At 45.3% G+C, this 57671-nt stretch carries 44 protein-coding genes and 1 pseudogene (2 of these 45 cut by a window edge); 2 read left to right on the top strand and 43 right to left on the bottom strand.

The window, feature by feature from the left end; genetic code table 11:
* The 5 genes from ACBP55_RS14360 to ACBP55_RS14340 all read right to left on the bottom strand — a co-directional run.
* On the bottom strand, positions 1–791 hold the 5' portion of the coding sequence (locus ACBP55_RS14360; RefSeq protein ID WP_464652491.1) for a substrate-binding periplasmic protein. The gene continues 19 nt to the left of window position 1, outside the view; the window shows 791 of its 810 coding nt (coding positions 1–791); the start codon lies at positions 789–791; the stop codon falls past the left edge of the window.
* Between the two features lie 185 nt (positions 792–976).
* Complete coding sequence (locus tag ACBP55_RS14355; protein WP_464652489.1) at positions 977–1810, bottom strand: AraC family transcriptional regulator; 834 nt, start codon at positions 1808–1810, stop codon at positions 977–979.
* 73 nt (positions 1811–1883) lie between these two features.
* On the bottom strand, positions 1884–2615 hold the full coding sequence (locus ACBP55_RS14350) for a phytanoyl-CoA dioxygenase family protein (protein ID WP_464652487.1): 732 nt from the start codon (positions 2613–2615) through the stop codon (positions 1884–1886).
* Between the two features lie 199 nt (positions 2616–2814).
* Complete coding sequence (locus tag ACBP55_RS14345) at positions 2815–3753, bottom strand: NHL repeat-containing protein (protein WP_464652485.1); 939 nt, start codon at positions 3751–3753, stop codon at positions 2815–2817.
* Between the two features lie 514 nt (positions 3754–4267).
* On the bottom strand, positions 4268–6088 hold the full coding sequence (locus tag ACBP55_RS14340; protein ID WP_464652483.1) for a heparinase II/III family protein: 1821 nt from the start codon (positions 6086–6088) through the stop codon (positions 4268–4270).
* 233 nt (positions 6089–6321) lie between these two features.
* Between ACBP55_RS14340 and ACBP55_RS14335 the strand changes: the two genes are divergently transcribed.
* Positions 6322–6867 carry a hypothetical protein gene (locus tag ACBP55_RS14335; protein WP_464652481.1) on the top strand — a complete coding sequence of 182 codons (546 nt, stop codon included), beginning with the start codon at positions 6322–6324 and terminating at the stop codon, positions 6865–6867.
* Between the two features lie 320 nt (positions 6868–7187).
* On the opposite strand, the gene ACBP55_RS14330 is transcribed toward ACBP55_RS14335, so the two are convergent.
* The 11 genes from ACBP55_RS14330 to ACBP55_RS14280 form a co-directional block, all read right to left on the bottom strand.
* On the bottom strand, positions 7188–8099 hold the full coding sequence (locus tag ACBP55_RS14330; protein WP_464652479.1) for an SGNH/GDSL hydrolase family protein: 912 nt from the start codon (positions 8097–8099) through the stop codon (positions 7188–7190).
* Between the two features lie 60 nt (positions 8100–8159).
* The gene (locus ACBP55_RS14325; RefSeq protein WP_464652477.1) at positions 8160–8840 is read right to left on the bottom strand and encodes a GntR family transcriptional regulator; all 681 of its coding nucleotides are present in this window, start codon (positions 8838–8840) and stop codon (positions 8160–8162) included.
* 123 nt (positions 8841–8963) lie between these two features.
* Entirely contained in the window at positions 8964–12374 is a 3411-nt protein-coding gene (locus ACBP55_RS14320; RefSeq protein WP_464652475.1) for a X2-like carbohydrate binding domain-containing protein, read from the bottom strand.
* Positions 12283–13413, bottom strand: a complete 1131-nt coding sequence (locus tag ACBP55_RS14315; protein ID WP_464653320.1) for a glycoside hydrolase family 27 protein — start codon at positions 13411–13413, stop codon at positions 12283–12285. The genes ACBP55_RS14320 and ACBP55_RS14315 overlap by 92 nt, the downstream gene beginning before the upstream one ends.
* 97 nt (positions 13414–13510) lie before the next feature.
* Complete coding sequence (locus tag ACBP55_RS14310; RefSeq protein ID WP_464653319.1) at positions 13511–15148, bottom strand: extracellular solute-binding protein; 1638 nt, start codon at positions 15146–15148, stop codon at positions 13511–13513.
* Between the two features lie 161 nt (positions 15149–15309).
* The gene (locus ACBP55_RS14305) at positions 15310–16206 is read right to left on the bottom strand and encodes a carbohydrate ABC transporter permease (RefSeq protein ID WP_029195783.1); all 897 of its coding nucleotides are present in this window, start codon (positions 16204–16206) and stop codon (positions 15310–15312) included.
* A gap of 19 nt (positions 16207–16225) precedes the next feature.
* Entirely contained in the window at positions 16226–17179 is a 954-nt protein-coding gene (locus ACBP55_RS14300) for an ABC transporter permease (protein WP_464653318.1), read from the bottom strand.
* Between the two features lie 226 nt (positions 17180–17405).
* Complete coding sequence (locus ACBP55_RS14295) at positions 17406–19712, bottom strand: helix-turn-helix domain-containing protein (protein WP_464652472.1); 2307 nt, start codon at positions 19710–19712, stop codon at positions 17406–17408.
* 119 nt (positions 19713–19831) lie between these two features.
* The gene (locus ACBP55_RS14290) at positions 19832–22204 is read right to left on the bottom strand and encodes a glycosyl hydrolase family 95 catalytic domain-containing protein (protein WP_464652471.1); all 2373 of its coding nucleotides are present in this window, start codon (positions 22202–22204) and stop codon (positions 19832–19834) included.
* A gap of 149 nt (positions 22205–22353) precedes the next feature.
* Positions 22354–24654, bottom strand: a complete 2301-nt coding sequence (locus tag ACBP55_RS14285; protein WP_464652469.1) for a glycoside hydrolase family 95 protein — start codon at positions 24652–24654, stop codon at positions 22354–22356.
* A 328-nt stretch (positions 24655–24982) separates the two neighbouring features.
* Positions 24983–25312, bottom strand: coding sequence for a hypothetical protein (locus ACBP55_RS14280; protein ID WP_464652467.1), 330 nt, complete (start codon positions 25310–25312; stop codon positions 24983–24985).
* 114 nt (positions 25313–25426) lie between these two features.
* On the opposite strand from ACBP55_RS14280, the gene ACBP55_RS14275 reads away from it, so the two are divergent.
* Complete coding sequence (locus tag ACBP55_RS14275) at positions 25427–25642, top strand: hypothetical protein (RefSeq protein WP_029195778.1); 216 nt, start codon at positions 25427–25429, stop codon at positions 25640–25642.
* A 117-nt stretch (positions 25643–25759) separates the two neighbouring features.
* Here ACBP55_RS14275 and ACBP55_RS14270 read toward each other — a convergent pair whose 3' ends face one another.
* From ACBP55_RS14270 to rbsK, 27 genes and pseudogenes are all read right to left on the bottom strand, one after another.
* Positions 25760–26662 carry a polysaccharide deacetylase family protein gene (locus ACBP55_RS14270; RefSeq protein ID WP_464652465.1) on the bottom strand — a complete coding sequence of 301 codons (903 nt, stop codon included), beginning with the start codon at positions 26660–26662 and terminating at the stop codon, positions 25760–25762.
* Positions 26663–26816: 154 nt separating this feature from the next.
* A complete protein-coding gene (locus ACBP55_RS14265) occupies positions 26817–28145 on the bottom strand; it encodes a DRTGG domain-containing protein (protein WP_464652463.1) in 1329 nt (442 codons plus the stop codon).
* Positions 28146–28268: 123 nt separating this feature from the next.
* Positions 28269–29078 (bottom strand): RnfABCDGE type electron transport complex subunit D, encoded by an 810-nt coding sequence (locus tag ACBP55_RS14260; protein ID WP_464652462.1) that lies wholly within the window; start codon positions 29076–29078, stop codon positions 28269–28271.
* A gap of 1 nt (position 29079) precedes the next feature.
* A complete protein-coding gene (locus tag ACBP55_RS14255; RefSeq protein WP_464652460.1) occupies positions 29080–29961 on the bottom strand; it encodes an FAD:protein FMN transferase in 882 nt (293 codons plus the stop codon).
* Between the two features lie 11 nt (positions 29962–29972).
* Complete coding sequence (locus ACBP55_RS14250; RefSeq protein ID WP_464652458.1) at positions 29973–30401, bottom strand: FMN-binding protein; 429 nt, start codon at positions 30399–30401, stop codon at positions 29973–29975.
* 92 nt (positions 30402–30493) lie between these two features.
* Positions 30494–31753, bottom strand: a complete 1260-nt coding sequence (locus tag ACBP55_RS14245; protein ID WP_464652456.1) for a sensor histidine kinase — start codon at positions 31751–31753, stop codon at positions 30494–30496.
* On the bottom strand, positions 31746–32429 hold the full coding sequence (locus ACBP55_RS14240) for a response regulator transcription factor (RefSeq protein ID WP_464652454.1): 684 nt from the start codon (positions 32427–32429) through the stop codon (positions 31746–31748). Before ACBP55_RS14240 ends, ACBP55_RS14245 begins: the two co-directional genes overlap by 8 nt.
* 193 nt (positions 32430–32622) lie before the next feature.
* Entirely contained in the window at positions 32623–34203 is a 1581-nt protein-coding gene (gene aceB, locus ACBP55_RS14235) for a malate synthase A (protein ID WP_464653317.1), read from the bottom strand.
* 49 nt (positions 34204–34252) lie between these two features.
* Positions 34253–35530 carry an isocitrate lyase gene (aceA, locus tag ACBP55_RS14230; RefSeq protein ID WP_464652452.1) on the bottom strand — a complete coding sequence of 426 codons (1278 nt, stop codon included), beginning with the start codon at positions 35528–35530 and terminating at the stop codon, positions 34253–34255.
* Between the two features lie 33 nt (positions 35531–35563).
* Positions 35564–35731, bottom strand: coding sequence for a hypothetical protein (locus ACBP55_RS14225; protein ID WP_464652451.1), 168 nt, complete (start codon positions 35729–35731; stop codon positions 35564–35566).
* A gap of 187 nt (positions 35732–35918) precedes the next feature.
* Positions 35919–36116, bottom strand: a complete 198-nt coding sequence (locus ACBP55_RS14220) for a hypothetical protein (RefSeq protein WP_464652449.1) — start codon at positions 36114–36116, stop codon at positions 35919–35921.
* Between the two features lie 261 nt (positions 36117–36377).
* Entirely contained in the window at positions 36378–36614 is a 237-nt protein-coding gene (locus tag ACBP55_RS14215; protein WP_464653316.1) for an HAD family hydrolase, read from the bottom strand.
* Between the two features lie 210 nt (positions 36615–36824).
* Positions 36825–37469, bottom strand: a complete 645-nt coding sequence (locus ACBP55_RS14210; RefSeq protein ID WP_464652447.1) for an HAD family hydrolase — start codon at positions 37467–37469, stop codon at positions 36825–36827.
* A 211-nt stretch (positions 37470–37680) separates the two neighbouring features.
* A complete protein-coding gene (locus tag ACBP55_RS14205; protein WP_464652446.1) occupies positions 37681–41592 on the bottom strand; it encodes a polysaccharide lyase family 8 super-sandwich domain-containing protein in 3912 nt (1303 codons plus the stop codon).
* A gap of 164 nt (positions 41593–41756) precedes the next feature.
* Entirely contained in the window at positions 41757–43292 is a 1536-nt protein-coding gene (locus tag ACBP55_RS14200; protein ID WP_464652445.1) for an extracellular solute-binding protein, read from the bottom strand.
* Between the two features lie 85 nt (positions 43293–43377).
* Entirely contained in the window at positions 43378–44256 is an 879-nt protein-coding gene (locus tag ACBP55_RS14195; RefSeq protein WP_464652443.1) for a carbohydrate ABC transporter permease, read from the bottom strand.
* A gap of 1 nt (position 44257) precedes the next feature.
* Entirely contained in the window at positions 44258–45244 is a 987-nt protein-coding gene (locus ACBP55_RS14190; protein ID WP_029195756.1) for an ABC transporter permease, read from the bottom strand.
* 209 nt (positions 45245–45453) lie between these two features.
* Positions 45454–47766 (bottom strand): AraC family transcriptional regulator, encoded by a 2313-nt coding sequence (locus ACBP55_RS14185; RefSeq protein ID WP_464652441.1) that lies wholly within the window; start codon positions 47764–47766, stop codon positions 45454–45456.
* A 551-nt stretch (positions 47767–48317) separates the two neighbouring features.
* Positions 48318–49247 (bottom strand): EamA family transporter, encoded by a 930-nt coding sequence (locus ACBP55_RS14180; protein WP_464652440.1) that lies wholly within the window; start codon positions 49245–49247, stop codon positions 48318–48320.
* Between the two features lie 106 nt (positions 49248–49353).
* Entirely contained in the window at positions 49354–50283 is a 930-nt protein-coding gene (locus ACBP55_RS14175; protein WP_464652438.1) for a nucleoside hydrolase, read from the bottom strand.
* 17 nt (positions 50284–50300) lie between these two features.
* On the bottom strand, positions 50301–51248 hold the full coding sequence (locus tag ACBP55_RS14170; protein WP_464652437.1) for a nucleoside hydrolase: 948 nt from the start codon (positions 51246–51248) through the stop codon (positions 50301–50303).
* 11 nt (positions 51249–51259) lie between these two features.
* A complete protein-coding gene (locus tag ACBP55_RS14165) occupies positions 51260–52201 on the bottom strand; it encodes a nucleoside hydrolase (RefSeq protein ID WP_464652435.1) in 942 nt (313 codons plus the stop codon).
* 15 nt (positions 52202–52216) lie between these two features.
* Positions 52217–53188, bottom strand: a complete 972-nt coding sequence (locus tag ACBP55_RS14160) for an ABC transporter permease (RefSeq protein ID WP_464652433.1) — start codon at positions 53186–53188, stop codon at positions 52217–52219.
* Entirely contained in the window at positions 53189–54247 is a 1059-nt protein-coding gene (locus ACBP55_RS14155; RefSeq protein WP_464652431.1) for an ABC transporter permease, read from the bottom strand.
* A pseudogene (locus ACBP55_RS14150) lies at positions 54244–55790 on the bottom strand (ABC transporter ATP-binding protein). Before ACBP55_RS14150 ends, ACBP55_RS14155 begins: the two are co-directional and overlap by 4 nt.
* 26 nt (positions 55791–55816) lie before the next feature.
* The gene (locus ACBP55_RS14145) at positions 55817–56881 is read right to left on the bottom strand and encodes a BMP family lipoprotein (protein WP_464652429.1); all 1065 of its coding nucleotides are present in this window, start codon (positions 56879–56881) and stop codon (positions 55817–55819) included.
* A gap of 20 nt (positions 56882–56901) precedes the next feature.
* Positions 56902–57671: the 3' portion of a ribokinase gene (rbsK, locus tag ACBP55_RS14140; protein WP_464652428.1), read on the bottom strand. The gene runs 157 nt beyond the window's last position; 770 of the gene's 927 nt are visible here — the last part of the coding sequence; its start codon lies off the right edge, out of view; the stop codon is at positions 56902–56904.

The following is a 57671-nucleotide window of genomic DNA, read 5'->3' as shown; positions in this document are numbered from 1 at the left end:
TCCTTTTCCATGTCGTGTTTAAGCTCTTTAGGCATTTTTTCTGGTTTACTTCCGAACCACTTCGTATAGAGAGCTTCATAAGTCCCATCTTTGGAGACTGCTATAATGGCCTTATTGATCTTACCCATGTACATGTTTCGCTTTTTTGCAACGACTGCGTAGCTATCTTTGTTGAAAACTTCTCCTACTTTTTTAAATTTTCCATCTGCTGAATTTTGCAAATAATCTTGAATACTGTGCTCTTCAAAAATGACAGCATCAACGGATTTATTTTTCAAATCATCGTAAGCGTCGGAGATGTTCGCATAACTCCTTATTTTGATCCCTTGAATTTCACTTGCAAATTGATAAGCAGTCGATCCATTCCTAGTGGCTACCACCTTTTGGGCCAAGTCATCTTGGCCTTTGATCGCCACGTTATCTGATGCGGTAAGTATCGCTTCTCCCGATTGAAAATAAGGATCTGAATAGTCTAATTTGTTCTTGCGGGCATTCGTGACTGTCATTCCCGCGATTGCCAAATCAACATCCCCCGATTTAACACTTTTGTTCAACTCACCATATTCCATGGCTGTCCATTCATATTTTAATTTCGCCTTTTTAGCAATAGCTTGCCATAATTCCACTTCAAACCCTTTCTGTTCTTCCCCTTCTGTATAAGTGAAAGGACGGTTGTTTTTCTCAATACCGACTTTGATCGATTCATTTTTCGCGCATCCTGTGGAAGCCAGTGTTACAAAAAGAACGACCAACAGAGTGATCCCCTGCATACTTCGAACTCGTATATTCATTGCCCTTTATACCCTCCTTATCAGGTAAACAACGGTATTATTTGTAAATTGTTAATCGGTTATGCAGATATGGCAGCATATATTGTGAATGTTGTCATTCAGGAATGCTAAAAAGACCAATCCACAACCAAAATAAATAAGCCCCTGTTTTGTATGGTTACAAAACAGGGACTATTTCCACAATCTTACTTCTGAAAGGTTCTCGGCGAGCTCCCGAACTTTTGTTTGAAGGCTCGTTCAAAGTGGGTTAACGTGTTAAATCCAGAGGCGTAGCAAATTTCTGTAACAGGTATATCCGCTGCCATTAACAAGGACTTAGCAAAGTTCAAACGCAGTCCCTGTAAATAAATTTGGAAGGGGATACCTATCATTTTGTGAAAGGCTTGACTAAAATAATTAGGTGCCAAAGCAGCTTGTTTAGCGGCATCTTCTAATCGTAGCGGATCTCGGAAATGGTGATGAATATAGACAAGAGCCCTCTGAATCGAACGATGCTGAGCTCCTAAATCCTTTTCCTCAATAGACGGGTGCTGCAGATTATAGGCTCGATAAAGGGTAAGAAGGATCCGCTCTAGCGCCCCTTTCACCATCATTTGCTGTCCTGGCAACCAATTATGGGCCTCGCTGCTAATTAGTCGAAATTCGGACTCAATCATGTTAAAGCTAACATCCAAATCAACCATATATTCGGCAAATTGTTGAAACATCAGCTCTCTTATGTCTTCCCCAAGAAATTCTCCGGAGAAAACAAGGTTGTAAATATCCATGGGTTCATCGGGAAACGAATAGATCTCATGAAAATCAGCTGGAGTAAGTAAAAAGAGGCTTCCTCTGGTAAGCTGATGCTCGGTTCCATTCACGATGTTCACTCCTTTACCACGGAGAACAAAGCAAAGCTCATAAAATTCATGCCAATGCAAAGAGTGGTGTTCGTAGCCGATATGTTGAAAGTAAATTTGAAAAGAGGAGGAGGGATCAATATATTGGGCATTCGTTAACCTAATCGGTTGTTTCTTCATATCTGCCCTCCGCCTCCATTTTTTCATCTAGTATAGCACAAGCGGTCGGTCCCTTTCGGTTTTTCAGCCGTTTTTATACGTTAGCGTACGTATTACCTGCTAGATCTTTGCCTCGTGCCAACCATACTTTAAAGTTTCGATTTTTCTCTGGATACACTTGCGTGTCGGTTGAGAAATAGCGCATGGTATATCCACAACGACGGTTTTCGCTTTTGTTAGGATCCGCACCGTGAATGATGCGCGAGTCATGCAGCGAGCATTGACCTCTTTGTAATTCGAAATGAACGGCTGTTGATGTATCCATGTTTTTAATTTGCGTATTAAACAGATTTTGGGCCCCATCTACACTTTCATACTCAGAGAAACCGTTGTTATGCGTGCCTGGAATGACCTGCATGCAGCCATTTTCCTTCGAACTATTATCGATAGCGAGCCAAACCGTAATGATTTTTTCAAATGAACTAACCCTGCCATTCCAATAAGCCGAATCCTCATGCCATGGCGTTGCCCGGCCAATAAAGGGGTCTTTGCATATAAAATGGCTGGACCATAGACCAATGTTCGGTCCGATAATAGGCTCAACGAGATCCAGAACTTCATCCGATAGGAGGAATTTGAGCAGTCGTTCTTCACGGAAATGAGGCGTGTCCAGCTCGTCGGACAGTTTACTTCCCTTTTGCTTCAGTTGATCTTCAAATATATCCGTTAATTCAGCTAACTTCTCTGGTGAAAACAGCTGCTTTTCATAAAGTAAGTACCCATTTTTCTTATAAAATTCGACTTCTTCATTGGTTAATTTACTCAACGTAATCCCTCCTAAATATAGCGCCTAACACTAAATTAACTATAACTCACATTTAGGATAACAGGCTTATCGTTTACTCAGAAAAAGTTAGCTTATCTTAAGGTATAGTAAAGTTAGCCGACTTTCAGCACAAAAATAAGCCACTCTTAGAGTGGCTTTGGATCTTGCATGATAAGTATCACGATGAAAAAACAATCAATTACCTGCGAGCTAGCTTGGTCAAGCGTCCATCCGAAATCCACTCGGCCACATACACATCTCCGCGCGAATCGACACAGATGCCATGCGGAGAACTGAATTTGTTGGCGCGATAGTAAGCTTTATCCAGATTTGGCCATCCCTCCTGCGATTTCGCTTGACGATCCTCTCCCAAATGCGCAACCAATCGATCATGTTTATCGAATACCGTTACACGGCTGAATAAGTCCGGAAAATACATTTCATCTTTGTAGAAATAGAAGCTGCAAGGCATATCCATATCATGGTCAAAAGCCCGTTTGAATTGCCCCTCGAGTGTAAACACTTGAATCCGATGATTGCCCCGATCCGCAACATAAATTTCCGGTTCACCGCGTCGCAAATCAACGGATATACCATGTGGACAAGCGAATTGCCCAATTTCTGAGCCATTTCCTCCCCATGAGCGAATATAGTCACCAAGCGCATTATACTGATGCACCCAACTTTGGCCATAACCATCTGAAATATAAATATCGCCATTTGGCGCCACAGCCACATCCGTAGGTACGAATTTGCGTTCAGCATCATAAATCTCTGGAAGATCTGGCGTGCCGATAGTTAACAAATGTTCACCGGTTAATGTTGTTTTAACCATTATCCCCTTTGCCGTGTCGGTCACATAAAGGAATTCGCCGCCTGCTTCTTTGTGCAGATAAAAGCCGTGCGCACCTCCTTCGAATTCTTCGCCCCATGCATTCAAATATTGCCCATTGCGGTCAAATACCACAACGGAAGGTGTTCCAGTATGGAACAAATAAAAGCGATCCGCTTCATCAACTTCAATTCCGTGTGTGTAGCCTAGAGTGACATTCGCGGGTACTTTTGCCCAATTCGGAATAACTTCATAGTTATGTGACGTATTTCCTGCTTGAAGGGCACTTTGAGTTAGCGCTTCCAATTCATCCACATCCTTTACTACTTATTTCCTTTTATAATACCACTTAAATATTGCAGTGTACTAGTTCAAATGTTGAAAGCTACTTACATCGTTGTAATTAGATCCTCGAAACCGTATTTCCCCATAGGTTTGTACAAGCTTCAAGTAATGATTTACTTCCCACATGGGCTGCGTAAAGCACTGAATTACTTCCCACATAGATTTGTACAAGAAATATTCTACTCTCCCTACATGAGTTGTGCATAGCAATGTTGTATTCTATACAACAATAAGCAAGCTAATTCTCTTGAAGCCCTGCGATTGTTGTAGTAAATACAACATTTTCTCCCAAAAACTGCTCCAAAGCATGAAATAAGCCAAAATTGTTGCACAAACTACAACAATGCCTACTTTTTGAGAAGAAATCATCGAAATTGTTGTACACCGTACAACATTCGCTCTTATACGTCGAGAAAAACAGATGCAAAGGCTTCCCTTATTTCCTAACCTGCTCCAACTGTTCAGGAGCTATCTTTCATACAGGCTCTAGCGTCACAGATATAACCTGCTGTCTGGCCGTATCCACACTCTTCAGATCAATCAGATACACCGTCTCGGGTTTCCCAGAATGATCCAAGTGTTCAGCTGTCTGAATCGCAGCACTCAGCTGCCGGGCTTCATACACAAGACGAAGCTTCTGGCCATCACTCGTGCTTAAAATAATTTCCCCCTCCTGACCAACCTCTGGCGGATAAAGGGAAATGAAACGCTCCGTAATCGATGTAGGAGATTCCGTGAAATCATACCTGTCAGTTATCGTTAATTTGCCCTGCCGCTTGTCCAAATCGAACAATCGCTCCAATCTGTGCAGTTGCGGTACGTCATAAGCTTGCCGCAGATTCAACAGGAAATGATCTCTTCCATCCTCCATACCCACTTCCACTACCTGCGAACGATACTGCTCTCCCTCGCTTTGAAAGCAGCCATTGATGATGGGAACGCTATGTCCAGCTGAGCTGTTGCAAAGAATTGAATAACGTTCGTCGCCAAAATATTGTCTTGTATATAAACCGGCACCAAGATCCTCCAACCACCTGACGCCATCCACTACCCAGACAAAATGTCCGATATCATTATGATTATGCGGCTCCGCATTATGTCCGCCCTTAGCTGCAAAGCTAATGAGTTTACCTCCAACCTGACACCGGCTCACCATCCATTCAGCCTCTTGAAGGAACTCTGAGCGAAGCGGCAGACCTTCCCGTTTTTCCAGCAGCGCATAGTCCGTCCAAGCCAGATCACGCATTGCCGTTGCGAAACGGCCGCAGTGATCAATGGAAATCGAACGGTATGTCAGCGACGGGATGCGGAGTTGTTCAAGTCTTTGGCATAGACGGCTGAACAAGCCAGTCTGAATGCCGCTCGTACGCCCGCAATCGGAGAAATTCGCCACATGATTCTCCTGTAAAAAGCAGAATTGCGGGAATTCCGCGATGCGCTGGGCTTTTTTTTCATCCAGAAGCAGATCGACCTTTCCGCCTGTACGCTGCTTCAGCAGCTCTGCAAAGTAAACGTAATAACCGAAACCATAGTACCAGTAACCGAGACCTTCGAGACACGCCCCCTCCTCCGTGAACCCTTCAAGGAAGCACGCCATCGCTTCAAAAACGCGATTTAAGACAGGCATCAGAATTCTCGAATCCTGAATCATATAAATAGCAGCCATTCCGATGCTTCCTGCGCATACTGCTGACCAGTTGTTCGTTGCAGTCTCCCATCCAAACACTCTTTTGAGCTGCATATAAGGATTCAGGACTCTTCGCATAACCTCGTGGCGTGCGCGTTTAACAATGAGCGGATCGAGTCGATCCTTGAACAAATGACAAATCTCGCTCAATGCATGGGCCGTCTCGGAAGCAAACAGATCAACCTGCCTTGGCGCATCATCTTCCGCTTCGGGATCTTGAACATTCAGGTGTGCAGGCAAGCACCATGTGTATTCCTCGCATAGGGCCCAGATGATGTCCTCGAGTGCAGGAATGAATGCTGCATCATCTTCCACTAGGGCCGCCATTGCAAAAGCAGCAAGACGACGTCGACGATCAAAGTAGAGTTTCTCGAACTCTTTTCTCGAACCATTTACTTGAAATAATCGAAATGCGCTGAAAGGCAGCGCCTCTATAGGCTGCGTGAGAAATTGGTCAGCCAACTGCCGGATTTCTTTCCGGTAAGCAGCCAGCAGCGGATTGTCCATACCGGAGCGAATATCCACAGATCGATTTCTGACTTCTTTAAAAAGGGACGCATGTTCCATCTCCGCAGCTTGCAGCGCTTCTAACAATAATCGATTATTCAAGTGAACACCTCTTTTGGGTTAGTTATCTTTAAACCCACTATAATGAATAAGGTGTTTATCGTCTAGTTCATGAATTTACTTTTTCGGATAAAATATTAACCTTGCACGAAGATTTGCAATTTCTCACATTTTCGTATATATTTTTATATTGCTGACCAAATAAATATTATATATTTCGGATGATTTTACAAAATTATACTTATCCGGATGATGAAATGAAGAGGTGCACGATAATGACATTGAAAAAAACAGCAGCAGGACTCATTTTACTTTCCGTGATGTTGACAGGAGCAGCTTGTACTTCCAGTCAACCGAAATCATCGCCAAGCCCGGCAGCTACAACAAACACGGCGGCTACTCCGCAAGCAACTGCCGAAAGCCAAGATGCCGTTAATATGAAAGGCTATATAGCTGCTAGAATCGCTCAAGAGAAAGTGGAATTCCTCTTTGCGGAAGCCAAATCCGCTGATGGTTCGTTTATCCTTAACCCTAAAGCTGCAGACGGCAAAGAAAAAGCTGTGAAATTTCTTTCCAGCTACTTCGATACAGCAATGGTAGATAAACTAACTGCTCATTACCTTACCGATCAAAAAGCTGATAATGCGATCGTAACAAACAAGAAATCTTTCTTCACTTCAAACCTGCTTGCAACGAAAAAAGAAGATATTACGTTTGATGCGTCGAATACGAAGGATCAAGTTAAGTTCACTACTAAAGACGGTGTAGCGTATACGACGAAAAAAGTGAACGACAAATTCGTTTTAGCTGCGGTTCAATAAGACTAACATATCGGGCTCATGATATGAGTTCAAAAAAAGTACCATCAGGGAAGTTTCGAACCCTGACGGTACTTTTTACTTTCAAACCCGTTCTTCCTCACCTTCAGCCGATTTGCGGTGAAAAATAAACATGTTTACAGGAAGTCGTGCTATTTTCAATGTTATCAATAAGCGAATTAAAATGCCTATTCTGTGATATCTACAATAGTCTTGCCTCGTGCTTGGCCCGATTCAATGACTTCATAGGCATCCTGTACGGTTTGAAGGTTGAATCGACGTGGCATTCAACAAAATGAGAAAAATTTGGGAGAATGATCACCTTATGCTTCGGCGGTCTTCCGAATTTGCTTCGTGATCTCTTCGCCTTTTCTCAAGGCTGCTTCCAGTGGCAAAGCTTCCTTTTTATTAGGATTGGTATGTCCTACATGTTCTTTCCAAGCCGAGCTTAATACCTGCTGACGCTGCAAAATCAATTGAAATAATTGCGATTTATCGGGCTGTTCTACGAAATCTGGCATCTGTTCCACAGGTATTTGAAATAAACGCTTTAAAAGCGTTTTAGCTATCACCCAATGACCATCTGCGTTGGGATGAATTCCGTCTCCAGAACGATAGCCAGGGTTCTTTTCGCGTGCTTGTACTCTATACTGAAGTAGCGGTTCGTAGATATTTACGACTGCATCAACAGTTGAATCCAGCGTTAGCAGCCAATTTGCATAGGATCTGATGACATCATTGTAGTGTGCATACGGCTCCTTATAGCTATAGTTTTCCTGACCGTCGGGCAAAAGAGCATCATGGCTCATAGATTTGGGATCAAATGGCGGAGGCGTCATAACGATTGCTTTTGCCCCGTATTGATGGATCATCCGGACAGCTGAAAGGATGCCATTTTGATAAGCTTGAAACCGTTCTGTAGAATATGGCGCATAGATGCCATCATTCATTCCATAACCCACAACAACCCAATCCGGTTTGCTTTCTTGTAAGGCCCTTGCTAGTCGATCGTGAATGCAGGGACGCGGAAACGGATGGTCGGCCTCGGTTAATCCAGAGGCAGTCTCACTGCTTATGCCAAGGTTGATGAATGTTGGAGAAGTGTCAGCCATATGCTGCTCAAAATAAGCAGCCAGATAAGTAATATACGTCCCTTCATCTGTAATGCTGTCCCCAAGAAAAACGATTCTTTTACCGTCAGTTATCTGCAATTTCTTACCTTCGATTCGGGTCATCTTAGGCCTCCTTTATATCATATATCATGTATGATGTTTATCGATAGAAGAATACGATGTTTAATTACTACCTGCTTCCATAAAGTGAGTATTCGTCCTTTTGCGGGAATTCATAATGTGCTTGGACATGGCCTCGGATGCGCCTTTGGGGTCTCTCTGCTTTAATTTCTGCAAGACAGCATTATGTTCCGACCATTCCTCATTCGTGGTATTGATATCTAGATTTAATTGGATGTATGTTAAATATCTTTGAATCTGTTCAATATAGCCCCTAACTAAATTCTGCAAATTGGTATTCTCGCAATAGGCAAGAATGGTACCATGTAAAGACATGTTCATTTCCTTAATTGACCCCAAACCATTAGCCGACTTCGGTGATTGCTGAGTTTGAAGGGAATTCATAGTTTCCTGCAGCAGCTCGAGTGTTTCATTGGGTATAAGAAGCGCAGCCTTTTCAACAGCAAGTGGTTCTAGCTGCAGTCTAATTTCGAATAATTCGTCCAACTCTTTGACACTCATCATGTTAACAAACATTCCTTTAAAAGGAATGACATTCAGATACCCTTCTGATTGCAATCTGGAGAGGGCTTCACGAATCGGAATGTTGCTTACTTCTAATGCGCGTGCAAGTTGATCAATGTTTATTTTCTCACCGGATTTTAATTTATGAGTTAAAATGTTCTCTTTGACAATGCGATAAATTTCTTCGGTTAAATTAACACGACTAATTTTATTACCCATATGACACCCACACTTTTTTACACTCAATATATCATGTATGATCGAGGGTTATCAAATAAAAATATCGAGCCCTCCCTTGACAATAAGAAGGGCTCGATATCTTAGAAACCTATGGCGTAACGCTTAGAAATTATCCCCGTGATCATTCTGTTCATCTTCTCCCTGATCATCCTGATTCTCCGAGTTCTTACTTGTTTTAAAGGTAACTTCCGCGCCATAGCTCGTTCCAGCCGAGTTGGTTGCATACGTTCTGGCGTAATACGTTGTATTAGGTTTCAATTTCGTTATTTTCCCACTAAATACGCCTAATCCAGAGCCAATGGCCACTTTCGTAGATCCAGAACCGGTTATTGTAGGAGTAGGTGCAGTTGAATACACAATTCCTCGCTCTGTAACCTGAGCTCCTCCATCAGCGGTTACATTCCCAGCAATGGTTGCACTTGTTTTTTTGACCTTAGAGATCCCAGTCGTTGTTACGGCAGCCGTTGTCGGTACCTTTGCAACCGTAAAGCTTAATTTATCCAGCAGCATATAGCTGCCTGATTTTTTCACGACTTTGATCGTGTGCAAGCTGTTGGAAAGGCCGGAAATACTGTACACCGTTTGTTGGACTAACCGCGCAGCATTATACGTATTAACGGTTTGTTTGAATACATTATCCACGTAAACGTCAATTTCACCCTGTGAAGCATCTTTTTCCGTAATAACAGCAATGCCAGTTCCTTTAAAGGTGTATTTGAAATAATCGTTGTTGGTTTCTGTAAAATGTACGTCATTCTGATAATCGCCACTGAAGACGAATGTCAGATTTGTAGTTCCGACCGGCTGTGATGCAAGGTAAGCCTTCTTGATCGTCAATGTATTGCCTACTAATGCATAATCGGTACCTGGCACTAGAGTAGTTCGGCCATTGTCGATTCGTTCAAGCACATACTCGCCAAGTGACAACGTTGTACTAACATCCGCCTGTGCAGCGATCTTTTTGTCAAAACTGCCTGTATCCGGACTCAACAGATCGCCTACAAGTATCGTTAATTTATCCAGCAGCATATAGGATCCCGATTTCTTCACCACTTTAAGCGTATGTGAACCGCTCGGCAACCCTGTAAGGCTGTACACCGTTTGCTGTGCTAAACGACTAGCATTATAAGTACTCACGGTTTCCTTGAAGACATCATCAACGTAAATATCGATATCGCCCTGGGAAGTATCCTTCTCCGTGATTAACTCAATGCCCGTTCCCTTGAAGACATATTCAAAATAATCATTGTTATTCTCGGTGTAATGAACATCGTTCTGGTAATCTCCGAGTCCGCGATTGTTGCTATAACCCCATGAACCGGAATAATGAATGGCAGCATTCGTATCATTGATGCTAGCCGTCGCGCCGAGAGATACGGGAGCCGTTTGAACTGTCGTTACCGACGCTGTCGACGGAGTTAACGGGATCGATGTAATAAAAGGTACCACTTGAACGGATTGTGCTGACACCTGTCTATACACACTTCCCGTAACTGTGCTGCCCGCAGCTGATGGAGTCACGCTCAATTTATCCAACAGCATATATGACCCTGATTTCTTCACTGCTTTGATGGTATGAGGACCATTGGCCAGTCCTGAAATACTAAATACGCTCTGTTGGACTAACCGGCTATTGTTAAATGTACCCACCGTTTGCTGGAACACGTTATCAATATAAATATCGATATCGCCCTGCGAATTATCTTTCTCTGTAATCAATTCGATGCCCGTTCCCGTGAAAGCATACTCAAAATAATCGTTGTTGGCCTCGGAGTAATGAACATCATCGTTATAATCTCCAAGTCCCCGATTGCTGCTATAACCCCAAGAGCCTGTATAAACAATGCCCGGATCGGTATCGTTAACAGAAACCGGCACAATGGTCAATGAGCTATCGCTTACTGAAATGGAAAGCGTCTGGGTTGCTCCCCCACTGAAGGATAAAGTCAGGTCCGTATAGCCAATGGGTTGAGCCGCAAGGTATTCCTTCTTGATCGTTACGACGTTACCCGATAATGTGTAGTCGGTACCCGCAACCAATGTGGCTCCTCCGTTAGCTATGCCGCTGAAAGAATAGCTGCTTGGCGTCAGGGTAATCGTTACGTCTGCCTGTGCTGTCGCCTTTTTATCAAAGCTTCCCGCAGCTGGATTAATCAGATCAGCAATGAGAACTCGCAATTTATCAAGGAGCATGTAAGAACCTGACTTTTTCACAACCTTGAGCGTATGAGGACCGCTGGATAGCCCTGAAATTCCGTAGACAGGTTGTTGGACTAAACGGCTCGAATAATACGTGCTAATCGTTTGTTTAAACACACCATCCACGAATACATCTACATCGCCTTGTGATGATTCCATTTCTGTAATGAATTCAATGCCCGTTCCGTTAAAGGTATATTCAAAGTATTCGTTATTCCTCTCGGTGAATTGCACATCATTCAAATAATCGCCTAGCCCTCGATTCGTACTTCGCTGCCAAGCGGCCGAATACGTAATCCCAGCGTCGTCGTTATTGATAGCAATAGATCCGCCTTGAGAGGTGTTGCTTATAACAATCGCAAGCGTTTGCGGATTTCCGGCGCTGAAGGAAATAAGCAAGTTCGTTATCCCCAGCGGTTGTAGAGCTAGGTATTCCTTCTTGATCGTTAACGTATTGCCCGATACGGTATAGTCGGTGCCTAACACAAGTGGTGTTCCGCCATTCGTTATTGTGCTGAACTGATTACCGTCTAGCAGCATTGTCGTCGTAACATCCGCTTGCAGTGATATCTTCTTGTCAAAATTTCGAGTCGATGGAAGGATCGTGCTGTTCTTAGGCGAGGTGTCGCTTACTGCAATGACCAGAATCGGTCTTGCTCCGGCACTGAAAGTGAAAGTAAGCTGCGTTGTTCCAACTGGTTGAGCAGCAAGATAACCTTTCTTGATCGTGACCGAGTTGCCTGAAACCGTATAGTCGGTGCCTAGCACCAAGTCTACACCATCATTCGAAATACCACTTAGTGTGTTTCCATTCAATGTCATCGTTGTCGTAACATCGGTCTGAGCGGCTAAATTCTTATCAAAGTTCCCGGTAGACGGGCTGATCGTACTATTTTGTGCCAAGGAGTCGATTACGGTGATGGCAAGATTCTGAGTAGCACCCAGTCCCCTGTTGCTGTTTCGCTGCCAATTGCCTGTGTAGGAAATTCCCGTATCATCATCATTGATCGAGGAAACGCCTCCTTGCGATGTAACCTTCAATAAACGAGAAGCATGTGGAGCCAAATCCCCTGAGCTAAAGCTGGTGTTATACACGCCTAGTTCGCTATGACTCCACAAATCACGTACAGAGGCAACGCCGCTTAAACCGATATCACTCCAATTGACGTTGACCGCCGCATTCGAACTTCCCAGGTTAAACAGTCCAACGGTATAGGTTCCATCACCGTTGTTCGCATACCAGACCTGCTGATCTGATGCGAGAGATACGGGATGTGCCGGCTTTACCGGCCTGATTGACGGCGATAGCCTCATCGTTCGTCAACAGCTTAATGCCGAATTCATCCAGATTAGTTAAATCATTGCCTGTATATAGCTGAGCCGATGAGATAGCCCAGAAAGTCATCGCTGTCTGCCGCTCATCCGGTGTAATGCCATCCATGGAACCATTACCGATATTCAAGGAATCGAAATTGTTCCATCCGCCCGGACCTGCGTGACGCCACCACTCTCCAGCTCGCGGAAATAGCCTTGCGATATTCGCCCAACTGGTTAATCCCGCTTTTCCGCAATAACATTCGATATCCCAGTCGACACGCCATCCATTCGCATACTTTTTCCAAGTGTCAACGTAGTTAATATCCAGTGCCCATGATAGCTCGAACCAAATGTGGTGCGGAGCGAGAGCCTGAGACCAAGCTTTGACATCACCGCGAGCATCAATAGACGTGTCATTATGTCCGGAGCCCGGAGTCACGCTATCGAATTTCACAAAATCAACTCCCCATGAGGCAATCTCATCGGCAATGGAGTTGATGTAGCTCTGCGCACATGGCTTAGAAAAGTCAATTTTATAACCTATATTCCAATAATCCGACGTAGTTAATGGTAGTACCACAATGTCCTGTGCATGGCAGGAGGTACCAAAGATTGGCAAGTTGGCGTCATACGCTTGCGGCGACATCCCCGGTATGAAATAGAGACCAAATTTTTGCCCATTGTTATGTACATGATTAATGACCTCACTAAGACCATTCGGATATAAAGTGGTGCTTGGTTGTGGGCGTCCATATTCATCCATGCTCCCATTCCAAGCTGCATCTACGTTGATATAATTATAGCCATGGGGCTGCAGAATCGCATGCATAGCGTCAGATTGCGCCATAATCTGTGCGGCAGTAATCCAATTTCCGCTGTTATACACTTGCATACTGTAGCTGCTCCAGCCCATGTATGGTTTCTGTGCTAATCCATTATCGGCTGCCTGTACAGGTTGTCCTTTCGGAATAATGAAAGCAAACAAAGTGATAAAGAAAATAAAAACCAGCAGCCATAATCTAGTTTTCTTAATCATATTTCCCACATCATACATCCCCTTCAGCATTAAAATTCGTAAAAAAAAGCCAGGTGCTTTATTTCTAGAACAACACCTGGCTACTCTTCATCGATGGTTATTTTTTTATTGCTGCCGTATCGTAAGCCTTTTGCAGAATTTCAAGGTATCTGCCCACTTTCAAGTTTTCGAGACCTTTCACATAAGCATCCCAATCCTTCGTCAAATCCTTATTCCCGGTAATAAATTGAAGCGAACTTTGATCAATATAGTTCTTAATGTTTGTTTGTAGAATGCTTGCTTCGTCTGTGAGTGCTGGATCAATCCAAATCGCCCACATTGGGAATAGTTCCTTCGGTTCATGGCCTTGATACAAGAGCGTCGCATCGTATAGTCTGCGTTCGTAGTTGGCAGAGTCGTAAACATCCGTTCCTTGTACGAAGCTATCTCTGTACTCTTTCGGCTGGTAGAAGTGACCCATACCGCTCCATCCGGCATTACGCGGAGGCTGCCCATCTACAGCTGGAATCGTTGCAATTTGAGGGGTAACTCCCTTGCCCAACGCCACTTCGCCATCTTTCGGTTTTCTCCAATCGATGCCTTCCATACCCGATGCTGCATTCGTTTGTCCTTCTGTCGTATACATATAATCAACCATTTTAATCAACGCGATTTGTGATTCTTTGCTTGCTTTGTTCGTAAGAACGAATTTCGCACCCGGAATTAAGCCGCCTCCATCATGCGTTGCTAATGAACCATGCGGTCCTGTGAGCGGAGGTACGGGATTATAATCAGCTGAATTCTTGTTTCCTTTATCAATGTTAACGAAGATGGCTGGATGCATGCCCGCGCCTGCACCTAGAATTTGTCCGCCAGCGTTCTCGCCAATTTTCTTAAAGGCTTCGGCATTTTGCGTAAACGCACCTGGATCAATCAAGCCCTCGTCGTACAACGATTTAATATAGGCAAGTCCTTCTTTCCATTCCGGCTTATTGGCCGCAGTATCTACTTTACCGTTCACTAAGTTCAGGTAATTCCGGTCGTCATCATAGATGAAGCCGTTCATCAGGAACGGAATGACACGCACGCCGAAATCCTCAATCGATCCGCTGAGCGGAACTTCGTCAGCTTTACCATTGCCGTTTGGATCGTTCTTCTTGAAAGCTTGAAGAACTTTCTTGAAATCTTCGGTCGTTTTCGGCATTTCGAGGTTTAATTTCTTCAACCAGCTTGTATTGATCCACATTTTGTTCGGGTAAGAACAGTGGAAACATTGCGTATAGGAGCCCAGTCCGTATATTTTTCCATCTGGCGCTGTGACGAAGCTTTTAAGCGTTGGATCTTTTTCCATCGCCTTTTTAATATTAGGAGCATACTGGTCGATCAAATCATTCAATGGAAGCAGAACGCCCTGCTTACCGAACTTGAGAAGATCGGCTTGTGAGAATTGGTCGATATAGGCCGTTAACATATACGCCTCTGGATAATCGCCGCTCGCTAAGGAGATTTGACGCTTTTCCTTGGCTCCATCATAAGGGATGATTTCGAACTTAAATTTAGCGTTAAATTTGCTTTCCAAATGTTTCGTGAACAGGTTCGTTTTCAAATCCATGTCGTTCGCCTGTTGAGCAAAAACGCTTATTTCTACGGGCTTAGCCGCTTGTGTTGCGCTTGGCGATGCTGTCCCTGTCGAAGGACTCGACGATGCCGGAGTCTCCACTTTACTCGAACATGCGGCAAGAACTATACTGAACATCAAGATGAAAACCAAGCTACTAACCGATCTTCTTTTCAATTGAATCCGCTCCCTTTTTTGAATTGACTAGTTTGCTTATCTATCATTTAAACCTTAGACGCTATGTGTTTAGTCAATCACCCCTTTCAATTCTTCAATAAGACACGGTATCCCTCTTTCAATTACCCTTTTACAGAACCTACCAACATCCCTTGAACAAAGTAGCGCTGCACAAACGGGTAGATGATGAGGACTGGAAGCGTTGCCACGACAATCAGTGAATATTTCAAAAGCTCTGCCAACTGCTGTCTTTCTACCTGTTTCAAGGCATCCGTGGCATTTGAGCTATTGTTAAGAATGATAATGCTGCGCAAGATGAGCTGAAGCGGAAATAGATTAGCGGTTTTGAGATAGATAAGGGCATCGAAGTAAGAGTTCCATTGACCCACAGCGTACATTAAGAACAGAACAGCTATGATCGGTTTTGATAACGGAACCACGACGCTCCACATGAATCTGAGATCGCTGCATCCATCGATTTCGCTGGAATCAATTAATTCATCCGGAATCGAGGATTGGAAGAACGTTCTCGCAATGATCACCTGCCATACCCATATCGCGTTTGGAATCAATAAGGCCCATCTTGTATCGATTAGCCCCATCTGCTTCACAACCAAGTAAGTAGGAATCAATCCGCCGCTAAATAACAACGTGAAAGTAATGAGCATCATCAGCATATTTCTTCCGAACAACGTTTTACGTGATAACGGATAAGCAATCATGATCGTAAGCGCTACACTGATGATCGTTCCGGCAGCCGTATAAAAAAGAGAATTGGCGTAGCCTGTAACAATTTTCGGATTTTCGATGAGAGTTGCATAACCCTTGAGGGAAAAATCTACCGGCCATAGCCACACTCGGCCAGAAGTTACCGCCGACGGACTGCTGAACGAGCTGCTAAAAATATAAATAAGCGGATATAAGACGACAACTAATAGGAGGCTCAGTATCACGTAGATGCTAATCAAAAATAGTTTATCGCCAACCGAATCTTTAATCGTCGTTTTCATCGTATTCATCGTTTGGTTCCTCCATTATTTACCAGATACTCGTATTCGATAAGCGCTTTGCCACCATATTCACACCAACTAGCAGAATTAAATTGATTACGGAATTAAACAATCCCACCGCCGTTGCAAAGCTATAGTTCGCGTTCAATAAACCTATTTGATACACGTATGTGGCAATCACTTCGGAACTTATCTTGTTCAGCGGATTTTGCAGCAGATAAATCTTTTCGAAACCGAGCGACATGACACTTCCTACATTCAATATGAAAACTATCGTGATTGTTGGCATGATGCCAGGCAAGTCGATATGACGGATTTTCTGAAACCGTGAAGCGCCATCAACTTTGGCTGCCTCATAGAGTGAAGGATCGACTCCCGCTAATGCAGCCAGAAAGATAACTGCTGAATAGCCTGCTGTCTGCCAAATATCCGACCACACATAGATCGAGCGGAACATGCCGGGTTCACCGAGAAAATTGATAGATCCCAGTCCGAAATGATTCATCGCGACATTCACAAAGCCTAACCGAGGTGCTAGAAAAAGCATGATAATCGATACCATAACGACGGTGGATATAAAATAAGGAGCAAACGAAACCAATTGAACAAACCGCTTAAATTTGCCGTTGCGTATTTCATTAAGAGCTAATGCTAACAAAATAGGAATTGGAAACCCGACGATTAATAAGTATCCGCTAATGAGGAGCGTATTTTTAATTAACGTCCAAAAGATCGGATTCTCAAAAAACAATTTAAAATGTTTGAATCCCACCCAAGGACTTCCCCATATCCCTTTAGTAACGTTGTAATCCTTAAAAGCAAGGACGGCATTCAACATCGGATAGTATTTAAAAATAAGGAAAAACAAGGCTGGCGGAATGACGATAAGATACAATTGCCAGTGTTTTCTAAAACTCTTTGTCGCTGCTGTAAGGAGGCCTCCACGCTCTTTTGGTGCCACTCTGCTGCGTTCGATTACCATTCCTTTTTCCAAAATGCTCCCCCCTAAACTTCTCGTGTAGTTTTGATAGCGCTTTCCATATGGCTGATTATAGGGGTCTTTTGTGGCCCTCGTATAGGTACAATTGCGTCGTTTTGCGAACAAATAACCCGTATTTAGCGGACATTTCTCCTATTCGAACGGCCATTTTTCCCGTTACAGCCTTATAAGACAAAAAAAATCCTAACCGCCTAAGCGATTAGGATTTTCATTCTTCTGGGGACTGTCTGAACGAGCTTGGGGATACGCCCATAACTCGCTTGAACGCCCTTCGGAAGGAATGTGAACTGTTATAGCCAACATACGAAGCGATTTCATCCACGTTATATTGATTTCTTTTTAAAAGAGTCGCTGCGTGGTCCATTCTAACTTTTTCCAAATGATCGGATAAATTCGTCCCCGTTACCTCTTTAAACAATTGGGAGATGTATTTTTCTGGACGCTCTACAATCTCGGCTATCCGATATAAGTTTAGATCGGGATCTGAATACTTTTCAGCGATATATTCATTAATTTGCTTCACGGTTTTAATGTGCGCATCGTTCTTTTTACTTGTGATGAGGCCGCACATAGCTGAGATAATCTCATTAATTTCCCGCGAAATGAGCTCAATGGCTTCAGTGGCCTGGATACTAATGATCCGATTTTTGATTTTCTCGAACATAGGAGATTCCATGAGAGCCTTCTGATCGAGTAATTTAAGCATCGTCCCTTTCACTTCTCCGATGAACTGATGCTTCATCTCCACCGATAGCTCTCGATTTTCGGTATTTTGCTCGATCATCGACTTCACGATCCGCTCGGCTTCCTCTACATCGCCGGCTCTAATCGTACTAATTAATCGCAGCTCCACATCGATTGGATAATAATACGTGTTACTCTCTATTCGTGTATCACTGTACCAAACAATTCCTTTTCTATTCATATATACAGCGTATTCTAAGGCCTGTCTGGCTTGCTCATAAGAACGGCTGATCTCCATGACGGAGGAAAAGGGATCGCTTAGTGCTGATGTAATGGTAATTCGATAATCGGTAAAGGCCAGATTGGCGAGATTAGCCACGAGCAGTTCGATATCTTCCTTGCTAACTTCTTCACCTTCATCTTTTTCTCCTGACGTAAATAGGGTTACTATACGATCTGAACCCAAATCCGTCATATGAACATGCAGGTGGCTGCCTGAATCTATTAAAATCTGTTTCAGAATGAGTCTAGCCGCATTCAGTTCGTTGAGAATTTCAACGCTTTCCATACCGGAATATCCATTGATTTGCAGAATACCCGTGAAACCGGCATTCATATTTAGCCCTGTATCCGCCTGCTCGGCAGCAGAAATCAATTCTTCCCGCGATTGAAATTCCCCCGCAATTAACCTTTTATAAAAGGCATCGCGAATTAATGGCAGCTGCCGATTTAGCTCAGATTCAAGCCGTTTGTTGTTGATAATGATACTCGATATATTGCCTTGCAAGAAATCATATTCATTGCGCTCCGTCGTTGCATCCTTGCCAAACTGCTCCTTCATCACACTAAGCAGCCTATTGATCGGGGCCGTATTGCGATAAGACAGCATAAATCCGACAAAAAGTCCGATCAGCAGCGCAACACCGGTCACCGACCACGTGATGTACTTGATTTTATTCGCATTCTCCATTAAGACATGCCTTGGAATGCCTGTGCTGTATACCCAACCCGTTGACTTGGATTGAATCCGTATCACAAGATCATCGTCATAGAATTGACTGACTTTCCCTTTATCGAAGCGGCTATCCGCGGATAAGTGATCCATTTCCTGTTGACTAATCCCCTGCAAACTAATGGTATGTCCTTCCGCGTCACTAATATGCGTCCAACCGCCGTTAGGATCTCTTAACCCAGACAAAACACTGTTGATGGTTTGTTCATCAATAATGGTGACAACCGTGGCCGGTGAAGAATCACTAAAGCTGTCTAATGGGAGCGATTGCATAAAAGTGATGACTGAGGTTTGTACGCCGTTATTGACAAACGGACTCAACGGCATGATTTCGCTTCTATGCGTTTTCTCTAATACTGTTTTTTTCCATTCGTCCAAGGAAAGATTGCTGTAATGAGAAGTCTGATAGTAATGCTCAGGGCGAAAATAAGCATTGCCTGGCGTCACAACGACGTTAAAATTCGTCAAATAAATATAGAATTGCTTCAAAAAATCATTTGTTTGGCTGTAGGCCTTAATATCTCTCGTTATTTTCCATACGCCATACACATTGGCTTTATCATCAACCAATTTTTCGTTCAAAAGGACACTGAGATCTTGGTTTAAAGCCAATTGTCTCGTAAAACTTTCAACTTCGGCCATTCTGCGTTCCAGAATCTCTTGGCTCTTTTGAAGCTGTGTCACATTATTCTCAATCGAAATCGATTGCGTGACGGTGATCGAAGTACGGTATGACATATAGCCCGCGATGCTGGGAATGATCAAAATAACGATATAAGAGATCAGAAACCTTCGAAATAATCTGGAATACTTGGGCACTGGCAGTTCTCCCTTCCATCATGGAGGTTTCGGAATACGTTCTTTAACAAGTTAGCACGATTCTTCAACAAAAAAAACCCCTAGACGGGTCTTTTCTGATTTTCGTAAATGACCTGCACCTAAATTCTAAGGAAGCGAATATGTTCACCTTTTACTGTATCCAACGTGAGAATGTTCCCTGTAAGTATTTCTTCCCCTCTATTATGTATACATTTTACACCCTTTTCCCAAGGATTGTAGATCTGAAGTCGGGAGCCAGCCTCGCTATAGATGTCAATCCAGAGGATATCACCTTGATCGGCTGCAGCGCTTACAAGAAAGCCTCCGACTGCGCGCAGCGTGGCAAACTCTGTATACGTTTCTTTGGACCAGTTAGGGAAAAAACGAAGAATGCCGTTGTAGCTTTGCATCAAGCACTCATTGATAACAGCGGGCAATGCAAAATTCTCAAACCATATGCCCATCGATCCCATATAATCAAAAGCCGTTGTGTCCGAGTATCGCCCGCCAGATTGCAGTATTTTATCTGTACAGGTTCCGTTTGGAAGCAGGCAGTATTTGATTTGACGTTTAAAACGTTCCAGATCGAGCTGACCTAATCGCGCCCCGGTAAGATGATAGAAAACAAGATCGTTTCCGCCTTCATTGCGGTGATTCTTATAGGAATTAACGGCGATCTCGTATTGCTCAGGCGATGAATGCAAGCCGTGGTCTTCTCCTGGGAAAATCGTTGAAACTCCGTTGGGAACATTATACACGACTTCGGGATCTTCACTCGACACGGAAACGAACACTTTACCCCGCTGCGATTCCGCTGTCGGATACTCGGGGAATTTGTGCAAAACCTCATGGATCTCAGTAAGCAATTCGGTTTCTTCTTCGTTTCGCTCAAGCTCGTCGCACGCCTTAGTGAAGGCGTTGAACAGAAACTTCGTTAACGTCAAATCGACGATGCAATCGCTGTTTTTCTTGAAGCCAGGCGTTAACTCATACAACTCAGGCACAACCGTAGGATAAATATGATAGCGGTCATCGCCCCAACCTTCTCCATGCGCTTCTGGACGTTTCATATAATCGACCATAAACAATACGGCTTCTTTCATAGGTGTGAAAGCTCGCTCAGCTAGAAACGATTTGTCCATCGTGTACAAATAATGCCACCAGAGACTTTGCACGGTCCATGGTGTTTCGCATATTTCCCAGCCCCAATGCGGCACGGGATATGGCATGACATTCATGTCCACTGGGTAAGCAGAATGCGGGTAATAGGCACCGCGAAGGCCGTAATATTCTTTCGCCCACTTTTGGCTGATCGGGAGAACATGATCGACCATGTTTACATAGGCCAAATGTTTGTCTACATGATTGCTTGAGAACGCAACCCAAAATGGCTGCTGTGTGTTGTAATTCATATGATAATCGCCATGCCAATCCGCACCGATCATGCCATAGCTCCAATTCGCAAACAATCCTGGGCAAGTAGCTTCTGGTTTCACAGCGCAATGGAAGAAATATAAATTCCGGTACCAGACTTGCTCTAGAAATTCATCCTGCAAAATGACGCCCGAACGTGACCAGTAGTCGTTCCAACTCTCCAACGAGCCTGACAACGCATTCGCAAATGACTCCTTAGTCGGCGGATCAATCGGCTTTATTTCATGACGAATGGCTGATTCAAAGCCTTCTTCTAATTGAACGCAAACGAAGAAACCCGCTTCTTTACCCAGCAACACTTCAAGCTCTTGACTGCTTTCTTGTACCGTAATCGATGGCGAGATCCTTGCTGATAAGCGGAACACACGGTCATTAGGATGTCCATCTCGCATCTCTTCTTCTAGACAGGAAAAGGGAAGCGTTTGGTGGAACGCTAACTGCTTGTTGGAAGCATCGATTGCAGCTCGAAGCAAAGGAATCTCCTTGGGGGTGGAAGGATCTGGAATAAGCTTCAGTCGATTGAAGAACGAAGCAGCCCTCTCGGGTCGATCAGAGTCTTTCATTGCCACCCATAGGCGATCCGTTTGCTGGTCGACAAAAACCTGAAGCGTGGCCGAAGCCCCTTCATTCAGGAAATGGATTTCGCATATCCCGCTATCTATATGCAGCGTATGTCCTAGCACTTCCGTGGTCCGCGGGTCGAAGCCCAGCAGTAGAGAACCGCACGGCATCGGCCTAGGATAGGGGAAGCTGTAGTTCTCGCTAGTCATCGCAACATAATCGCGGTACCACTCTTCCTCGCTTAATGAAGCATACGTGTCTGGGATATCTTTCAGTTTGGCGAATAAGCTTTCAAAGGTCCCTATATGTTCTTGATTTTTTTCGGCAATCCGAATATCCCATACATTGTTATGTCCGAAATGAATAAGGACCGAATCGGGTCTAGTCGTAACGACAGCCCCCAACCCTCCGTTTCCCAATAGTGCCCCTTCAAAAAAGGTTGCTGCAGGACGATCGTAAATAATGGCGTGTTTGCGTGCTTGTTCTTGTGAATTCAATTTCTATCCCCCCGGATTGCAGTCCATGCCTATCTGTAAAACTGTATCTCCGCTATATGGTAGCGCTTACTACATGACTGATTATATAGATACAGGGCATGATCGCATAGGTACAATTGGGTCGTAGACCATACAAATTTCCTTAAATCCTACTGAGTCACGTTCAATTGCTTATCAATTCTATAGATTAAATTTGGCGTTAGAACGAGCGGAACGCTTTGTTCACGGTAGCGCAGAAATGTTTGACCCGCTGAGAATGCTTGAATCGTGGCCTCCATCAACTCACCGTTCTCCCAAACGATATCTACTTCAATATTTCCTTTGGCCCGCAGTCCTGAAACTTTACCAGTATGCCATTTCTTTGGAAGTGCGGGAAGCAAATTAATTTCTCCGGCATGACTTTGCAGCAGCATTTCTGCTATCGCCCCTGCCCCTCCGAAATTTCCATCTACGACAAATATTTGTTTCTCAGCTCCGGCAATCCCCGGTTTGGAAAACGTTAATAAGTTATCGAAGCATAATTGACCGATTAAATGGGTTAAATGCTTATAAGCTTGTTCACCGTCTTCTAATCTGGCGAAGCTCGCTGCAAAGGAGGCAACCGTGAACTCAACGTCTTCCAACGCCTCGCGAGACATGCGATTTTCTAGTGTTGTTCTCGCAGCGGCGCTCAGTTCTGGTGTTCCTCTTAGGGTGATTTGGTTTCCTGGATGTAAGCTGATTAGATGAGATAGGTGACGATGATCCGGCTGTGCTTCTTTATAATCCTCAAGCCATTCCTGTAATTGTCCTCGTTTACCGATACGAAGAGGCGGCAGCTTATCAATGGCTTGCTTCAGCTTTGCTTGCAAATCGTAATCCACTTGAAGCGTATCAGCAGCCTCCAAGCAAAAGACGAATAAGTCACGAACCAACACTTGATCGAGTGTTGAACCCATCGACAATTGATAAACGTTGTCTTCGATATAGAAGCTATTTTCCGGTGAGTTAGAAGGTCCGGTTACAAGCCACCCATATTGGGGATGCAGCGTCATGTAGTCAAGGAAAAAGGCGGCTGCTTCTTTCATCACAGGATAAGCTTGCTGCGCTAAGAATTCCCGATCTAAGCTAAATTCATAGTGTTCTCGCAGTTGGCTTGCAATCCATAAGCCGCCTGTAACATTCAGTCCCCATGACGTTTCCCAGCCTGGAGCCGTAAACCCCCATGCATTTGAAAATACGTGCGCCACCCAGCCTTCGCACCCATAAAAATCGTGCGCTGCAGTACGGCCTGCCAACGATAGCTGCTCAATATAACTCATTAAAGGGATGTGACATTCTGCCAAATTGCTGACTTCCGTTGGAAAATAATTCATTTGTGTGTTGATGTCGAGATGATAATCGCAGCTCCACTGCATACGGTTGGCTTCACCATCATTCCAAATGCCCTGTAAATTAAGAGGCAAAGGAGAATCTGCACGTGAACCGGAAATCGTCAAATAGCGGCCATATTGATAAAATAAGGCGAACAATTGCGGATCATTATCGTGTCCGTTCTGGAGAAGACGGATTCTTTCGTCTGTAGGTAGGTGGGACGCGTCTGAATGACCCAGGTCAAGATTCACTCGGCCATACAAGCGATGATAATCGGATATGTGATTTTCTTTTAGCTTTGCATAGCCAAGCGCTATGGCTAGTGCTAGTTGGTGCTCAGATTCATTAAGCCATGAGTCATCTCTTTTTCCATAATCGGTATTAGCAGCAAAGTAGATGCAGGCTTCATCTGCGTTTCTTACGACGATTTGATTATCCTCTACAACAACGGTTCCGCCCTGTGCCACAACTTTGACCATGCCTTGACAGAAAACGCCACATTTACCGTCGCTATGCATGGTTTCCGTCGCTTGCCCTTCAAAAGTAATCGTAGCGTCCTCCGCAAACGATTTCGTAAAATGGTCAGTCAGACCTTCTATTCCTAACGCGAATGTAATGCTTCCTTCGTGTTCACTCCAAAAGCGCGAAGCCACAATATGGTCCGCGTGCGAAGCAAATATTTCCCGGGTAAAGTTATTCCCATTTACACTGTAAGAAGTATGAAAAATAGCGTTTTCGAGGTTTAGAACACGCTGAAGATCCTCACCTTGATGTTCCACATTCAGGAGTAAATTACACATCTGCAAATTCGTACCGAAATTTTGCTTTTTAGGCTGCAGTGCATGCTGAGCCAGCTCTTCCCCGCGCTTGTAATCCCCTGCGAAGAAATGCTCACGCATTTGATCTAGATCAGCTTTGCCCTTAGATTGGCTTTCGATCCTTTCCGTTTTTCCAGACCAGTAGGTCACTTCTGTCATACTCCAGGTTTCCTTCTCGATCCCGCCATAAATGACGGAACCTAGTCTCCCGTTGCCAATTGGCAGTCCTTGCGACCAGTTCAGTGCAGCGTTTGTATACCATAGCTTCCAATTATTCATGCAGGATTAGCCCCCTAATTTTCATCATATACTATATATCGTGTATGATTTTAATTTTATCATTCGCGATTAATCGTGTAAAGACACGATTGCTCTTCATGAAGAAAGACCTGAGGCTTTGCCTCAGGTCCTTTGTGTGCTAATCCATATGTTTGAGCTTGGGGAGGGAATTGGATATAGGGCTACAACCGCCCATATCCGCTTTCTCCATGATCATCTTCTTTTCTCTGCAGACCGATTTTGGAAGCTGTCGCAGAGCTAACGAACCGTGCACACGCAATTGTCCTCATCATGCGCATACTCGAATGGCTAACGAATCGCAGCCTCGTTACGTTATCGAAAAAGCGTGATTTAGGGCTGTCTTTCCTGCAATAGCGTTTTCTCGATTCATTAGGCTAGCAAAAGCCCGCTTTTGGGCTTCATAACGTTTTCTGAGTTCGTTAGTGTTTGTCCACAATGAATCGACAGCCGACTTTGCACAATTGCAGAAGTTTTTGAATGGCCACCTTAGAAAGGGGATACCCTTAAGCTCTACCTCGAAATTTATACTTTCTGGCGTGTTGAAAAACCCAGTCCCCCGCGCCTTCGCTTGAGTTACTTCCACTCGAATGGCAACATGATGAAAACCGCTTCCGCCTAGTTTATTCATTTTCCCCATATGATTCTCCCACCTTTTCATTATTTAGTTATACGATACGGATAACGAATATTTTAGTCAAATTGTGGAAATATTAACTTTGCCAACAAAAACAATAGATCGGAGATGTATGCCATGTCTGACCAACAATCCGAGCAACAACGTGCAGAAACAGAAGCCCATAATGCAGTAGCTGATGCCCTTAGCGAACTGAATCAAGCACAATCGATTAGTACTCATCGAAGAAGGGCTGTTCAACAAGCACACGAGCAGCTTGACCAAGCACATGCACAATTAGCAGAAGCACGGACAGAACAATCTGGCAGTGCGGATGAAGATAACCTCACGTAAATAAGGAGTATTCTCATCCATATTTTACATTAGAGGGCTGTCCCAAAAATGATAAATACATCAGCGGGGCAGCTCTTCATGTATGCTTGGAACCACCTACCAAAGTAGAGATACCCGTCACTTTTTACGATCATAGCTTTGCAGCTTTTTCAGAAAGTTGTCCGCGGATATATAGGGCATGCCAACATTCAACCGATTTATTTCTCTGCTGTCCCCCGAATTAATCCCTTCCTTCGTCGTGATAAAATAACGGAATCCAAGTTCCTTCGCATCATCCATAACGGTCTGATTGTACTCTCCAAAAGGGAAGCACAGCATGGAAAGCTTATTATCCAGCTGCGTTTTCAACATGGCTTCGCCTAACCAAAGATCCTCACGGACTCTTTTTCTCCATTCCTCTTCTGTCTCCAACCGTTTTTCCTGTTCAAGGTATAGGTGATTCGTCATAGCAGGTACGGCATTTACGGCGTCTCCCCTCTTTTTCTGATGAAGGTTAAACGTGTGAGAATAGAAACTGAATCCATCGCGTTTCATCTCCTGCGTTTGCTTCCATGTAAGAAAGGGTAGCGATGGATAATCAGAATCCAGGTAACTTAAGACAACAAAGTTAGTTGCCGGGAACCCTTGCTTTTTCAATAAAGGATATGCCTTCTCATAAAAAGATCGATAGCCATCATCGAATGTAATCACGACAGCATTCGGGGGGATAGATTTTCGATGCTCAACAAAACAGCTATAATCTTCAATCGGGATCACATTATAATGGTTTTCTTTTAAAACCTGGAGGTGCTGATTAAATTTAGCCGGGGTAATCGTCACAAATGACTCGTTTTCATCCAGATGGTGGTAGGTAAGAAAAATAGCTTGATTCATATAATGAATAACCTTCGTATCCACTGCCGGTCTAATGATTGCGCTTTCATTTATGCTGGAGCAAACTTGATTGAGCTGATCATCCTGATTCCCCACATTTCCCCAAGGCGCTAAAGCTAGCATTAAGTAAAAGATCCATACATTCATTGGCTGTGACTCCTCCCCCATTTTATTCCGTAAACCAAGATAACCAGCTCGCACTTCGTTATTTGATAAATAATACATATCAATTTCTGTGCTAACTTATGCTTCCACAAAACAAAAATAGCCACCTCAATAGATGGCTATTCTTCTTAAACTATTATAGGATACGTGCCGTAAACATGGATCTAGCTACTCTAGTGCCGTTCGTCCTGATTTCCATATCAATCTTGCAAAATCTGCGGCTCATCTCTACGATCGAAGGTACAATTTCGATGACATCATCGATTTGCAGCGGGATTAGAAAATAGCTGGAAGAACTATCCAGAATGAGATCGCCTTTCTTGTGTTCCTGAACCGTACGGTAAGCGGCTCGAATCATAATCGTTGTCAGTACACCCTCAGAGACTAAACCTTCAAAGTTCGTCATTTGCGGCGTAACCGTTCCTTGGAAATACACCTTGCCATCCTCATCCCGCAGCTCGTCGATCCCCGAATAGATCTGCACCTCGAACGTTTCTGCGTTCTGTGGCTGCCTTTGCATGTGCTGCATCGCTTTCATAACATCCTTACGGCTAATGACACCGATCATCTTGCGATCGGTATCTATCACGGGCAGCAGCTCAATACCTTCCCACACCATCGTATGTCCGGCTGATGCTACCGACGTTTTCAAGTTAATCATCAACGGATTAGGAGTCATCAAGGTGCCAATGAGCTGATTCGGCTTCGCGCCCATGATGTCCTTTGTCGTGATCATGCCAATCGGCACCTGTTGGTCATCGATGACAGGATACCGTGTATGCGTCGTTTCCTCAACCAGCTTTTGCATCTCTTTGACCGTATTAGAAGCGAGCAGCGAATAAATAGGGCTGTCTTTGCGCACGATGTCATCGACGATCATAATCTTTTTCTTAATAAGCCGATCTTCCATGGCCCGGTTAATCATTGTGGCTACCGTGAATGTATCGAATGAACTGCCGATAATAGGCAGCTGCAGTTCATCTGCAAGCTCCTTCACTTCAGGCGTGGTATCAAAACCACCGGTAATCAATACGCCAGCTCCCTGACTTAGTGCACACATGTGTGCTTGTACACGATTGCCGACAATGAGCAGATTGCCAGCCTCAATATACTTTAGCATGGCCTCCAGCTGCATCGCGCCAATCACGAATTTGTTCAAAGACTTATGTATACCCGAAGAACCACCTAGCACTACGCCTTCCACCACATTGACGATTTCCGCGAACGTTAATTTATCAATAACGGGTTCTTCTTTCTTCTCCATGCGAATTGTGCCGATCCGCCGTTTGGTGCTCACTAGACCGATATTTTCCGCTTCTTTGATGGCACGATAAGCCGTACCCTCACTCACATCTAGATCTTGAGCAATTTGCCGAACGGACAGCTTGGTGCCTACAGCCAAAGATTCAATATATTTCGTAATTTGTTCATGCTTCGTATGAAGCTCCGAATGGCCCGTGCTCATGGTTCACACCTCGCTGAACTGTTCTATAACATTGAAATAATTATAGTATATTCAAATAAAAAAAGACAGAAGCCCTTAGTAGGGCCCTGTATTTTAAGATGAAATAATGCTCCACCATTACGACTAACGCGACTGAGAAATAGGCTTAATAATAGCGGCGTTCCTAAGCTTCGGTACAAGGATGTGGTATAGATTCCCGACAAGCAAACCAATAAATAAGTACATCAAACCGCCAAAAATGCCATATATAACTGCACCAACGACCGCGCTAAGGATGCCAAAAATGACTTGATCCTTAACCTTAGCTGGTGAAGTAGGCGGATCTGTAAGCATAAAAAGGGCAAAGAAAAGGGAAGCATTAATAAAAGGTGATCGAAGTGCGTCAGTGGCATCTCCGACATTTAAAATCCCCATAATCAATAATAAGATGAAATAAGTCCCTAGAAATGAAAAAACTTGAGGAAATTTATTCACTCGGTTCGTTACCATGTATCCGCCAATTAATAGAAACACGACTGACCATGTGGGAAGATCCCCGAATGCGCCCCACCAGCTTTGTCCGGATCGAAAGAAAAGGATCGACAGAAGCAGTCCGAAGGCTGCTGGATTAAAGATCGGTTTTTTCTTATAAACAAGCAAATGTTTAGACAAAATAGCTATGATGGAAGTGCCAGCAACCATATACCATGGGGAAGTTGTGCCTAGGATTAACGCAATAATTAACCCTGTTATCACTGCACCATCTGGCATAAATCGCTTCTTTTTGGCAATTCGGGAACAAATCATATCCGCGGCAGAGGAAACACTGACGGCTATAAGTCCATTATAAATGCCGCTGATATCTTGAGACCAGATGGAGGCTATGAGTAGAAAGAAAACCATGGAAGCTGCGACATATCCTTTTGGTGTTTTCATCCATTGGTTAGCAGTCAATTTATATCCCTCCAATTTGATATATTTGTAAATCGGAAGCAATCAAAATTCCCTTGAGGTCAACTTGTTCTAGTAACGTTCCCCCATGATCCAAACCCAATAAGAAGGTGGCCGTCGAGAAAGCGTCCGCCATCATCGCGTAAGGGGCGACAACACTGCAGCTGATCCATTTGTCCGATGATTGTTTCGATATTGGGTTGATGATATGATGCATGCCGGCTTTTAATGCACTCTTGCGCTCGTAACTCCCAGAGGTACAGACCGCCTCATTCGATATTTCTAGCGTTTGTATCATTTCTTCTTTTTGTGCGGGATGCTGAATGCCAATCCTCCACTTGCTGCCGTTTTCATCTACGCCTCCAGCATAGAGGTCACCGCCGGCATTGACGACGAATCCTTCAAATTCTTTCAACTCGTGCGCGGCCAAGTCGATAGCGAATCCCTTAGCCACAGCACCTAAATCAATCACCAGCGGCTTCCGCAAATAAAGCGTACGATCCTGTTCATTTAAGATGATATCCCGGTAGGTAGCGGCATCCGATGAAGAGCTTTGGACGGTCTCCTCCGTTAAATAGTGCTGATTGAATCCCATATCTTCCATTGCTTTTCCCACCGTGGGATCGAATATGCCATCCGTCCATTTCGCCACCTCCAAAGCAAACTTCAATGGCTCAAATAAAAACGGACTAATCTGTACTGGCGTCTTGATTTGTCGGCATGCCTCCATCAATTCACTGTCTTGACCGAAACGGCTGCAGGCATGTTCGACTTTCCGAAAGGCTTCGAAAGCCCGATCAATGGCTGCTTCTGTCTGATCATCTGATTTCCGTGTGATAACCTGTATATCTACAACGGTGTCCATAAATAATTTCATTTTTTTCATGATTTTGCCCATTATGCGTTTCGCGCTTGTGAAAGCGCATCTTGTACGGCATCTTTAAAGGCTTGTGTACTATACGTTGCGCCCGATACATTACGTACTTGCACACTTTGTTTTTGTACCACTTCTTGGGGCAGCCCTACAACATCATCAATTGTATAATGCATGGCAAAATGACTGATTTCCACATCTGTAATTTTATCGCTTGTAATCGTGACTGCCACTTGAATCGATCCACGTCGATTACTTCCTGAACCCGTATAAGTACCCTCTTTATAAAGTCTATTTGTTTGAGTGCTTTTAGTCTGTGCAACTTGGACTTGTTGTTGTGGTTGTGGTTGTTGTATCGTTGCCTGAGTCTCCGTTGCGAAATATCCAGCGGCATAAATAGCTCCAATGGCTGTTGAACACAGGGCGACCCACTTCTTATTCATTTTTGCCATGTGAATCCCTCCCATACAATGCTTCGTCGTTATAGTTTCATTATAAGGAGTAAACATTTAAATTTTCTTAAAACTCATGTATGACTTGCTGTCTAATTTTTCTTTGGAAAACTGATCTGAAATTCGGTACCTATGGCAATCTGGGATGAGACGCGAATACTGCCCTTATGGGCGTGCACGATCCATTCAGCGATAGAAAGTCCGAGACCTGTACCGCCTTCGGTACGTGAACGGGACTTATCCCCTCTATAAAACCGCTCGAATATATGAGGAAGATCGGCTTCTGCTATTCCGCAACCGCTGTCTTTCACAATAACCCGTATGGCATTCGGTAAGCTGTGACAAGTAAATTCAATAGATCCGTGAGGCGGGGTAAACTTTAGCGCATTATCCAATAAAATGATAAACAATTGCCGAAGGCGGCTTTCATCCCCTAATATCACGGAAGGCTGGAAATGTGAATGAATGCGAATGGATTTGGTTTCCGCGAGCAGCTCAAATTGTTCGGCAAGGTCTTGAAGAATCGGGTCAAGGTGTATCGCCGCGGCATTAATTTGCAGCTGGTTGGAATCCGTTCGTGCCAATGTCAGCAGATCGTCAATCAGCTTCCCCATTCGCTTGCTTTCCTTCAAAATGAGGGCAATGTTCTGACTTTCCTGCTCGATCGTATGCTGAGGATGACGAAACAAAAGCTCGGTGCGAGTCTGGATAACCGAGGTTGGTGTACGAAGTTCATGGGAGGCGTCCGCAACGAACTGTTGTTGTTTGTCCCAAGACCTCCGAATCGGCACAAGTGCACGGCCTGCTAAGTAGAAGCCGGCCATTATTGAGAAAAGTACACCTATTACGCTGGCCATGGAAATATCCGTACGAAGAGTCTGAAGCACTTTATTCTCAGCTTCTAGGCTTCTAACGACGACTACATAAGAAGAATGGGGTAATGACGGTGAATCAAATGTCTTGTTCATGGGGTTACGGAACCCCAACACCCGATATTCTCGTCCGCCTACAGACACATTTTGCAAATTCCCACTGTCGCCAACACGTTTGAACCGCGCAGCGTCATCCAGAGAGAACAATTGCTTCGGATATTGATTGATTAATTTCCCTTGATCGTCCCAAAAAAAATAGGAGGTCCTTCGGTCTGGGTCAGGCTCCGGATGATCGGCTTGCAGCATTTGATCGATTGAGCTTGCCTGCATGGCTCTAGTCATATTCACAATCGCCTCATCAACTTGATGAAATAAGCGGTAGGATAAATGAGAATACAAGATGAATCCGGATACTAGCAAAATCAACACAAGCACAACAGAATTTAATATTACCAATTGAGCACGAGTTTTATTAAACATTGGAATCTCCTTTAAATAAATACCCTACTCCGCGAATTGTCTTTAAATAGAGGTCTCCTCCATACGGCGCAAGCTTTTTGCGCAGAAGGTGAACATATACATCAACCGCAGTTGAAGCAGATTCCGAATCAAATCCCCATATCCGTTCAAAAATCTGATCCCTGGATAGAATTTGTTCTTTGTTGCACAGGAAAAATTCTAATAACTCATATTCCTTTGGACTTAATTTCAAAGGTTGTTCGTCAGCGAAAGCATCTCTTAAGCTGGATACCAGATGAATGGGGCCGCAAGATATTTTCCCATCCAGGTCAACGGTCCCGCGCCTTCTTAAAACAGATCTTACTCTAGCGAGCAGTACAGTAACGGCAAATGGTTTCGTCACATAATCGTCTGCCCCGGCATCCAGTCCCTTCACGCAGTCCTCGACGCTGTCTTTGGCAGTCAACATAATGATCGGCGTTGCAACTTGATGGGCTCGCAAACGCTTAACAATCTCCAGACCGTTCATGCCAGGAAGCATCACGTCAAGAAGAATAAGGTCGTAGCTTCCTTGCTCCGCTAAGAAGTACCCTTCATCTCCTGTCGATGTCCCCGTCGTGTCAAACGACTCATTTTCGAATATGTCCTTAATCGCCTCAAGCAGCGGAAGGTCGTCTTCCACGATTAGTATTTTCAACTTTATCCACCTCTGGCGCAGTTAATACTTTCATCATAACAGAACCATAGTTATTTTTAAAAACGGGCGACAGAGGATTCCTCTAAGGACAATGACCTGCATAGGCAATATGTAATTGGAAAACAAGAAGGATACAGTAAAAGACGTACCGGTTAAGACGGCACGCCTTTATGTTAATTAACAACGTATTCAATTACAAATATCGATACCCTTGTTCGGTTAAGAAAGCTTCAAATTCAGGTGAAACCGTCATCTGGGTAAAAAGCGCATTCGCTTGGTCAAACTTCCTTTGCTGGTAGGCCTCTTCCCCAAGCTTTTCTTTGATCTTAGCCAATTCTTCAACTTGAATCTGACTAAATAATTCGGCCGTTATTTTACGTCCGTCATTCAAAATGCCTAGTTGATGGTGGATCCACTGCCAAAGCTGCGCACGTGATATTTCGGCTGTGGCCACGTCTTCCATCAAGTTGTTGATCGGAACAGCCCCGAAACCACGCAGCCAGGCTTCCAAATACTGAATGCCCACGCTGACATTCGTCCGAATCCCATTCTCTGTTATCAGCCCCAGCGGCACCTCTAGCAATTGTTCAGCGGTTATTTCGATGCCAGTAAGCTGCTTGTCAATTTGATTAGCGGACGGCATATGCTCATCGAAAATCGCTTTTGCCACAGGGACTAATCCGGGATGAGCCACCCATGTGCCATCGTGGCCATTTCTCACCTCTCGCAGCTTATCTGCTCTTACTTTCGCCATGGCTTCTTCGTTTGCCACAGGATCATGCCTCACCGGAATTTGGGCAACCATGCCTCCGATACAAGGTGCACTCCGCTTATGACAAGTCTGGATGGCGAGCAGCGAATAAGCTTTCATGAACGGCGATTCCATCGTTACGAGGGCACGGTCGGGTACGATGACGTGCGGCTGCTTCTGCAGCTTTTTAATATAACTGAAAATATAATCCCACCGTCCGCAATTCAGCCCTGCGCTGTGCTCGCGAAGCTCATACAAAATTTCGTCCATTTCAAAGGCAGCGACGATCGTCTCAATGAGCACCGTGGCTTTAATCGTACCTTGCGGAATGCCAAGCTCCTGCTGAGCAAATAGGAACACCTCATTCCAAAGACGCGCCTCGATATGGCTCTCAAGCTTAGGCAAGTAAAAATAAGGTCCGCTTCCCTGCTGAATCTGTGTCTTTGCATTATGGAAAAAGAAAAGGCCAAAATCAAATAACGAACCTGAAACAGAGTGCCCATCAACCTGCATATGTTTCTCTTCCAAGTGCCAACCGCGAGGACGAACTTTGAGCACTGCCTTCTGAGCTTGAAGATTGTAGCTTTTCCCTTCCGGACTAGTGAATGCGATTGTTCGACGAACAGCATCGTACAAATTCACCTGACCATCAATCGTATTGTTCCACGTGGGCGAGTTAGCGTCCTCGAAGTCTGCCATATAGATGTAAGCACCCGAATTGAATGCGTTAATGACCATCTTCCGGTCGCCAGCTGGACCTGTTATCTCGACGCGCCGATCTTGTAAATCTGCAGGGATTGGCGCTATGGTCCAATCACTGCTGTGTATCCTTGCTGTTCCTGGTAAAAAGTCCGGCAGCTCGCCTGCATCGATACGACTCTGCCTCTGGTTGCGCTGGTGCAGCAGCTCAAGGCGCGCTGCGCCAAATTTACGCTCAAGCTGCGCCACGAAGGCTAATGCTTCCGGTGTGAGAATCTTCTGCCCCTCTGCGGAAGTCGGCTCGATTTCAATTCCCATGAGCATGGTTTGATCGATCAATACACTCATCTCCTTAGACCTAATGGGATTGCTATTAATGGGCAAATTGCTCCTCTTCCGTTGAACCGGAAAGCGCCGTAGTGGAAGAAGTTCCGCTCGTTATCACTTGGGAAACTTCGTCGAAATAGCCTGTTCCTACTTCGCGCTGATGGCGTGTCGCTTCATAGCCGCGAGCTTCACTAGCGAATTCCGTTTGTTGGAACTGAGAGTAGGCAGTCATACCACGATCTCTATAATCGTGAGCGAGTTCAAACATGCTGTGATTCAGCGCATGGAAGCCTGCCAACGTCACGAACTGGAACTTATAGCCCAGCTTGCCAAGCTCTTGTTGAAATTTTGCAATCGTAGGCTCATCTAATTTCTTCTTCCAATTAAATGAAGGAGAGCAGTTATACGCGAGCAGCTTCCCTGGGAATTTCTCGTGAATCGCTTCAGCAAAGCGTTTTGCTTCCTCCAGGTTGGGCTCCGATGTTTCACACCAAACCATATCCGCATAAGGCGCATAAGCCAGACCGCGTGAGATCGCTTGATCCAAGCCTGCATGTACATAAAAGAATCCTTCGGGTGAACGTTTCCCAGTTAGAAACGGTCGATCATTCTCATCAATATCGCTCGTCAGAAGACTTGCTGCATTCGCATCTGTCCGGGCGATTAGCACAGTCTCTACGCCCATCACATCAGCTGCCAGCCTTGCTGAGATAAGATTCTTTACGGCTTGCTGCGTTGGCAGCAGCACCTTGCCGCCCAAATGGCCGCATTTCTTCTCAGAGGAGAGCTGATCCTCGAAATGGACTGCAGCGGCTCCCGCCTCAATCATGCCTTTCATCAGCTCGAACACGTTTAGCGGTCCACCGAAGCCAGCTTCTGCGTCTGCCACAATAGGGAGAAAGAAGTCTATATTCCCATTGCCTTCCGCATGCTGGATCTGATCGGCGCGCTGCAGCGCTTGATTAATTCTTTTCACAACGCTAGGTACGCTGTTAGCTGGATAAAGACTTTGATCGGGATACATATGACCGGATAAGTTCGCATCGGCGGCAACTTGCCAACCGCTCAAATAAATCGCTTTAAGTCCTGCTTTTGCTTGCTGCACTGCTTGATTTCCCGTTAGAGCGCCAAGTGCAGGCACAAAGTCCTCTTCGTTAACCCGCTCCCAGAATTTGCGAGCTCCTTGCTCCGCTAGTGTCTGTTTAATCATGACGGAGCCGCGAAGGCGAAGCACATCCTCAACCGAATATGGCCGAAATACCCCTTCGAATCGCTTGGAATTCCAGCTTGCTTGCAATTGTTCGCTTTGACTTTGTTTGCTCATGATCCTATGCACTCCTTTATTGGGGTTTGTTTTTTAAAAGGATACGTCTAGAAATCCGCTGCCGCCGCAAATCGGACAAGTATTCGGCCAGAGCACGCGATCCTGACCAAAAGGAATGGACGCCACCTCTTTGTGAAAGTGCTCATCTGTGCTTCTCATTTCCTCTAAATCGCCATTACCTTGGCATGTTGGACAATCCATTGTTGTTTCCTCCTTTAATGTATTAATACATAAATATTTTTGTTATATAATATATAACACATTACCGAATAATGTTCAATAATGTTTTATAAAATTAATTATTTAATAAAATATACTATAACATTAAAAAACCTACCGAAATCTCGGTAGGCTTTCATTTCAAATTATAAGTTGCGCAATCCGCCAATTAGCCAATTTCCACTTCATTCTCAAAGGCATAGTACAGTGACAAAGACAATGGAGACAATGGATACAGAGCAGTTTCACCACATTCATCGTGTTCCTTATGAACTTCTCGTTTTGCAACAGTTCGCTGAAAATCATAGGCGCGAAGGTTTGTGAATTTCCTTCTTTCAAACTCCATCAACGATGCGAAACTACTCATACCCATCTCTCCCTTCAACATTTGAACCATTGTACCAATACAGGAATCGTTTATATGTTATATTGTATAACTAAACAAAACGTTTATGCAATAACAATTTTAAAATATTTTAATTGTTATATAACAAAAAAAAGAAACAAAGTGGATTCATCCGCTCTGTTTCCGGAACATTACTTACAAAAGCCCCAAGAACCACTCAAGGAAAGAGGTTCTTAGGGCTATATGGTTTGACTAATTATCCGAATATGTCACATCGTCAACCTACAAATGTCTTTCTATAATCATCGCAACACCATCATTATCGTTCGTATCTGTTATCTCATGCGCAATCAATTTTAGCTCTTCTACAGCATTCCCCATTGCGACAGACCATCCGCAAACTTTGAATAAGCCTAGGTCATTATTGTCATCCCCAAATACCATGACCTTATCCATAGGAATACCAATTAATTGACATAACTGAGAAACAGCCGACTCTTTAGACGCTTTTAAGGCTATCAGGATTGAGGTTTACACAAATATCAATCACTTCAGAGGAGAGTTCTGCATCTATGGATTCATGGATGTCCAAGCCTGAGTAGGCACAAGAAATGTACGCGCCATCGTAATAAACAAATGATCCAGCTTTCAGCAGACTTTCTGACAGAAAAGATCTCACCGCTCCACTCCAGCGTATTTCATTGGACTCCCTCCAAATTCCCGATCTTCTTACAGTAAATCTTCAACCTTAATCTCACTAATTGCATGGATAATGAAATCCGCTTTTGACAAATCCTGATGGCCCGAGTTCTCATTAACGTAGCCAAAACAAGTCATGCCCGCAGCTTTGGCGGCAGCAACACCATGTTTAGCATCTTCAACAACAACACAATTTTTTGGATCAACACCTAGCAGGGAGGCCGCTTCCAAATAGACATCAGGAGCTGGTTTGCCTTGATTGACTTCCTCGCCGCTCACCACGCAATCAAAATAACTGGCAAGCTCGAATTTCTTTAACACTTCCTCAATAAAAACCCTAGGTGACGAAGAGGCGATTCCAATTGGAATTCGATTGTTTTTTAGCGATATAAGCAGCTCTCTAATTCCTTCAATAGGTTCGATTTGAATGCCTTGTAAAACCGTTATTTTAGAGGAGAGTTGATGCTCGATGATCTCGGCAACCGTCTGCTGGAGCTGATATTCTTCTTTAATGACTTTCCACATCTCAGGGTTCGTCATCCCCACGAATTTCTCCAACTCTTCCTGTGTGATCTCCTTCCCGAAATGTTTCATTGTTTGTACGTCCACATCAAAATGGATCGGCTCGCTATCAATGATGACGCCGTCCATATCGAAAATGAATGCTTTTAACATGTGTTGTGTCCCCTTTGTAATTGGAATTCCCCTTTTTACATTTTAATTGATTCTTTCGTTATTATCGAGTGTCTTAAAAGCCATATATACATTGAGGGGCTGCTCCTCTGCCATTTACATGGTTTTGGAGAATGTGCAACAATCGCTTTCACCTCAAACAAAACCCGACTTCGTCCAATCGGACAAAGTCGGGTTCCGTGTCTAACAGCTGTTAGGATTTACACTGTGCGATGGCTCGTAATAGAAGTTCCGCAAACACGGCGTCAATCTTTTTGCCGGATTGTGCATGAATGTGATTTTCTAGATCTTTCCAATCACTTTTCTTTTGATTGTCATCCTCTTTCCGTTGAATACTTTCTATCTTCGATAGCAAGCTGTTCAATATGCCCAGGTTGGTGATCCAGCCTTGTTGATAAGCGTAACGAGCAGCTTCGTCCATATGGTTGGCATCCATACGTACTTTTAGCAAGTATGATGCGGTAGTTTCGTTCCCAGCTACATCAACAGCTTTTACCTTCACCGCATGTTCGCCAATGCTGAGTGATAACGGACTAAACGAATATGGTTGGCTTATTGGGGAACCGTCCAACTCGATAGACTCACTTGCCACGCCGCTCACCGGATCAGAGATATCGAATTTCAAGCTTCCGCCATCGGTCCAATAGACATCCATCGTAACGGTAGGAACGATGACGGGAGCCACCGTATCAATTTTGATTACCGCCGTTTTAGTTGCCTCTTGGTTTCCTGCATTATCGATGCTGTAGAACTGAATTTGATGTACGCCGTCTTCAGCAACAACGATGTTGTTCCCTTCCGCAAACGCGCCACCATCCAAACTATAAAATGTCTTCTGCACGCCGCTGCCTTCATCACTCGCCGTCAATGTCACCGTTTGCGCAGTACGCTGCCAATCAGACTTCGCGTTAGTTGTCGTAACTGGAGCTACTGTATCTTTCTTGAATGTGACGACATGTGTTTTGCCGAAAGATCCCGTGACTGTAACATTCAGCTTTAAGGAAGGTATCGTCTGCAAAACCGCAACCGTGTCATCGGCACGAACTAGCGTTAAGCCTGCCTTGTTCAGTTCAAGCGAAATCGTGCTTTGCTGCTGCGTCGGATCGGAGACGGCTACGGTCAATTCGCTGTCCGTTTCCTTCACCATCACGGATGCCGGATTTTGCGAGGAAATGAAATCAACCGATGCTGGATTCCAGAAATTCGCCGCCGTAATACCAAGCTTCTTCTCTCTGACTGCGTGTACGTCCGTTGTATTGCTCAGCACCTCTACATCAGGCGCGCTGCTATAAAGCGCTGTATCCGCCGTATTTTTATGTGGCAGCATGACATAGGAATACGATGCATTCGAAGGCGTTGCCCCGTGTTCAAAGGCCAAACTTACATAATTTCGCGTGATCGGAGCAGCCGATTGTCCGCTATTAATATCTTTCCAAGCGCCGGTTCTTGCTTCGCGCAAACCATACACATTCGAAGCTTCAGGGAAATAATAGCCGATGTCAGTACCCGGTGCATTTCCGGCCAAGTGAGCCCACTTCACGTCATTCATCGTTTCCGACCAGCCGAGCTGGCTCGACTTCACGTTTCCGTTAATCGTAAGGGCATTATCTCCCGCATCGTTCAGCTTGCGGTTATCGATAATGGTTTCCACCGGCTGCGGTCCGGCTGTCGTGTTCGAAATACCGGAGCCCAAAGCGACGATTTCGTCATCGAACATAAACCATGACTTTTTGCCCTGCAGATTGCTTCCAGTCGATTGCGCAAGCGAGAAATCCATACCTGCTGCACCGTAAAGGTTGTCGATCGACGAGCCGCCGACCCATGTTTTCGGATTCATGTAGCTTTTCCATTCGACAGGAGTCGTCCCTTTTCCTGAGCCATCCGTTGTCGTGCCAGGCAGCCGGAATGAATCCACAGTTGGCCAGAAATCGCTGCGGTACTGGGTAAGATCTTGATCATATAAGAAAGTCATCCCGATGCCCGTATACCAGCCCTTCAAATTCTCATTATTGCCCTTTTCAAAGGCAGAGATGCGGTTTGAGAACAGACTGAGCCCGAAACCATAGCCTTCACGTAAATGGACAACTCTATCCATACCAGCAAACACTTGGTTTTTCAGTAATTCTCCACGAGGCTGGATCGAAGTATCGTTCATCAATTTTTTGACTAGAGACAGCTCATAAATCGGTAATCCGTCGTAATAATTGGCATATGTCGTGTCCGACTGGATCCATTCTTTGGCCATTCGCTTTATCGATAAAGCTGTGTCCGCAGGCGCCCCTTCGGCCAAACGAAGCAAGGTAATAATCGTGCCTCTCGCGCTTCCCGAGCTTTGTCTGGAAATCCCTCTGCCGTTGACCATATCCATAAAGAGTCCTTTATAAATGACGGGTTCAAACGTATCCGATACCCAATCGTACACATGATTCACATTAGGATCCGTCACCGGCCAAGGTGAACCATTTAGCAAAAATGTCATATCAGCAGCACGGTTGAGCCATACCGCACCATACCCCGCTGTGTAAGCGATGTTGGTGTGTTGAACCAGCGAACCGTCCTTATAAACACCGTCTCCATGATCCGTGTAAACAAATTCCGGCCCGATGGAATCAAGTCCTTGCGTGATCTTCGCACTGCTGTTTCCGATCACACCGCGCATCGTAACGACCAATGCCTTGTCGAGCAGGTTAGCTCCCGTTTCCGTCACATTGTTGAGCGTTCTCTTCTTCGGATCCGGAACGAAACGATCGACAGCTTTGATAAACTTATTTATTTGCACTGGTGTCAAATTAGCATACATCAACACAAGGGCATCGTTCAGAATTTGCGGTGCGCCGATTTCCCAATCCCACCAATTGCCGTATTCAGTTTTGGTTTCATTGTAACGGTTCGCATACATCCAATCCAAAGCGCTGATGATGTCTTCACGCAGCGCCGTATTCTGATACAGACTTGAGCCTTGTAGAGAATAAGCGAGCGCCATAGCTTTCAGCCTGCCGAAAGCACTAGATATTTGAGCCGAATCCGTCGTGCTGGACAGATCATTCCACAAATAAGATCGGCCCGCAGCTTTATTGAGCGTATCCCAGTGCCCGGTCGAATTCACATTCGTAACACTTGCAGCTAGTGTAGTTAGGTTAGCAGCAATATCAGGATCAGCCGTATTATACGAGGTGCCGCCAGTCAATTTGCCGAACCATTTCAGACGCAGATCGCTGTACGATTGAATCGTTTCAGCAGATTCTACATTAACAAGACATTGCGCTTTTATCGTTCCATCTGGTGTCGAGACCATAATCGTAGCTGAGCCTAACCCTTCTCCGGTTACTTTTCCATTACTGTCCACTGTTGCTACACTCGGATCACTGGAACTCCAGGCAACGGTTTGATCCGCTGCGTTCGCTGGTGTGAGCGTCGGTGTAATCGTTACTGATGCATTTTTGGCCATGGAAAATGCGGTTTGATCTAAAACAATTCCTGTAATCCCGTTATATTCCTCCAAACTTATATCGTCAAACCATACTTTTCCTTTTCCCGTTTCAAGGAAAGGTTCAATGACCAACTTCGTAACACCCGTTGGTATTGTCATAAATACTTGCTGTAAAGTCCAATCCTTCGTACCTAACAACTTGGCAGATGCAGGACCGTCTCCAACTTTACTTGTGTTGTAGTACTGCGTTCTGAAGTAAGCACCAGTGCCCGTTACGTTCTCGGTTTTTACCCACACTTTAAGTCTGTAAGACTTGCCGGCAGTTACCGTCGTGACGCTTTGATTCACAGATACTCGACTTGTGGCGAAGGCATCAAACAAAATGGACTTACTCCCTTCATGATACGTGGTTGAATCCAGCATGACGTTCACCGTTTTATTCGGAGCTTTCCCGCTCCCGGTTGGAATCCATAACCCCCAGCCAACAGGAACAGGACTTGTGACACCGCTCCAGGTCGCATCCGTTGTTGTGGTTGTCTGCTCGAAGCTTCCGTTCGTCATCTGGTTCACAGCTGCAGCCTCTGCCTTAAGGATAGCGTTTTCATAAAATGGAATGTACGATCCAACCAGGCTGAAAATTAAACTGACAGCTAACAGCATACTTACTTTCCTCATTAACTTCACCTCGCTAGAAATTATTATAAAAACAATTAAAATGTAAGACATGTGGCGGGATTTGTATATCGACGATATTTGAACCATATCCTTTTTTTATGAAAAGTGAGGAAAAACCCGAAGACGCCAATAAAGTGGCCATATTCGGGTCTGCGATGCTGTAACTATTTCTTGTTCTTCTCTTTAAAGAAGTCACTCGTTTCTTTGACGTGCTGTTGGAAGCTTGGGTCGTCTTTGTACGTTTTGACGAATTTATCCCAATCCTCTATGGAATTCTTGCCAATAATCACGTTAGTGAGCATATCGTTAAGCTTCTTGTTCCAGTCCGCACCCTTTTCTTTAAATGGGGTCGAATTCATCAAGCCATAAGTCGGATCCGGGATGGATCTGATCGAGTCAATCAACTTTTTATTTGCCTCAAATACGTCGCTCGGAATGCCCGATACCTTCGCTCTCGAGTATTTATCAAAGGTTCCCGTCACCCATTGGCCGGTCGTATCGCCTGAATATCCTTTTTTCTTGCCTTCTTCCGTTTGCTCGACAAAGCCGTCAGGCTTTAATTTGTAATCCACGTCCTGAATACCGTACACAGCTAGGTTGTATCCTTCTAAAGAGGCTGTGTAATCGTAAACTTCAAGAATTTTCTTCAGCTTCGCCTCGTCGACAGATTTCTTATTGATCAGGAATTGACCGTAAAAACCGCTCGCTTGCTCGTAATAAGCTTTGCCGTCCGCCGCTTTCGGAAGCTCAAAAGCTACCAGATTGGCTTTAGGATTCGTCTTTTGCAGCTCGACATTGTATTTATAGGCATCAACAACGTTAGCGATGGCAAGTCCTGCCTTCCCTTGCACGAGCATGTCTTTGATTTGTGCGGTCTTGAGCACTGGGAAGTCAGGCAATATACCGCCTGATTTATAAACTTTGTTCCAATTGATTAGCGCCTCTCTCGCTTGCGGCGTCCACCAATATGGCGTCAGGCCTCCATTCTCTTCCTTCCACTTTGTTCCGGTTCCGAAGAGTGACAACAAATAACTGGATGGTCCAGGAGATCCAGGAAATACAGCGCCATATGTGTCCGCGATGCCATTGCCGTCTGGATCTTTCTTCGCGAATGCCTCAAGCACATTGTACAGCTCATCCATTGTTTTCGGCGGCTGCAAGCCAAGCTTATCCAGCCAATCTTTGCGGATTAGCAGTGATTCATGACCGTCCAGCGGTCTGACGCGTGGCAGCGAGTAGAGCTTTCCTTTGAGCGATGCGTTCTTGTACACATTCTCCGGATATTTGGCCAAGTTCGGGTAATTTTTAACATAATCCGTTAATTCCCAGAATGCACCTTGATCGATCGCATTTAAGAAGGCAGGCGTTGAATTGAAATCCTCGATGAAGAGCACATCCGGCAAATCTCTGGAAGCGAGCAGAGCATTTAATTTCTCCGAAATTTGAGCGGATGGAATCCAACTCAGCTTCAGGTTGACATTTAATTTCTCATTCAACTTTTTAACCGCTTCCAGTTCGCCCGTTGGAGCTGCGGCGAAAGCTAGCGTCGTAATCGAAATATCCGTCGGTTTCGCAGGCTTGCTGCTTGCTGTGCTGCCTGCCTTTTGACCTTCATTTGATGCGCTGCCGCAAGCCGCCAAAGATGCAGTAAGCGCAGCCGCTGTCATAACAACAGCTAATTTTTTTACCATTGGTTTCATGTGAGGACCTCCCAGGAATAATATCTTTATATTTACTTCATCTGTGCGTTAAAGCCAGCATCACCCCTTTCAGAGCTATTCACTGTTACCCTTTCACGGAGCCAACCATCATGCCTTTGACAAAATATTTTTGCAGAAATGGGTACACGATGACGATCGGAAGCGATGAAATAACGACTGCGGCCATTTTGATCACCTGCGGAGGCACCGTCTGCTCACTCTCCAGCATTGCAGCTATGGATGGGTCCGCCATTTGTGAAGCCGAAACCAGCATCATTTGCAGCAGAACCTGCAGCGGTCTGAGCGTATCCGTATTAATGTAGAGAACGCCGCTGAAGTACGTATTCCAGTAAGCTACCGCATAAAACAAGCCGAATGCCGCAAGTGCTGAAACAGATACTGGCAGCATGATCCGGATAAAGACGCCGATATCGGAACATCCATCGATTTTGGCCGCTTCCTCCAATTCATCCGGTATTTCCTGGTAAAAGTTTTTCATTAAAAAGACATACCAAGCGCTAGTCAATGCGGGCAAAATGAGCGCCCATACCGAATCCATTAAGCCAAGACTGTCCACAAGTAAGTAGTTTGGAATCATACCCGGGTTAAAGAGCATGGTCAATAAAATCGCGACTAAGAAAAATTTCTTTCCTTTCAGCCTTTTACGCGATAGGACATAAGCGAGTGCACTTGTCACAATTAAGCTCAAAAGCGTACCGAAGACCGCCAAGAATCCGCTGACTCCCATAGCTTTCAAGAATGCATTGGTCGAAAAAATAAACTCGTAGGCAGAGAGACTCCAGGTCTGTGGAATTAATACGATTGACTTGCTCATGTACTCTGTAGGGTCGGTAAAAGATACAAGGATGACATACAGAAATGGCAGCAAGGTTACAAGCGCAAATATCGTTAAAACAGCGTAATTTATCGCAGTAAAGAATTTCACGCCGAAGCTTTTATTCATGTTAGTAGAGTCCCTCCTCTCCGAATTTTTTGGCCAAGCGGTTGGACATCACAACAAGGATGAGTCCTACCACCGATTTGAAAAGTCCAGCGACCGTCGCGTAACCGAATCTTCCTTGCTGAATACCGACACGGTAAGCATATGTATCGAAAACATCGGCCAGATGCGCGACCGGTCCACTCATCATCAAGTAAATTTGTTCAAAGCCTACGTCCATTACTTGGCCCAATCGCAGGATGAGCAGGACGATGATCGTGCTTTTAATACCAGGCAGTGTCACATTCATCGCTTGCTGCCAGCGACTAGCACCGTCGATTTGCGCAGCTTCATATAGCTCCGAGTTAATGCCAGCAAGTGCGGCAAGGAAAATGATGGTCCCCCAACCGGCTTCTTTCCAGATGCTTTGAGCGGTCAGCATACCCCAGAATAAGTTCGGTTCCGTCATGAACTCGATCTTTTGTCCCCCGTACTCTGCGATCAGTTGGTTGATGACACCGCTGCCTTGACCGAAGATCAGAAAGCAGATCCCCACAATAATGACCCAGGAAAGAAAGTGCGGCAAGTAAATGACCGTTTGCACGATTTTTTTGAAAGCGAGCTTACGCACCTCATTCAGCAGCAGCGCCACGACGATCGGAATCGGGAAGAAAAAAATGATGTTCAACAAGCTGATCGCCATCGTATTTCGGAATAATAGCATGAAATCGGGATTGGTAAAAAACTCGTTGAAGTATTTCAGGCCTACCCATTCACTATCCCAAAAGCCTAAATAAGGAGAATAGTTTTGAAAGGCCAGCAGAAGTCCCCACAATGGGAAATATTTAAACAGTAGGAAAAATAATAATCCAGGCGCAGCCATTATATATAGATATTTGTCACGTTTTATCGCGACGGCCCAATCCTGTACCCACGAGCCTTTTATTTTACTTGCCTTTTCCACCCCAGCTGTTGCTGCTGCCTGAAGCGGTTCCAATCTACTTTGCGACAACTTCCTCACCTCTCGTTCAAGTAATTAGCATCTCGCTGCTTTGCATGAACAGATCGTACAATGATCATAGTTCTCCGGACAATGACCAATTCTTGTAGTCTACAACGTCTGAGGCAAAAAAAGAGAAACCCCGCAGCAAAGGGGTTCCTCCGATGATTTATGCACTTTTTTTGCTTAAAAACATGCCTGCGGAACAAAATATGCGCATGCTAAGTATCGCTGTCGGCTCCCCGGTATTGCCCGGGCGTAACGCCGATGTGCTTTTTGAATACGCGTATAAAGTTTTTCGTCTGGTAGCCGACTCTTTCGGCAATGTCTGAAATCGATAAATCCGTCGTTCGCAGCAGCTCGATGGACCGTTCAATCCTGATTTTCGTCAAATATTCGATAAATGAAACATCCATCGTCTTTTTAAACAGCTTGCTTAAATAATGGGAACTCAACCCGCAAATTTGCGCGCATTGATCCAGCGATAGATCAAAGTGGTAATTGTCCTCGATGTAACGGACGACCTTTTGGATTAATTGTTCATGCTCCTGATGCTGTCTGCCCTGCACATAAGCAACAATCGGATCGACCATTTGCTGCTTAAACCATGCGTTCAATTCGCGAATCGTGCTGATTTTGCGGATTTGCCCGTAAGGATCGGATTCCGCTTCTCCAAACAAATGCGCCGAATCGAGACCCAGCAAGTACGCAGTGCGAATAGCTGCGGTTAGCAGCCGATAATACGACATTTGTATTAGTTCAGGCTTTTGGACGTTATCCTTCATCGACTTGGCGAATTCGGCCAACATCCGCTCCGCTTCTTCCTGATCGCCTAGCTGCAAGGAATGTTCAAAGTGGGTTTCGATTTCAAGCGGATAACGGTAATGTAGTTCGGATGCGCCGCCACCGCCGGTGTGCGTAATCACCTGGTTACCGCCAACGATGATGCGGGAGCGCACGGACAAGACCGCCTCTTCATAGAGTTCGGGCAAATCTGTAATCCGGTCGCTTTGTCCACTCAAACCGATGGTCACTGGAAGACGCAGGTAATCGGACACAAGGTTACGCAGGCGTTCTGCAAACAATTTAACCTCTATCTGCCCGTCATCTGTCTGCTCGGGGTCACGGAACAGCCAAACGGCGACCTGGTCATTCAGCAGATTGATGACGATACCCTCCATGTCCTGTGATTGCAGCAGTTCACCGACAATATTTTTCAAAGCAAAGACGATCAAATCGCGGTCATTTTCTTGAAAGCGCGATCCGCTGTCCTGCGGGGGGTCGAAAGTGATGACGAAAATGCTGTTTTCCCGACCAGCAGGCACGCCGTATCTGCGCAGCATAGACTCTAACTGATCCCCGGAATAGTGGAGAAACCGGCCCTGCAAAAGCTGCAGCGCAAAAATTTCACGAACTAACGGTAATTGATCGCTAAGCTGCTGCTGCAGTTGATTGGCCGTGCTGCTCAGCTCACCCCATCGTTTGCGAACGAAGCCAACTTCATCTGTTTCCGAGTCGAGTGCTTGACCGCCTTTCAAATGAGCCACGAGGTTCTCGATCGGTCGATAGACACGCCGTGTCCCCCATAATGTGATTAAAATGCCCAAAACAAGACAACCGACAATAATCGTCAGCGTAATCATGGCAATGCCTTTCGATTTGGCGTTCAATTCATGGACCGGCACCATGTTAATATACTGCCATTGGTTATAGGAGGAAGTAATTGGCGTCACCATGTAATCCGTACCTTGAAGAGAGAAAGTAAAGCGCTGCTCTGATCGCTTTTGAGCAATAAGCTCGAATAAGCCTTCTGGAACGCTATTCCCGCCGCTTGAAGTCACGAGGTTGCCCGTTGCGTTCAAGATGAACATTTGCTCGCCGTTATAGCTGACAAATCGGTTCATAATGTTTTGAAAAAGTGCCTCATCGATGCGTATAAATAAAAGTCCAGTCGGATTTTTGGTTAATAACGGCACCTTAGATATCAGGGTTACGCCGTTCAGATGATAACCGGGTAAATTCGGGTAGGGTCCGGTGACCCAATTGATATGGTCTTCGGAAGCAAGTTCCTTCAGCAGCCCCTCGCGTTCTTTGTCTTCAGTGATTCTGCGGCCACCGTAGAATGGCGAAATTAAATAACCTTCGTCCGGTACGTAAATGGCAACATCGCTTACCTCTTTGTTGCCGTTTTGCAGCGCAGATAATTCACGTGAAATACCGGAATAAAAGCCGGTATAGTTCGTGCTTTTCAGCTCCGTCAAATTCGAGCTAAAAAAAGTGCCCAGCAGCATTTGTATGGCATTGTTTTGTATGCGATCCAAAGTCGAATCGATACTGGAGGACACGTTATTCAAGATGCGGACATTGGATTGGTTAACCTCTCTTTGCACGACCGAAGCAGAAAACAAATAGCTTCCGATTCCAACAGCTATAACCGGAATGACAGCTGCAAATAAAGATAAGGTGACCATATTGCGAAAAATCGTTTTACGCCGAAATAAGCGCTTCCAACTATCCTTAAACCAACTACGCATATCGAACACCTCATCAACAGATTCATGAGCATTGTAAACGGTTGCTGGAATAAAATCAACCGGGAAAGCCCAATTTGCTGCGGGGCAAGAGGCTGCATCTTTGGTCAAGCATGAAATATTCGGGTGCTTATGTATGAAATGATGCACTTTGTAACCATATAATTTGTTTCTCTGTCATGATGGTGAAGGTTGTTGGATTTACTCTGTCATGCTGCTGCCGGTTGTTGCATTTTGTACAACATTTTGCATGATTTTTCACGTTTTCCCCACGATTGTTGCAAAAAATACAACAAGTCTAGCCAAAAATAGCACATTAGCAGAAATGATGGCTAAATTGTTGTACAACATACAACAACATTAACTTATTCAGCAGAAATCAAAGAAATTGTTGTACGTTTTACAACTTGGCTTCCTCAATCCCCTCACTTTCATCACTCCCCTCATTTCCCTCATTCACTTATTCTTATCAACTGAAAAAAGGGGTAAGCATAGCTTACCCCAAACCAAAACATATAAATGCTAAATGCCGAAAATGACGCGACGATCATGCACTACACACTGACATTTGCGCCGATAACTACGGTTTTACCCTTCTTGCGCTTCATAAGCTCAGGAAGCGCAATACCGAACATCGTAATCCCCACGCCAAGCCATTGCAGCCAGTTGACGGACTCATTCAGCACGACGTAGGACATAATGACGGCCGTTGGCAGTTCAACCGCACTCAAGATGGTTGCTAGTCCGCCGCCAACGCGTGGTACACCAATGGCATAGAACAACGGCGGAATGACAACGCCGAATAGAGCTAACAGCAGCGCCCATGGAAGAAGCGCCTCATGCAAAGATCCGTTGAAAAGAAAATGCGGTGGAAATACTAACATGACGAGAATAAACGAACCCGTCAGCATAATCGCGCTTCGTGTGATTGGTGCGACTTGTTTGGCTGTTTTCCCGCTGAACCAGATGAAGAGCGCATAGGTAACAGCAGCCAACAAGCCAAGGGTAACACCTATCCAGGAAACAGCCTCCTGGCCCCCGCCCAAATAACCGCTTGCCATAATAATTCCAACAAACAAGATAACGAGCGATAAAATCTTGTCCTTACCAGGACGTTTGCGCTCGACGATTGCCTCCAGCAAGATGCCCATCCACGTAAATTGGAACAACAAGATAATAGCGAACGAAGCCGAAATATACTGCAGAGCCGCATAGTATAGCATTCCCGTTAAGCCTGTCGTCGTTCCTACGGCCATGAGCGAGAGAGCTTGCCGCTTTGTTACTTTAAATGTAGGCGACCCTGTAGACTGCTTAGCGAATTTTGCGGCCACGAATACCAAGAGCCACAGCATTATCACACCAAATAGGTTTTGGCTCCCGACAACATCACCGACATTGAACCCAGACTCGTAAGCTTTCTTAACAAAAGTAGATAATAAACCGAAACTGCATGCTCCAGCTAAAACAAATAAAATGTATTTCATGATGCCTCCCTGCGAAAAGAAAAAAACGGACTGTGTGCCCAGTCCGCCACGTTTCGTTATTATGCCATTATATATGAATCTTATGACGAAATCGAGTCACTTCCATTTAAACTACTTTACTGAGAAAGTGTTCCAAGAAGCGCTCAGCGTCTACTTCCAAACAAACATCCATGTTAGGCTCGTGTGCAGGCTTGCTTCGCAAATCACCAACGGTACGGCCTAGCGAGTGGAAACCGTCGAGATCCACCCGGACATACAGGGGTTTCGTTTTGACGAAATCCGGATTAATGGCCACGCCAACCGCAAGCGGATCGTGAAGACCGCAGCCACCGATGCCTGGGTAGAAATCTTCATAAGCATCGATATAGAAATCGGTCATATCCGCCAATAAGGTACTGAGAGCTGTCTGCTTCTCCCGCCATACTTGAACATCTTTCTTCGGCAGCAGTGTTTCCATCGTTACGTCGAGGCCGACGAGTGTGATCGGGATACCGGAGGCGAACACATAATCCGCCGCTTCAGGGTCTGCATAAATGTTCGCTTCCGCATGCGGCGTTACATTACCCGCTCGGGTTACAGCCCCGCCCATTACAACCACCTTGTCCACTAGGCCCACAATATCAGGAGCCTGCATGATCGCTAGCGCCAGATTCGTCATTGCTGCTACCGTTATAATCGTTACTTGATGCGGTTTACTCCGCACCTGATCAATAATAAATTGTGGTCCGTATTGCTGTGATGCTTCTCGTGTAGACATATCTGTCAGCGTGTTCCCAATGCCGTCTTCGCCATGAATATGGGTCGCACTCGCTTTTACCCGGCTAACGAAAAGCGGCTTAGAAGCTCCCGGAATGACGGGAACTGAGCTATCCAAATGTTCCAGAACTAACAGCGTATTGCGGGTCGCTTCTTGAACTGTAACGTTGCCGAAGCAAGTCGTCACCCCCAGTAATTCCACTTCAGGGGAATTCACCGCGTAGCTTATGGCAAGCGCATCATCAATGCCTGTATCAACATCCAAAATAATCGGTTTCATCTAAGTTTCTCCTCTCGTTAGCTCTTTAATGTGTTGATGAAATAATCAAGAAACCGCGGGCTGTTGACTTCAAACGCCACTGCTGTATTCGTAACCGGTACCGTTCTGCGGAAATCCGCTAATGTAGCTCCGTAGGACATGGTCCCTTTTGTCTCAATGCTTATATAAAGATCTTCCGTCGTGACAAGATCCGGATAAGCAGCTACTGCAACCGCAAGCGGATCATGCAGGGGTGCGCCGTAGAAACCGTTCTGCTTGTCGTACGCGCCAAAATAAAACTGGAAAGCTTCACCGATATAAGCGGCTGCCCTTTCATTGCCTGGAGCAGGCGAATCCATTAATAACCGGCGGTGCTCCTCGCCAATGACCGTCTTCATCGTTACATCTAAGCCGACGAGCGTAATCGGGATGCCGGATTCAAACACGCGATGCGCAGCCTCAGGATCGCCGTAGATATTCGCTTCGGCAACAGGTGTCACGTTGCCAGGCACTTTCACCGCGCCGCCCATGATAACAAGCCGCTTCACCTTGGAAGCGATGGAAGGATCTTGTGCAAGTGCGATAGCCAGGTTCGTCATTCGGCCCACGAACACTAGCGTTAGCTCGTGCGGGTTTTCATTTACCTTGCGAACGATGAACTGAGCGGCGCTCTCCGCAATGGCTTTCCCTTTGGGCTGCGGCAGCTCGCAGTTCCCGATACCGTTATCGCCGTGGATATGCGTGACAGGACCGCGCCAGTCGCGGAACAGCGGTTTAGCCGCGCCCATAGCCACCGGAACTTCGTATTCGACGCCTGACAGCTCAATCACTTGCAGTGTGTTGCGAGTGGCTTGCACGACATCCGTATTACCGAATACCGTTGTAATTCCTTCTACTTTGATGTGTTTCGTTTTCAGGGCAAGCAAAATCGCCATGGAATCATCAATACCTGTATCAACATCAAGAATCATGCGAACGTTTTGCAATGTATTCACCTCTATGTGTAGTTTTTCAAAGTTTGAATAAGCATGTTCCAAAATTTATCTTGGTCAAGTGTGAAAGCCACATTTACGTTAGGCTCCCGACCTGTGACACCCAGCAAATCAACAACCGTCATGCCGTACGTATGCTCACCTTTGGTTTCGATATCAACCCGCAGCTTTCTCGTTCCGAATGCAGTCGGATCAATACAATAAGCGACGCAGCAAGCATCATGAATCGGAGCACCGGCAAAACCGAAAACTTCTTTATACGTATGGGCGAAAAAACCCAGAAGCTCATGAACAAAATGAGAAACCCGGTTATCCACTTCAAGAATTCGTTGATGAACATCGTCCGTCACGATCGCTTGATGCGTTAAATCCAGTCCCATCATCGTGATGGGCACGCCGCTCTCAAAAACAACTTTTGCCGCTTCCGCATCCACGTAAATATTGAATTCGGCAGCAGGTGTTGTATTACCGAACGTTCCTCCACCCATGATGACGATCTCTTGTATTTTAGATAAAATAGCAGGTTCTTTGCGCATCGCCAAAGCAATGTTCGTGAGCGGCGCGACAGGAACCAGCGTAATATCCCCGTCTGATTCCATCAACTTGCGAATAAGAAGATCAACGGCATGTTCCTTCTCCACAGGCTTACTTGGATTAGGCAGATTAGGTCCATCCATGCCAGAGTCGCCATGAATGTCGGCTGCTGTCTGACGCACACGGATAAGCGGCTGTCCCGCCCCTTTGGCCACAGGAATGTGCGTTATGCCTGCTAACTCGCATACTTTAAGTGCGTTGACCGTCGTTTTCTCGACCTCAGCATTGCCTGCCACCGTCGTAATGGCAACCAACTCCACGTGCGGATTAGCCCCTGCCAGCAAGATCGCGATAGCATCATCGTGCCCCGGATCGCAATCAATAATAATTTTTCTTTTCACATTAGTTTCCATCGTTCGCTCCTTTTCTTAAGCCGCAGCGATTTTCACTGCGCCTTCGGCTTGCGCCCTCAGCGCATCGTTCAGCTTTTTCTTCTTGCGAATAGCAAAGAATACAAGTGCTGCAATGGTTACAAGATAAGGAATCATTTGGATAAATTGACTCGGAACTTTACTGCCCGGAATCGTTTGGACAACGGTGGCGATCGCGCTAGCTAAACCGAAGATCAGCGAGCCGAACAAGATGCCAACTGGATTGCGGTTTCCGAGTAAAACGACGGCAAGTGCCAGGAAGCCTGTGCCTGCAGTCATATCTTTAACGAACATACTCGTCATGCCCATCGATAAGTAAGCGCCAGCTAAACCCGTAAACAATCCGCTCCAAGCAAGCGCTGAATATTGAATGCGATTGACAGAAATACCGAGCGATTTGGCAGCCTGCGGAGCTTCACCAACGGAACGTAGGTGAACACCGTAGGGTGTTTTGTACAGAATGAATACACATAACAATACAGATAAGAAAGCGATCCAGGTCATGAGACTATGCCCGCTAAGCAGCTTATTCAAGAAAGGAATCGTATCAATAAACGGAATTCGAACAACCGGTATATTGTGTAATCCAGTAGGTGAGTAGTTGCCTGTCACTCCGAAAATTTTGTTCATAAGGAAAATCGTCAAGCCCGAACCCAAAATATTCACGGCAAAGCCGGTAATGATCATATCTACTTTCAGTTTGAGTGAGAAGAACCCCATCCCGTAACAAATGAGCATGGAAGAAGCGACTCCTGCAACCAAACCGAGAATCCAACTGTCCGTTACAGATCCAACGGCAATGGCGCTAAACGCTGAGATTAGCATCAAACCTTCCAAACCGATATTGATGACGCCTGCGACATCGGCGATAAGCCCGCCCAAAGCCGATAGCAGAATCGGTGTTGTGAATCTGAGCAGTACAACAAACAGAGATAAGTCGATAATTTGACCCCAAAGAGCTGATAGCATCTAGTTCACCGCCTTTTGCCGCAGGACGAATTTTTGTTTCAAATAAGCAAAGATCGCTTGCGAAGAAACGAACAAGACCAACATAACTTGAATAATAATGGCCAGTTCACGCGGCATATCGCTCCCAACTTGCATGGATGCAGCACCCACTTGAAGGTAAGCATAGAACAAACTAACAGCCACTACGCCAATCGGATGATTTCTTGCGAGCAGAGCAATGATAATCCCATCAAAACCTAATCCAGACGAGAAATTATCTTTATATGTGCCGTGTACTCCCAGAATTTCAACAATCCCAGCGAGTCCAGCAAGCGCTCCGCTAATCATCACGCTTACAATCACAACACGTTTCGTTGAGATACCGCCGTAATCGGCGAATCGGCTGTTTTTTCCTACTAAGCGCAGCTCATACCCCGATCTCGTTTTGTACATAAAGAGATACACGACAGCAGCTGCCAGCAGTGCGATGATCACACCATAGTGTGCCGGGAAACCTGCGAATATTTTACCCAACTTTGCACCTGCATCCACATAATGCATGCGAGCAAAGCCTCCGCTAGTTGGATCTTTGAATACGTTGTTGACCAAGTATGAGGTGGTCAAAATTGCGACGAAGTTCATCATCAACGTGGTGACAATCTCATTCGCATTCCATTTTGTCTTGAGCCAGCCTGGGATCGCGCCATAAAGTGCTCCTCCAACCATTGCACATATGAGAACCATGGGAAGCAAAATCCAAGCCGGTAATCCGTGCACATAAACAGCGACTAGAGAACCTACGAATGCCCCAACATACAGCTGACCTTCTGCCCCCATGCTGAATACGCCACTTTGAAAGACAACAGATAGCGCCAATCCCGTCAAAATCAGAGGAACGGCTTTATTCAAAATGGTGCCGATATTGAACGCTCCTGAAAGCGGACCGCCTAGAAAAGAACTGATCGCCTCAATCGGATGTTGGCTGGAGAACAAGATCACGATGAATCCGCAAAGGATCGCCATGACAGCTGCGGCAATGATACCTGTGATTTCCAAATAGATAGCTTGTCTTGTATTCATTGGAGCGCCTCTTTCCTTTCTTGATTCTTGATCCCCAGCATGTAATAGCCGAGTTCCTCTTCTGTCAGCCCGTCATGATTATCAAGAACGGCCACTATTTTCCCATTGTACATAACGGCAATGCGGTCGCTTAAGCCCATGACTTCCGATAATTCAGCAGAAACGAGCAGTACGGCTGCGCCCCCATCCCGTCTTTTGATAATCTCACGATGGATAGATTCGATGGCTCCGATATCGACACCACGGGTCGGCTGCGATGCAATCAGAAGCTTCGGATTTTTCGAAATCTCCCGGGCGATCACCACTTTTTGCAAGTTCCCCCGGATAAAGCTCCAGCCATCACGTCTTCGTTTTGAGCGCGCACGTCATAAACATCCATCATTACTTTTGCAAATTCCTTGATTTTCTTTTTATTCAGAAATGGTCCCCGTCGAAATTCAGGATTCCGGTAATGGTCAAGAATTAAATTTTCGGCAATCGTCGAGGTTAAACTCGCTCCTGTCGTTTGCCGGTCTTCCGGTACGTGCCCGATTTTCATCGCGCGGATTTGTGCGACGCTTTTTCCGATCAGTTCCTCACCCAAATAGTTGATTGCACCTGACGTTGCTTTTCGCATACCTGTGATCGCTTCGACCAGCTCCGTTTGTCCGTTTCCTTCTACCCCTGCGATTCCTACAACCTCGCCAGCCCGAATCTCGAGCGAAATACCCCGAAGCGCCGGTGATCCCTTGTCATCAGAAGCGAACAGATTCTTAGTTGACAATACGATTTCTTTCGGTTCGGAAGGCTGCTTTTCGACGCGGAACAAGACTTCCCTGCCAACCATGAGTCTCGAAATTTCTTCTGGATTCGTTTCTTTGGTGAGCAGTGTCGTGATCGTTTTCCCTGCCTTAAGCACCGTAACACGATTGGATATTTCCATCACTTCACGCAGTTTATGCGTAATGAAAATGATCGTATATCCTTGTCGCACCAGCGTTTGGATCGATTCAAACAGTTCATCGGTTTCCTGCGGTGTTAAGACAGCCGTAGGTTCATCAAGAATAATGAGGCGTGCGCCGCGATACAGCACCTTGATAATTTCCACACGTTGTTTTTGCCCAACGGATATCGTTTCAACCGTCGCACGAGGATCAACCTTCAATTTGAATGTTTCAATCAATTTCTCAATTTCGGAAAGCTCCTTAGCACGATCTCGTACGAGGGAGAAAAGCCCTTTGACGGGCTCCTCGCCAAGCACGATGTTTTCAGAAACCGTGAGCGAGGGGACAAGCATGAAATGTTGATGCACCATGCCCATCCCTTGCTTTATCGCATCTTTCGGTCCTTGGAAGCGAAGCGGTTGGCCTTTATACAGGATGGAACCGCTAGTCGGTGCCTCAAGTCCGAACAATATTTTCATGAGCGTCGATTTGCCAGCTCCATTCTCGCCGACTAACGCGTGAATCTCGCCCTCATGTATCGTCAAATCCACACCACGGTTCGCCTTCGTACCATTGGGGTAAGTTTTATGGATGTCTTTCATCTCCAGCAAAATCGCCATGGATACGTTTCCCCCTCGTTACCGGCTTATTTCAAAGTGGTTTGAACTTTGATTTCGCCTTTGTTTAACTTCTGCTCGATGTCCGTGATCTTATCTTGTATAGCTTTAGGAACATGTTTGCTGTACAATTCGTCTTTTGCCAAGCCTACGCCGCCTTCTTTAATACCTAAAACTTCATTCTTCCCAAATCCTAGTCTATCTTGACTGAACAAAGTCAATGCACGTAGAACTGAGTTGTCAATAGCTTTCACCATGGAAGTTAACACACTGCCCGGATACAGACCGTTTTGGTTGGAGTCTACACCGATCGAATATTTTCCTAAAGAATTACCCGCTTCCAGAAGGCCAAGTCCAGCTCCCCCGGCTACGTTGAAAGCGATATCTACTTTTTGCGAATTATACTGAGCTAGTGCAAGTTCTTTACCTTTGGGAGCGTTTGCAAAGTCACCAACATAGGAAGCGACAACCGTAATTGCAGGATCCACGTATTTCGCGCCTTGCTCATAGCCTGCTTTAAAGTCATTAATAATCGGAATGTCCATACCGCCGATAAAGCCAATCACTTTTTCTGGATTTGCACCTTTCAGTTCCGTGCTTGTCGTAACCAATGCGGCAAATGCTCCTGCCATGAAGGAACCTTCATTTTGCGAGTAAGTCATGGAGTACACATTCGGAAGTCCTGTAATTGCTTCATCGAAGAAAATAAACTTCTGTTTCTCGTAACGCTTCGCCACATCTTTGATGATGTCCGTCATTTGGCTTGTCCCAAGGACGATCACATCATATTTCCCACTGGAAGCGAGTGATTCTAGTCCTGAAGGCCAGTCAGCTTGGTTCGTGCCGCCTTCAACGGTTTTCACTGTCATGCCGAGTGTTTCACCAGCTTGTTTCACGCCTCTTTGTGCAGAGTCGAAAAATCCTTTATCACCAAGCGTTCCGTTCACGAAGTAGACAGCATTGATTTTCTTGCCCGCAGCAGGTGTACCTGCTGCTCCTGGCGTGCTTGTCGATGTGCTCGACTTCCCGCAACCTGCTAAGAACACCAATACGGACAATAACAATAATGCAGTGATTCCTAATCTTTTTCTCATAGCTTAAATCCCCCTTAGGATTATCTTATTGGTTGGTTAAGTGTTTTTAAATCTTCCTGGGTTGGCATGCCGGCTTGTGCGCCGAGCTTTGTTACAGACATCGCAGACACCTTACAGGCGAAAGCTACCGCCTCTTTCAACTCATTGCCCGCAGCCAGCGCATAGGCTAGTCCGCCGTTGTAGGCGTCACCTGCTCCAGTCGTATCAACAACAGGAACACGGTAAGCCGGAACTTTCACTAGTGTTTCTCCTTTGTGCAGAAAGGCAGAGCCTTCCTCGCCAAGCGTCGTTATGACACAGCTTGGTCCCATCTCAAGCAACGCTTCCATAGCTGCCTGCAGCTGATCGCCAGAAGCATCGATGCCTGTGATCGTCGCCAGCTCTAAGCGGTTCGGCGTTATATAGTCCACGCAGTTCAGCATGGCCTCCGGCAGCTTACGCGCAGGTGCTGGATTCAAAATAACGGTCTTGCCTAGCTTCTTCGCTAACTGGCAAACGGCCGAAGCCGTTTCAAGCGGAATTTCCAATTGCACGAGCACAATATCATGCTCCGCGATGACTTGCTCCACGGCTTGAATATGTTCTGGCAAACAGCTAGCGTTTGCCCCCGGAACGACTACAATCTGGTTGTCCGATTCGGCCAGCATGATGGAGGCGATACCCGTCGGGGTTCCCGCGATCCGAATGACGTGATCTGTGGAAATCGCATCCTGCTGAAGCGATTCAATGAGCGATTGTCCGAACATATCGTCTCCCACGGAGCCGATCATCGTCGTCTGACCGCCTAACC

The sequence above is a fragment of the Paenibacillus sp. WG02 genome (assembly GCF_055396115.1).
The sequence above is the reverse complement of the archived record's forward strand: the minus strand, read 5'-3'. Positions and strand labels throughout refer to the sequence as shown.

Bases quoted from the DNA above. Each gene is read 5' to 3' on its own strand.
- ACBP55_RS14225 (WP_464652451.1), bottom strand. From the start codon at position 35,731: ATGGATTGTCCAACATGCCAAGGTAATGGCGATTTAGAGGAAATGAGA.
- ACBP55_RS14270 (WP_464652465.1), bottom strand. From the start codon at position 26,662: ATGAATGTATGGATCTTTTACTTAATGCTAGCTTTAGCGCCTTGGGGA.
- ACBP55_RS14310 (WP_464653319.1), bottom strand. From the start codon at position 15,148: ATGTTCAGTATAGTTCTTGCCGCATGTTCGAGTAAAGTGGAGACTCCG.
- ACBP55_RS14280 (WP_464652467.1), bottom strand. From the start codon at position 25,312: ATGGGGAAAATGAATAAACTAGGCGGAAGCGGTTTTCATCATGTTGCC.
- ACBP55_RS14180 (WP_464652440.1), bottom strand. From the start codon at position 49,247: ATGAAATACATTTTATTTGTTTTAGCTGGAGCATGCAGTTTCGGTTTA.
- ACBP55_RS14165 (WP_464652435.1), bottom strand. From the start codon at position 52,201: ATGGAAACTAATGTGAAAAGAAAAATTATTATTGATTGCGATCCGGGG.
- ACBP55_RS14255 (WP_464652460.1), bottom strand. From the start codon at position 29,961: ATGAAAAAAATGAAATTATTTATGGACACCGTTGTAGATATACAGGTT.
- ACBP55_RS14245 (WP_464652456.1), bottom strand. From the start codon at position 31,753: ATGTTTAATAAAACTCGTGCTCAATTGGTAATATTAAATTCTGTTGTG.
- ACBP55_RS14300 (WP_464653318.1), bottom strand. From the start codon at position 17,179: ATGGTAATCGAACGCAGCAGAGTGGCACCAAAAGAGCGTGGAGGCCTC.
- ACBP55_RS14335 (WP_464652481.1), top strand. From the start codon at position 6,322: ATGACATTGAAAAAAACAGCAGCAGGACTCATTTTACTTTCCGTGATG.
- ACBP55_RS14210 (WP_464652447.1), bottom strand. From the start codon at position 37,469: ATGTTAAAAGCATTCATTTTCGATATGGACGGCGTCATCATTGATAGC.
- ACBP55_RS14185 (WP_464652441.1), bottom strand. From the start codon at position 47,766: ATGCGTAGTTGGTTTAAGGATAGTTGGAAGCGCTTATTTCGGCGTAAA.
- ACBP55_RS14355 (WP_464652489.1), bottom strand. From the start codon at position 1,810: ATGAAGAAACAACCGATTAGGTTAACGAATGCCCAATATATTGATCCC.
- ACBP55_RS14320 (WP_464652475.1), bottom strand. From the start codon at position 12,374: ATGAGGCTATCGCCGTCAATCAGGCCGGTAAAGCCGGCACATCCCGTA.
- ACBP55_RS14155 (WP_464652431.1), bottom strand. From the start codon at position 54,247: ATGAATACAAGACAAGCTATCTATTTGGAAATCACAGGTATCATTGCC.
- ACBP55_RS14285 (WP_464652469.1), bottom strand. From the start codon at position 24,654: ATGAATAATTGGAAGCTATGGTATACAAACGCTGCACTGAACTGGTCG.
- ACBP55_RS14220 (WP_464652449.1), bottom strand. From the start codon at position 36,116: ATGAGTAGTTTCGCATCGTTGATGGAGTTTGAAAGAAGGAAATTCACA.
- ACBP55_RS14205 (WP_464652446.1), bottom strand. From the start codon at position 41,592: ATGAGGAAAGTAAGTATGCTGTTAGCTGTCAGTTTAATTTTCAGCCTG.
- ACBP55_RS14195 (WP_464652443.1), bottom strand. From the start codon at position 44,256: ATGAATAAAAGCTTCGGCGTGAAATTCTTTACTGCGATAAATTACGCT.
- ACBP55_RS14275 (WP_029195778.1), top strand. From the start codon at position 25,427: ATGTCTGACCAACAATCCGAGCAACAACGTGCAGAAACAGAAGCCCAT.
- ACBP55_RS14265 (WP_464652463.1), bottom strand. From the start codon at position 28,145: ATGAGCACGGGCCATTCGGAGCTTCATACGAAGCATGAACAAATTACG.
- ACBP55_RS14330 (WP_464652479.1), bottom strand. From the start codon at position 8,099: ATGACCCGAATCGAAGGTAAGAAATTGCAGATAACTGACGGTAAAAGA.
- aceB (WP_464653317.1), bottom strand. From the start codon at position 34,203: ATGCTCATGGGAATTGAAATCGAGCCGACTTCCGCAGAGGGGCAGAAG.
- ACBP55_RS14175 (WP_464652438.1), bottom strand. From the start codon at position 50,283: ATGAAACCGATTATTTTGGATGTTGATACAGGCATTGATGATGCGCTT.
- ACBP55_RS14305 (WP_029195783.1), bottom strand. From the start codon at position 16,206: ATGAATACGATGAAAACGACGATTAAAGATTCGGTTGGCGATAAACTA.
- ACBP55_RS14325 (WP_464652477.1), bottom strand. From the start codon at position 8,840: ATGGGTAATAAAATTAGTCGTGTTAATTTAACCGAAGAAATTTATCGC.
- ACBP55_RS14250 (WP_464652458.1), bottom strand. From the start codon at position 30,401: ATGGCAAAAATGAATAAGAAGTGGGTCGCCCTGTGTTCAACAGCCATT.
- ACBP55_RS14315 (WP_464653320.1), bottom strand. From the start codon at position 13,413: ATGATTAAGAAAACTAGATTATGGCTGCTGGTTTTTATTTTCTTTATC.
- aceA (WP_464652452.1), bottom strand. From the start codon at position 35,530: ATGAGCAAACAAAGTCAAAGCGAACAATTGCAAGCAAGCTGGAATTCC.
- ACBP55_RS14145 (WP_464652429.1), bottom strand. From the start codon at position 56,881: ATGAGAAAAAGATTAGGAATCACTGCATTATTGTTATTGTCCGTATTG.
- ACBP55_RS14200 (WP_464652445.1), bottom strand. From the start codon at position 43,292: ATGAAACCAATGGTAAAAAAATTAGCTGTTGTTATGACAGCGGCTGCG.
- ACBP55_RS14160 (WP_464652433.1), bottom strand. From the start codon at position 53,188: ATGCTATCAGCTCTTTGGGGTCAAATTATCGACTTATCTCTGTTTGTT.